This window comes from Vibrio sp. 10N.222.52.B7 (assembly GCF_041474275.1).
GTDB lineage: Bacteria > Pseudomonadota > Gammaproteobacteria > Enterobacterales > Vibrionaceae > Vibrio > Vibrio crassostreae_C.
Map to the genome: position 1 here is coordinate 57,672 of NZ_JBFRTU010000002.1, position 57,671 is coordinate 115,342.

A 57,671-nucleotide genomic window follows, 5' to 3' on the forward strand; every position below is an offset into this window, starting at 1 on the left:
TCTCTACATCAAAGAAGAACTGAGTGATGGCACGGTTGGCACCCGCATCCACTTTACGCTTTAGGTTAATAAGATCAGATTGAGCGCTTTTTGCTTCAGGGTGAACCTCAGGGAATGCCGCTACTGAGATATCAAAATCGTGGCGAGATTTAAGTAGCTCGACTAGGTCAGATGCGTACATCTCTGGCGCGCCGCCGCCTGCTGGAATATCACCACGTAGCGCAACAATACTCTCGATACCATTTGCCCAGTAATCGTCGGCAATTTGAATCAGCTCTTCACGGCTTGCATCAATACACGTTAGGTGCGGTGCAGCCACTAGGCCGGTTTGGTTTTTAATTTCTTTAATGATTGAGTGGGTACGGTCACGTTCACCCGAGTTTGCACCGTAAGTTACCGATACAAATTTTGGTTGAAGTGTTTTAAGGCGGTGAACAGAGTTCCACAGGGTCTCTTCCATCTTCTCACTGCTCGGTGGAAAAAACTCAAATGACACATTGATGTTGTCAGAAAGCTCAGCGATATTCTGATTTAAAGCGTCGATATGACTAGCGTGTGTGTATCCCATCTTACTCTCCCTGTGGCAAAAGCAACCACTAAAAACTCAAATCCTTAAACGACGTTTAGACGTCTATATGTCTGTAGAATGTATTGAATACGATTTAATGTCAACAGATCCATTATGAATTTTTCTCAAGTAGATCGTGAGTAAAACTCAAGTCGTTAGATGGGTCGCAAAGCAGAAATAATGTAGAAAAAAGGCTGAAAAACACATCGTGCTTTCAGCCTTATTTATCTTAGTGAATAGTATGCCATTTACGTACTAAAACAATTGATCTGAGTTTCAAACCAACCGATATGAGTATCAGAACAGACTAGACATTCTGTTTAGATCAGATTGAATTGCACCTGCCGTTACTTCACGACCGGCACCTGGACCACGAATAACCAATGGATTATCTTTGTACCATTTGCTCTCAATCGCAAAGATGTTGTCGCAAGGCAACAAGTTCGCCAGAGCATGTTCTTTAGACAGTGCTTCAACGCCTACGGTTGCCTTACCGTTCTTCTCCAAACGCGCTACGTAACGCAGAACTTTCTGTTGAGAGTGCGCTTTCTCTAAACGCTCAGCCAGCTCTTCGCTCAGTACAGAAGCTTTGTCGAAGAAGTCATCCACAGATAGATCTTGTAGCTCTGCAGGTACGAGCGATTCCACTTTTACGTTTTCAGGTTCGATATCCAAACCAGATTCACGCGCCAGAATCACCAGCTTACGCATCACGTCTGAGCCATCTAGGTCAGCACGAGGGTCAGGTTCCGTAAGGCCTTGTTGCCATGCTAAGTCAACCAACTCGCTGAACGGCACGGTGCCATCAAACTGTTGGAACAACCAAGACAACGTGCCCGAGAAAATGCCAGACAACGCAATGATGTCATCGCCACTTTCACGTAGGTCACGTACCGTGTGGTTAATCGGCAATCCAGCACCCACTGTCGCGTTGTACAACCAATGACGGCTGATCTTAGCGAAAGCATCTTGTACTTGATGGTAATACTCGCTCGATGCAGAACCTGCCACCTTGTTCGCCGAGATTAGGTGAATACCTTGTTGTGCGATTTGCAGATACTTTGCTGCAAGCACTGGGCTCGCAGTCACATCCAGAACCACTGCTTCGTCATAACCTTGAATAGAGCCCAAACGCTCTAACCAGTCGTTACCATTGTTAGCAATAGCTTCGTCGTCAAAGCGCTTACCTACCGAAGTCGCATCAATGCCTTGATCGTCGAACCAATAGGTTTGGCTATCAACCACGGCAACCAATTCAAAGTTCATTCCACGGCGCTTTTCAAGTTCCGCTTTTTGCTCAGCAAACAGGCTTAACCAGCTTGAACCAATGTTGCCCTTACCACACAAGGCAATCGCAACACGCTTCTGCGCTTGGAACAATTGAGAGTGAATGCCTTTCACTAGACTTGATGTTTCACTCTTACGAATCACAGCCACCAAGCTTAAGCCTGAGTTCGCTTCTGAGATGAACTCAACCGGCGAGCTCTTAAGCTGCTGGTAGAAACCGTAGCAATGGTTAGGGTTCTTAGTCACACCCGCACCCACAGCAGCAATCAGAGAGAAACCTTCTTTTAGCTTAATCTCAGCTTCAATCGCATGGTCTTGGAGATATTCTAATGCACCACCAGCGATCTCTTCTGTGTAGGCAAGACGCAAACAGTGTTGATCCGGTTCAAGCTCATAAGCAAGCGGCTCAAGTTGAGCACGCTTAAGCCCTTCAAGCACTTCACTCTCTAGACGGTCGAAATCATGGCCGTGACCAAAGGTCAGTTGCACGATAAGCACTTCATCCAAAGAGGTAATGATTTTTGCGCCACGACCCGATGCCAGTACACGCTCGATCTGTGTAGAGCCCGCCTCCGGCTGATAGCTGCAGCGTAAGCTGAGATCCATAGCACTTTGAGCCACAGGCTGTAGCGTTCGGCTGTGAAGCACTGGAGCGGCAAGACGAGCCAATTCGCTGGCTTCATCAAGGCGAAGTAGAGGCAATAGACACGCATCTGAAACCAGACGAGGGTCAGCGCTGTAAACGCCTGCCACATCACTCCAAATCGTCACGCGTTCAACTTCAGCCAAAGCACCAATCACGGTTGCTGAGTAATCCGAACCGTTACGGCCAAGCAATACCGTTTCACCCTGGCAGTTCTGAGCCATAAAGCCCGTAATCACCACGCGGCAATGTGCATGCTGCGCCAAGGCTTCTTTGATCAGAGGGTAAGAACGTGCGCGGTCGACTTCAGGCTGAGCGCCCACTTCTGCACGTAAAAAAGCACGCGCATCTTGAGCAACGGCTTGTAAATCATGCAGGCACAACAAAGCCGCGAGTATACGTGAAGACCAAACCTCACCGTGTCCAAGCACTTTTGCTTTTTGTGCTTCGCTCAAGGGAGCCGTTAGCTCACCCAAAGCGGTAAATTCTTGTTGAATGGTTGAAGTAAGTTGTGCGGCTGATTCACCCTCAAGCAGTGCTTCAATCAGATCGAGTTGGAACTGACGAAGTGCTTGTAGGCATTCATGGGCAATACGACCATCTTTGTCGAGCGCTTCAACAAATTCAATCAAACGGTTGGTTGTTTTGCCTGCTGCCGATACCACCACCAAATCAGATGCTGATGAGTATTCTCTAAGAATGTTGACCACGCGTTGGTAACATTCAGGATTCGCTAAACTGCTGCCACCAAATTTATGTAGCTGGCGAAAGGTTGCCATTATTAACCCTCCCCTTCAGCGATAAAGCGCTGTGTTCTTTCAAACGCTTGCTTGAGGTCATCGATTAGGTCTTCTGCATCTTCAAGGCCAACAGATAGACGCAGTAGTTGCTGAGAAACACCCGCTTCTGCTAAGGCTTCTTCACCCATCGCGCGGTGAGTCATCGACGCAGGGTGACAAATCAGGCTTTCAACACCGCCCAATGATTCTGCCAAAGAAAACAGCTCTAACTTATCAACAAAGTATTTAAGCGCCTCGAATGAGCCCGCAAACTCAAAACTGAGCATGGAACCAAAGCCCGATTGCTGTTTCTTCGCGATATCATGACCCGGATGTTCAGGAAGGCTTGGGTGGTAAATAGTGCCAACAAGATCTTGTTGCTGCAGAGACGCTAGAATTTCACGTGAGCTTTCTTCGTGAACTCGCATACGCGCACCTAGCGTACGAATACCACGTAAAGTCATGTAGCTATCAAATGGTGTGCCGGTCGCACCAATACAGTTGCCCCACCATGCTAACTCTTCAGCGTGTTCTTCTGTCTTAGTGACCACAACGCCACCAATAACATCTGAGTGTCCATTGATGTACTTAGTGGTTGAGTGGATAACAAAATCAGCACCCAGCTCTAAAGGCTTTTGGAACACAGGTGTCAAAAACGTGTTGTCGACAGCAACCAGAGCACCAACCTCTTTCGCTTTACGGCAAGTTTCTGCAATATCAACCACGCGAACCAGTGGATTCGATGGGGTTTCAATTAAGATCAACTTTGGCTTAAGTGCGAGCGCCGCATCCAGCGCTGCTTGATCCGATTGATCAACGAACAGAACTTTGAAGTCACCTTTTAGCGAGCGAGTGTTAAACAGACGGTAAGTACCGCCGTAGCAATCGTGCGGTGCAATAATAAGATCATCGCCGCCTAAGAAAGCCGAAACCCATAAGTTAAGCGCCGAAGTACCACAGTTAGTCACAACCGCGCCTTTGCCTGATTCAAGCTCAAACAGTGCCGTCTCTAATAAACCGCGGTTTGGGTTACCAGAACGGGTGTAATCGTACTTTGGCACTTCACCAAAAGCGGGAAACCCATAGTTAGTCGAAAGATAAATGGGTGGGACAACGGCATGGTGTTGCGTGTCTGACTCGATACCAGTACGTACTGCGATTGTTGCTGGCTTCCGGCTGCTCATAGGTGCTTCCTTACAAGTTTTGCGTCTGAGAATCACAGCGGCTTGTCGGCATTTTGCGGCTGTGTTAGATATATGTTATTCACTTTACTTTCATAAACGTGAGACGTCAACACTTCTAGACGTCTATATGTCTTTGCTTATGGCAGTAAATCCCGCTAAAATCACCACTATTAATTTATTCTAACAACTAAAGTGATGAAGGTACGCAATGGCCGACTGGAATGGTGAATACATAAGCCCATATGCTGAGCATGGAAAGAAAAGCGAACAAGTAAAGAAAATTACAGTTTCTATCCCTCTAAAAGTGTTAAAGGTTCTTACTGACGAGCGTACTCGCCGCCAGATTAATAACCTACGCCATGCAACAAACAGTGAGCTACTGTGCGAAGCCTTTCTACATGCGTACACAGGCCAACCACTACCAACGGATGAAGACCTTCGTAAAGACCGCCCAGACGATATTCCTGCTGAAGTGAAAAAGCTGATGACAGAGATGGGTATCGAGTTCGAAGCGTTTGACGAAGAATAAAAACAACTCAGTCACTGCCTTCATTATTGATTCGCTCTAGCTGAACCTTATTTATCACATCGCGCATAGCTTTTTATGATTGCGCTGTGAATGATAGACATAAAAAAACCGACTCCAGATGAGTCGGTTTTTTATTATTCTTTTTGGCTCAATAGAGCAACAGCTATTAAGCCATATAGTTAGCAGGCATCTCGATACGAGCTACGCCAGATTCAACAGCCGCTTCCGCAACTGCTCGTGCTACGCGAGGAAGTAGACGTGGGTCCATTGGCTTAGGAATGATGTAACCCTTACCGAACTCCAGTGCAGTCTCGCCCGCAGCTGCTAGTACTTCAGCTGGAACTTCTTCTTTCGCCAGTTCACGAATCGCTTTAACCGCCGCTAGCTTCATTTCGTCATTAATTTCGCTCGCACGCACGTCTAGTGCACCACGGAAAATGAATGGGAAACAAAGTACGTTGTTTACTTGGTTAGGGTAATCACTGCGGCCTGTACCCATGATTAGGTCAGAACGAACTTCGTGTGCAAGCTCAGGCTTGATCTCTGGATCTGGGTTTGAACATGCAAACACAACAGGCTTATCAGCCATCAGCGTTAGTGCTTCAGCAGGCAGTAGATTCGGCCCCGATACACCCAAGAACAGGTCAGCGCCTTCGATAACATCTTCAAGCGTACGCTTATCAGTGTTATTTGCGAACAGCTCTTTGTATTCGTTTAGGTCATCACGACGAGTATGGATCACACCTTTACGGTCAAGCATGTAGATTTTTTCACGCTGAGCGCCACACTTAATCAGTAGTTCCATACAAGCAACCGCCGCTGCGCCAGCACCTAAACAAACGATCTTACACTCTTCAAGTTTCTTACCTTGAAGCTCGATCGCATTCAGCATACCCGCTGCCGTTACAATCGCAGTACCGTGTTGGTCATCGTGGAATACCGGAACATCACAACGTTCAATCAGGCGACGTTCAATCTCAAAACAGTCTGGTGCTTTGATGTCTTCCAGGTTAATGCCGCCGAATGTATCTGCGATATTCGCAACTGTATCAACGAACTCATCGATTGTGCGGTGTTTTACTTCAATATCGATAGAATCTAAACCAGCAAAACGCTTAAACAGGAGCGCTTTGCCTTCCATAACAGGTTTAGAAGCAATAGGGCCAAGGTTACCTAGGCCAAGAATCGCTGTACCGTTAGAGATAACTGCAACCATGTTGCCTTTACCTGTGTACTTATAAACGTTATCAACGTTCTGTGCGATCTCGCGAACAGGCTCAGCCACGCCTGGGCTGTATGCAAGTGCTAGGTCTTCTGCAGAGTTTGCAGGCTTCGTCAGTTCTACGGCAATTTTGCCTGGAATTGGGAACTCATGGTAATCAAGAGCTTGCTGACGGAATTGTTCTTGAGGTGATAATTCTTGAGAGGATTGAGCTTGGCTGCTGTCTTCAGACATAGGTGTAGGTTCCTAGGATATTATTATTTGGGGGATCTTGTTCATGTTAATGGATGTACTTCAAAGTTCCTAGGTGGTTGAAGCCTCTGTCTCATTAAAAAACGAGATTTCACTACTAATAAGACCAGTGAGCAGTTGAAATTACTATCGCTTGTTGAAGTTTCGTGCTGAATTTTGGTGAAGAGAGATACGCAAGGAATTGCCCTGAAATAGAATAGAGAGGCAACTTATCGTTGGGTGAGAGTGATGCTTGAATAGAAGTCAGTGCTTTCTCAAATTACAGGCAACAAAAAAGGACACCGAAGTGTCCTTTTTCATGTCTAAATAGCGAGAATTACTTCTTGCTAGAAAGAGCACCGAAACGCTTGTTGAAGCGATCAACACGGCCGCCAGTATCTACGATACGTTGCTTACCAGTGTAGAACGGGTGACATTTGTCACATACGTCTAGGTGGATTGATTCTTTTGCTAGCGTTGAGTTGAACTCAAATGTGTTGCCGCAAGAACAAGTTGCAGTAACTGCTTTGTATTCTGGGTGGATTCCAGCTTTCATGGGATAACCTCAAGTAGGCCGTGTCGCTATACGATTCTAAGCCGCACACCACACGTAGTTTAAAAAAAGAAATAAAGACACCGCATCGACACAAAAGAGTGATGAAGCCATACCTTTAAGGCGCAGTATAGTAATGAATCTATAAAGCAGGATCAACTGATTTGATACATTTTTCACCAATTCTCTCTTTATTTCCTTTATCGCCCTGAGATTTCGAGCTGTCGTTGTCTGTATACGTTAACTCGCCGCCTTCATCCAAACTGCTTCTCGAATTTAACCGCCTTATCCTTTAGACTGTTCGCTCTCGTCAACTCAGATAAAGCCGTCCCTTTATGCGTCCAATGATTGCCCGCGTGGCACTGCCTGTTCCACTCGACAAGCAGTTCGATTACAAGATTCCTAGCCATCTATTTCCGATTATTGGTGGACGAGTCTCTGTGCCTTTTGGACGACAAACCTTAACCGGTATTGTAACGGCTCTGGTTAACGAATCTGAATTCGAGCTAGACAAGCTCAAACCGATTAAAGCCTTATTAGACAACCAACCCGTTTGGCCGGAATCTGTCTATTCACTGTTAATGTGGTGCAGTCAATTTTATCAGTACCCTCTTGGCGAGACCTTTGCTAACGCCCTTCCGAGCGCTCTAAGAAAAGGCAAAGCCGCCGACTTCGCAACGCTGGTTGAGTGGCAGTTAACTCCATCAGGCAAAGACCAACTGATGCAAGGTTTTGGTCGCGCAGTCAAACAAGCCAAAGTGATGCACATGCTTGAGCACGGCCCCGTTCCCCATCAAGAGTTCATTGATGAAGAAGTTGGCAGCGCCGTACTCAAGACACTAGAAGAGAAAGGCTGGATTGAATCGGTAGAGAAAAAGCCGAAGCGTCAGGCGTGGCCAGTTGATCTTGAAAACGACCAAGACAAACCTAAGCTCAATGCTGAACAAGCCATCGCGATTGCGACCGTAAATAGCCAAACCGACTTTGGTTGTTTCCTGTTAGAAGGCGTCACTGGCTCAGGTAAGACCGAGGTTTACCTGAATATGATTAAGCCGATTCTCGATCAAGGTAAACAAGCGTTAGTACTCGTGCCTGAGATTGGCCTCACCCCTCAAACAATTAACCGCTTTAAACGACGCTTTAATGTGCCTGTTGAGGTTATCCACTCAGGTTTAAACGATTCTGAGCGACTGAATGCTTGGTTATCGGCGCGCGATAAAATAGCGGGCATCGTGATTGGTACCCGTTCGGCTCTGTTCACGCCGTTTGCTGACCTAGGTATTATCATTGTCGATGAAGAACACGACGCGTCTTATAAACAGCAAGATAGCCTGCGCTACCACGCTCGTGATGTGGCGATCATGCGTGCGCACAAAGCGCAGATTCCAGTTGTGTTAGGCTCGGCGACTCCGGCCTTTGAGACGCTGCACAACGCTCAGATCGGCAAATACAGTTATCTCACCCTGACTTCACGTGCGGGTGTCGCACTGCCGACCACCAATAAGGTGTTGGACGTTAAAGGTGAATATCTAGAAAGTGGTTTGTCTGCGTCGTTAATTGCAGAGATGCAAAGACACCTCAAAGCTGGCAACCAAGTGATGCTATTCCTCAATCGCCGAGGTTTTTCTCCCGCATTGATGTGTCACGATTGTGGTTGGACAGCCGAGTGTAAACGTTGCGATGCTTACTACACCTATCACCAATACAGCAATGAGATGCGCTGCCACCACTGTGGTTCTCAGCAGCATATCGTGCACAATTGCCAAGGCTGTGGATCTGCAAACTTAGTGACAGTGGGTGTAGGGACCGAGCAGTTAGAAGCTCAACTTGGTCAACTATTCCCTGAATACAAAACCATTCGTATTGACCGCGACAGCACCCGCCGTAAAGGCAGCTTAGAAAGCGCACTCGAGTCGATTCGTAAGGGTGAATTCCAAATTCTTATCGGCACGCAGATGCTCGCTAAGGGTCACCATTTCCCTGACGTGACACTTGTGGCGTTATTAGATGTGGATGGCTCTTTATATAGCAGTGACTTCCGAGCGTCTGAACGTCTTGCCCAGCTATTCATCCAAGTAGCGGGACGCGCAGGACGAGCAAGCAAACCCGGTGAAGTGATCTTACAGACTCACCACCCAGAACATGGGTTGTTGCAAGCCTTGCTACACAAAGACTATAACCACTTTGCTCAGACGGCACTGGCAGAGCGTAAGCAAGCAATGTTACCGCCCTATACCTTTATGACGCTGTTTAGAGCAGAAGCCAATGACACTCGCTTGGTGGAAGAGTTCTTGCGTCAGGTTCGTCACACATTGGAATCGCACCCTTTGTTTGACCAATATTGCATGGTGTTAGGGCCAACCCCGGCTCCGTTAGCAAAACGAGCGGGCAAATCGCGCTGGCAGTTAATCTTACAAACTCAGACGCGCTCGTTAATGCAGAAGCTATTGATGAGTGCCAAGCCGGCCATCAATATGTTACCTGCTGCGAAAAAAGTTCGCTGGTCACTCGATATTGAGCCGCAAGATTTGAGTTAAACCCACTTGGGTTAAAACTAATGATAAGTTTGTTCACAAATATTTCATATTTCTCGTGAGCAACTTCACACTAGTCATGTGATTTTTGTTAATCTAGCCGTAACTTTACACGGATTAAACGAATAAAATATTGCAATAAAAAAAGTGTTAGCAACACTTTCATAATATCTATTCGATTACATTTATTATTCACGCCTTAGATGCTTAGGCGACAAAGGAACTTAAAAGAGGGTTTAATTTATGGCGACAATGAAGGATGTTGCCCAGCTAGCAGGCGTCTCAACAGCCACGGTATCACGTGCATTGATGAACCCTGAGAAAGTCTCAGTTTCGACTCGCAAACGAGTAGAAACAGCAGTACTTGAAGCTGGATACTCACCCAATACATTAGCTAGAAACTTACGTCGCAACGAATCAAAAACCATCATCACTATTGTTCCTGATATCTGTGACCCTTATTTCGCTGAGATCATTCGTGGTATCGAAGATGCCGCAGTAGAAAATGATTACCTTGTTCTACTGGGTGATAGCGGCCAGCAAAAGAAGCGCGAGTCTTCGTTTGTTAACTTAGTTTTCACCAAGCAAGCCGACGGCATGTTGCTGCTTGGCACTGACCATCCGTTTGATGTCAGCAAACCTGAACAAAAGAACTTACCGCCGATGGTAATGGCATGTGAGTTCGCACCAGAGCTTGAACTGCCTACGGTACACATCGATAACCTGACCTCTGCCTTTGAAGCGGTGAACTACCTAGCTCAGTTAGGTCATAAGCGTATTGCTCAAATTTCAGGACCAGTATCGGCAACACTGTGTAAGTTCCGCCAACAAGGCTACCAGCAAGCGCTGCGTCGCGCCGGAGTCTCAATGAATCCAGCCTATAGCACGGTCGGTGACTTCACCTTTGAAGCGGGCGCTCAAGCGGTTCGTCAATTACTGGCACTTCCTGAACAACCTACAGCTATCTTCTGTCACAACGATGCGATGGCGATTGGTGCGATTCAAGAAACGAAGAAGCTGGGCTTGCGCGTTCCTCAAGACCTATCGATTGTCGGCTTCGATGACATCCAATTCGCTCAATACTGCGATCCACCGCTAACCACCATTTCTCAGCCTCGTTATGAGATTGGACGCCAAGCGATGTTGATGATGCTTGATCTATTAAAAGGCAACGATGTGCAAGCAGGTTCGCGTCTGCTTGAAGCTAAATTAGTGGTTCGAGGCAGTACAGCGCCACCTCGAATATAACCCTTAGAAATATCCTTATAAATCTGCGGCACATTTTGATGTGCCGCTTCCATTTCTGCACTATTATCCTCGCGCAATCTGGATTACCATGAGGGCAGAATCAGCAACTATTGAATTGTCTTGTGGCTAATAGAGATTATGTAAAGCGCGGTCGTGGCACGAAAAAACCGACCAAAAAACAAGCCCCTCGCCGTAAACCTTGGCGCAGTGGTCTTTTGGCGATCCTCCTTGCCGGTGGTTTTGGTTACGGACTTTACCTATTGAGTAATGATCCTGAGCCGCCTACACCAACGCCTGTGGCAACCAAACCAAAACCTAAGCCAAAACCAGCGAAAGTGATTCCGCCGCCTCCTGAAGAGAAGTGGGACTACGTTGAAACGCTGCCAAGCCGCGAGATTGAAGTAAAAGCCAAAGAGCAACAGATCTCTAAGATCCCTTACATCATGCAGTGTGGCGCTTACAAAACCTCGTCGCAGGCAGAAGCACGTAAGTTGGATATTGCCTTCCAAGGTATCTCAAGTGAGATCCGCAAGAAAGATGGCAGTAGCTGGTACCGTGTGGTTTTAGGGCCATACAAGTTGAAGCGTGACGCAGAACGCGATCGCCATAAGCTGCAACGAGCGAAAATTGAACCTTGCGCTATTTGGAAAGACGGGTCTTAATCAACTCAATATATAATAGGGGGAAGAGGATTCCCCCTATTGCTGTTTGAAAGCGTTCAATAGTTCATCGCACAAGCAATACCAGTATGTTAATCAAAAGAGTGCGTTTTAACGAAACTGAGGTACTTGTTCGTAGTACTCAAGCCCAAAGTCAGTCAGGTAGACCTGCTCCTTATTTATCTCGATGTAACCAAAAAAATCCAAGTGCGCTAAAACGTTAGGAAATGGACGTTTAAGAAAAACGTTAACCGAGTTTTTTAGATGTTCTGTTGAACACTCGCCCGCCTCCTGATACATCAGATGATGCAGTATAGACAGCTCATCCAGATCCATATCTCTATTAAAAAAACTGATATTGTCACTATTCATCACACTACTCCTTATGCAGTGAATACCACTGATTAGTGAACATCATTCCTTATAAATCAAACAAAAAGTGTTAACCATTTCACGTTAGAAATTTGTTTTATCTTTTTTTATATTTATCACAAACTATTAACCCACCAACCCTTGCCACACATAGGCTCAACAGGTAATGGATGTTTGAAACAACTGGTAACATTTAGTTTTTTTGATATGACATACCATTAAAAGTGGCACTTGAATTCATGATAGTGGAGCCACATATAAGTAGTAACCATAAATAATAATCAAAAGAGGTCGACTCGTGACTACCATTGTATCTGTACGTCGTAATAATAAAGTCGTCATCGCGGGTGATGGACAAGTATCTCTGGGCAATACAGTAATGAAGGGCAACGCCCGTAAAGTACGTCGCCTATACAACAACAAAGTACTGGCCGGTTTTGCTGGCGGTACGGCTGATGCTTTCACGCTATTCGAAAAATTTGAAAGCAAGCTGCAAATGCACCAAGGCCATCTCACCAAAGCGGCAGTTGAGCTAGCGAAGGATTGGCGTAGCGACCGTGCTCTACGTAAGTTAGAAGCACTGTTAGCAGTAGCGGATGAGACCGCTTCACTGATCATCACAGGTAACGGTGACGTAGTTCAACCTGAGAACGACCTGATTGCGATCGGTTCGGGCGGAAACTTCGCTCAAGCAGCCGCTACTGCACTATTAGAAAATACTGATTTAGATGCGCGTGAAATCGCAGAAAAGTCGCTGAACATTGCAGGCGACATCTGTGTCTTCACCAACCATCACCACACTATTGAAGAACTAGAAAGCACCGTTGAGCTGCCAAAGCCAGAGTAACGACCGCTTCCATCAATAACGTTGTATTCAACAGTGATTAAAGAATTAAGGAAAAACCATGTCTGAGATGACTCCTCGCGAAATTGTTCACGAACTCAATCGCCACATTATCGGCCAAGACAACGCTAAGCGCTCAGTGGCTATCGCTCTTCGTAACCGCTGGCGCCGTATGCAGCTTGAAGAAAGCCTACGTGTTGAAGTATCGCCAAAAAACATCCTGATGATTGGCCCAACGGGTGTAGGTAAAACTGAAATCGCTCGCCGCCTAGCGAAATTAGCAAACGCGCCTTTCATCAAGGTAGAAGCGACTAAGTTCACCGAAGTGGGTTACGTTGGTAAAGAAGTTGAAACCATCATCCGTGATCTAACGGACGTTGCGATCAAGATGACGCACCAACAAGCGATGGAAAAAGTACAATACCGCGCTGAAGAACAAGCTGAAGAACGCATTCTTGATGCCCTTCTACCACCAGCGCGTGATGCTTGGGGTCAGAACGAGCAATCAACTGAAGACACAACCTCTTCAAACACTCGTCAGATTTTCCGCAAGAAACTGCGTGAAGGTAAGCTAGATGACAAAGAGATTGAAGTTGATGTAGCCGCACCGCAAATGGGCGTTGAAATCATGTCACCTCCAGGCATGGAAGAGATGACAAACCAGCTGCAAGGCATGTTCCAAAACCTAGCGGGCGACACCAAGAAAAAGCGTAAGATGAAAATCAAAGACGCATTCAAAGCACTGACGGAAGAAGAAGCTGCGAAGCTTGTGAACCAAGAAGAGCTGAAAGAGAACGCGATCTTCAACGCTGAAAACAACGGCATCGTATTCATCGATGAGATCGACAAAATCTGTAAGCGTGGCGACAGTTCAGGCCCAGATGTATCTCGCGAAGGTGTTCAGCGTGACCTACTGCCTCTTATCGAAGGCAGCACAGTATCAACCAAGCACGGTATGGTTAAAACTGACCACATCTTGTTTATCACATCAGGCGCATTCCAAGTGGCTAAGCCATCTGACCTGATCCCTGAGCTACAAGGTCGTCTACCAATCCGCGTAGAACTTGAAGCACTATCAGCACATGACTTCAAACGCATCCTAACTGAGCCAAAAGCATCTCTAACAGAGCAATATATTGCCCTAATGAAAACAGAAGATGTCAACATTGAGTTCACTGAAGATGGCATCAACCAGATTGCGGACGCAGCATGGCGCGTAAACGAAACCACTGAGAACATCGGTGCGCGTCGTCTACACACAGTGATGGAGCGTCTAATGGATGAGATTTCATTCGAAGCAACAGACAAAGCTGGCAGCAAGCTAGTGATTGATGAAGCTTACGTAACATCGAAACTTGGCGAATTCGTTGAAGACGAAGACCTAAGCCGCTTCATCCTGTAGCACACCAAACTCTAACTTATTGCTCTATCTCAAAGAAATAGCAGCTAATAAGCGAATTCAAGGCCCACTTTCGAGTGGGCTTTTTATTACCCGAAAAATGGGCGTATACTCAAATCACAGTATGAAACGAAGACTTACAAAGAATTAGACCTACGATGAAACAATCTCTACTGATCTGGCTTGATGCCGCACGACCAAAAACTCTGCCTCTCGCACTTGTCTCTATTCTTACAGGAAGTAGTTTAGCGTTCGCCGGTGGTCAGTTTTCTTTATCGATAGCCCTACTGGCATTTTTAACCGCCACCCTATTACAGATTTTATCGAACCTAGCCAATGACTATGGCGACGCCGTAAAAGGCACAGACAACGAAAATCGTCTGGGGCCAACACGTGCCATGCAATCTGGCGCGGTAACAGCGAAAACCATGAAGCAAGCGATCATCCTCAACATCGTGTTTACTATGGTCGCTGGGCTGATTCTTATTTTTCATGCCTTAACCTCGATTGAAAGTATCTTATCTTTCATTGCGTTAGGCATATTAGCCATTGTTGCTGCCATCGCTTATACCGTCGGTAATAAGCCTTATGGCTATATTGGCCTTGGCGACTTATCGGTATTTATCTTCTTCGGTTTATTAGGTGTTTCAGGGACTTACTTCTTGCACACTGGCCATGTTGAACCAAGCCTATTCCTTCCGGCATTGGGCTGTGGCTTGATGGCGGTTGCGGTACTCAATATCAACAACATGCGTGATATCGAAAACGACAGCGAATGTGGTAAGCGCACCATGGCGGTTCGCCTAGGACAACGCAAAGCCAAACACTATCATTTTGCTCTGCTTGGCCTCGCCCTTGCGTCTTTCGCTATCTACCTGCTTATTCAAGAAAAACCGGTCTGGATCAGCCTGCCGTTTTTGCTGAGCATTATTATTGTTTACAAGCATGGCAAAGCCGTTTGGGAAACCGAAAAGCCAGCGCAAATTGCACCAATGATGCCCGTGATTGTGAAATGCTCACTGGTCACTAACCTATTGTTTGCAGGGGTTGTCGTAGCTCAAACTCTATTGAGTTAAATGAGACTAATCATTGCAAAGGGATCAAGCGCCGATATACTCAAAGTAAGCTCATTGTTCAAAAGGTATACTAATGGAATACAACACTTCAGCACTGTGCGACATATATTTGGATCAAGTTGATGTCGTGGAGCCAATGTTCAGCAACTTCGGTGGACGTGCATCCTTCGCAGGACAGATCACGACATTAAAGTGTTTTGAAGACAACGCTTTGATTCGCTCTGTACTAGAGCAAGACGGTCTGGGGCGTGTGTTGTTAATCGATGGGGGCGGCTCACTGCGTAAAGCGCTGATCGATGCTGAGATAGCCCTACTTGCCGAAGACAATGAGTGGGAAGGGATTGTGGTTTACGGGTGCGTTCGTGAAGTCGATGAGCTTGAAGACATGAACCTAGGTATCCAAGCCTTGGCTTCTATCCCTGTTGGTGCGAGCCAAGAAGGTGTCGGTGAATTAGACGTTCCAGTGAACTTTGGCAGCGTGACCTTCTTACCTGAAGATTACCTCTACGCAGACAACACTGGCATCATTCTTTCTGCCGAACCTCTAGATGTAGAACTCGATTTGGATGTCGAGGAAGAAGACGTCGAGTAACTCTCACTCAGCTTCAAATAATAAAACAAATCATAAGAACACAAACAAAAACGCCCGCTACTGAGTAGCGGGCGTTTTTTTTAAATCTGAAGAGTCGATTACTCTACTTCATCCATTTTACCAAGAAGGTTACGGATGCGATCTTGCCATGCTGAATGCTCTTCCTGCATTTGCTGAGTTTTTTGCTCTAGCTCGTGACGGCTTGCTTTAAGCTCACCAGCTTCTGTTGCTAGTGCTTGTTTCTCTTCTTTAAGCTCTTCCACTTCCATTTGAAGAAGTGCAATTGTATCTACTGCTGTTTGAATTTTTGCTTCTAGCTGCTCTAGTACTTCAAAAGACATTCTGGCCTACCTTTAAGTTATCCGTTTGATGGTGAAGGTTCACTCCACTTATTTCCCCATTCTACTCAGCAGAGCAAGGATAAACACTCAATATATTCGATATTTTGCGCCATTCGATGAAAAAAACAGCGCTTTTTACCGAATATTGACGTGAACGATTACCGCCACAACGGCAAACCGATTATTTTGATGAATAATAACTGTTTTCCACTGCGAATTGATCGAGAGCAATCTCCAAAAAACAAAAAGGCAAACGTTTCCTTTTGGATATGGTAAAATTCGCCGCGAAATTTCTATTCCCCCTTTGAAAATTTTGGAGTCCGCATGAAACGCGATTTAGCAATGTCATTCTCTCGTGTCACAGAAGGTGCAGCACTAGCTGGTTACAAGTGGCTTGGCCGTGGCGATAAAAACGCTGCAGATGGCGCTGCTGTAGAAGTAATGCGTAGCCTATTAAACAAAACCGAAATTAGCGGTGAGATTGTTATCGGCGAAGGTGAAATCGATGATGCACCTATGCTATACATCGGCGAAAACGTAGGTGTGGGCGGCGACGCTGTCGACATCGCAGTTGACCCAATTGAAGGGACACGCATGACAGCAATGGGCCAATCAAATGCATTGGCTGTATTGGCTGCGGGCGAAAAAGGCAGCTTCCTTAAAGCGCCTGATATGTACATGGAAAAGTTGGTTGTTGGCCCTGGCGCTAAAGGCGTGATTGACCTAGAACTGCCACTAACAGAAAACCTAGAAAACATCGCTAAAGCACTAGGTAAAACACTTGATACTCTAGTCGTAACCACGCTTGCTAAGCCTCGTCATGATCAAGTCATCGCCGACATGCAAGCAATGGGCGTTCGTGTATTTGCTGTGCCAGACGGTGATGTTGCGGCTTCTATCTTAACCTGTATGCCAGACAGTGAAGTAGACGTCATGTACTGCATCGGCGGCGCACCTGAAGGTGTGGTCTCGGCGGCGGTAATTCGCGCACTCGACGGCGACATGCACGGTCGTCTTCTACCTCGCCACGAAGTGAAAGGCGACACAGAAGAGAACCGCAAGCACGGTGAACTTGAACTTGAGCGCTGCGCAGAAATGGGCGTAACGGCGGGTATCGTATTGAAGATGGAAGACATGGCACGCAGCGACAACGTTGTATTCTCAGCAACAGGCATCACTAAGGGTGACTTGCTAGAAGGTATTTCTCGTCAAGGTAATATCGCAACCACAGAAACCCTGCTTATCCGTGGCCGCTGCCGTACAATTCGCCGCATCAAATCTATCCACTACCTAGAGCGTAAAGATCCAGAAGTAGTAGGTCATATCCTGTAAGCCTAAATTCGGTGAAACAGAATATTCCAAGGCTGATACCTAGTATCAGCCTTTTGTTTTATTAGCGCACCAGAATCTGACCATGGCAGCCAATAGAGTAAAACGCTATCTATAGAGTAAATTATCATCAATATAGTAAATGGTTTGCTTTATAAACACCTTGCCTCATAATAGTAAGGTTCATTAGGTAGGGATAGTATGAAAACAAGCGACAGAATCTTACAGACCATTAAGCGTCAAGGCGCGGTAACCGCGAAACAACTGTCAGAAGAATTTGGCATGACGACAATGGGGGCAAGGCAACATCTGCAAAGCCTGGAAGATGACGGTATTCTTGCGTTTCATGATGTGAAAGTGAAAGTGGGTCGCCCGACTCGCCACTGGTCCCTGACTCAACAAGGTCATAACCAATTTTCAGACCGACATGGTGAACTCACCATTCAAGTGATTGATGCTGTCGAGAATCTATTTGGTAAAGAAGGGCTGGCTAAGGTTGCTGCCGAGCGTGAACAACACACTCTTAAGCAGTATCAAACTGCGCTGTCTGGCTGTGATTCACTCATCAGCAAGCTTAAAAAACTCACCCAGCTTCGTGAAGACGAAGGCTACATGGCTGAGCTTCAAGAGCATGATGATCACTACATCTTGATTGAGAACCACTGCCCTATCTGTAAGGCTGCAACTCGCTGCCCTAGCCTGTGCCAATCTGAGCTCAACGTGTTTACTGAGTTACTAAAAGATGAGTGTCACGTGAGCCGTACAGAGCACATCATTGCTGGCGAACGACGCTGCACTTACACCTTAACACCCGCCCTTTGATTGCAAAGGTAATCGGCTAATACCGTCTCAATATTGAGAAAATACAAATAGATTAAAATTTGTACAGATTTCTTTCTTAAGCTTAGAGCATATGAAACACGCTTAATGCTAAGGAAGGAATGATGGCGCATCCACAACCCGCTCAAAAACTGCCACCCTTTGATGAACTTGTCCAACTCGCGAAAAGCGACCCGAAAGCATTCAATCAATTCAAACACGAGATGTGCGAACAGATGATTTGTTCGGCTTCAGACGTGATGCAAGACCGACTTCGTGCGCAGCAAAGTCACATCGACTTAGTGGTTAGCCGTTGTAAAAACCCACACCACGCCAATGTCGTACTCATGCAAGAGCTGCGCTGTCAGGTCTGTAAGTTCCAAGATGCACTCGAAGGGCGCTGCGGCTTTGAAGAATCTTTGCCTGAAAATGTCGTGCCTTTTAAGCCGAATACCGAACCTAAAATGTACTGAAATTAGCAAAGCACTAAAAAGAAAAAGGGAGCGTAATGCCCCCTTCTTATTGGTTCGCTGTTCAATATTCACATGGGTCTTCGCCGTAGTCATTACGGCCTTCTGTACCTTTCAACAAACCACACTCAATCAGAATCCAGAAACCACACACTAATGCCGCGACGGTTGCCGCCATATGAATTGGCGATACCGGCTCTGTCGTCGTTGCAACCATTGGCGAAGCTAAACGACCCAATACTAATGGCACATTCAATAGTAGCCAGTAATTAGACTTATTGCGGTCGTGCCAGCGCTTAGCGGTTACCGCAAGGTCTGGGATCACAAGCATCAATAGGATGATTGGTAGCAGGATATAAGAGTAAGCAGGGAACAACACAGAGATACCTGAAGCAAAACCGGTAATCGCTATGTAGTAGAAAACATTCCAAATCCAGTAAGTCTTACGACCAATTCTCCCCTTGAAAGAGAGCAGTAATTCTTTCATCGACATCTTAAATACTCAAATTTATACGCCGCTAAAAGTCAGCAGCAATGGTTAGTTTATTACTTTTTGAAAGCAACTTTTATCCATATCACGAATATTCACCGTTAAGCTTCTTACATGACTCGCTTGTTCTTGCAGGATCTGCATTAACGATCGTGACAATTCTCGCTTTTGCTCTTCCGTTCGTCCCGAAAGTAACTCAAAGCTGATATGAATAAAGTCTACACTATCTTCCTCATCACCGACCAACCAATTATGGCAACGCAGTGAACGAGATTTCACTGATGGCACATCAAACAAGCCACATGTGAGAGCGACTTGGTGGAGATCTTCCAGTAAGCCTTGGATATTTACTCGCTCATCCACTGAATTGGAGTACTCTAGAACTAGATTCGGCATTGTTACTTCCTGTTGTTAACGCAATCGTTTGTCCCTTAATAACAACTAACGATGAAAAATCCGAGAAGTTAGCTATTATTCTGTCTGCCGGATCACTGATATATGCTCAAAATCTACTCTGACCATTGAGTAAGATCCAAGAAAGTCATGACCACAGTCATGATCTGTTGATATTAATCTGTTATATTATTTCGTAATAAAGTTTACTTTTTTACATTCGATTTATTTAAATACTTTGGAGATATTCCTATGCGTCATCCTGTAGTTATGGGTAACTGGAAACTAAACGGCAGCAAAGAAATGGTTGTTGATCTACTAAACGGTCTTAACGCTGAACTTGAAGGCGTAACAGGCGTAGACGTAGCAGTTGCTCCACCAGCACTTTTCGTTGATCTAGCAGAGCGTACGCTTACTGAAGCGGGCAGCGCGATCATCCTAGGTGCTCAAAACTCTGACCTAAACAACAGCGGTGCATTCACTGGCGACATGTCTCCAGCAATGCTTAAAGAGTTCGGCGCATCTCACATCATCATCGGTCACTCTGAGCGTCGTGAATACCACAACGAATCAGATGAGTTCGTAGCTAAGAAATTCGCATTCCTAAAAGAGAACGGCCTAACTCCAGTTCTTTGTATCGGTGAATCTGAAGCACAAAACGAAGCAGGCGAAACTGTTGCAGTATGTGCTCGTCAACTTGACGCTGTTATCAACACTCAAGGTGTTGAAGCTCTTGAAGGCGCTATCATCGCTTACGAACCAATCTGGGCTATCGGTACTGGTAAAGCAGCTACAGCTGAAGATGCACAACGCATCCACGCTCAAATCCGTGCACACATCGCAGAGAAATCTGAAGAAGTTGCTAAGAAAGTTGTTATCCAATACGGCGGTTCTGTTAAGCCAGAAAACGCAGCAGCTTACTTCGCACAACCAGACATCGACGGTGCTCTAGTTGGCGGCGCAGCTCTAGACGCGAAAAGCTTCGCAGCTATCGCTAAAGCAGCAGCTGAAGCAAAAGCTTAATGTAAACCTCACCGTTTAGATTAAATGAAAGGTCAACTTAGGTTGGCCTTTTTTGATCTCGCTCGAAAACCGCCACTCCCAACCTCTTTTTTGCACTGAGCTCTTTGTAACTTAATAACATTCCGGTTTATTAGACTGCGTTATGAAGATTTATACACAAGCTCATCTAAACACATTTCGAAAACAGCTCCGAAACAACATGCCTCAACCAGAACGCAAGCTATGGTTTTATATACGGAACAAGCAGCTTGGTATTAAGTTTCGCAGACAACATAGCATCGGAAAGTACGTCGTGGATTTCTTCAGCTGTGAACTAAAACTGGCCATTGAGATAGATGGTAATAGCCACTTTTCAGAACAAGCACAGGCTTACGATCATCAGCGTACACGAGACTTAAACAAGATTGGAATCAAGGTGCTTCGCTTTACCAATAATGAAGTTAATCAGAATCTTGAAGAAGTTTTGGTGAAAATCATGAATTCAACCCCCAAATAAACTTCTGTGTACGCATCCCCCTCTAACTCCCCCTTATTTCAACATTTTCGATTACCCTGCCGATCTAAGGTAAAGGGGGAGAATTTTCTTTGTTCACTTAGGTTCCTAGGCTTACTGAAACCATAAAATGTTCAATAAATCGCTAATAGGAAAGCTTACGTTAATCGCTAAAATTTGTTGTAGTCGGTATATGCTCCAACAACTACGGAACGGTTCCTCCCCTTTCCAATGAAAGCTAAAGGGATCTAGAAACCTGACATAAGGGGAGGCTAGGAGGGGATTTTACAATGAATCTAAAGAACGGCGGGCACAAAAAAACCGCTGAATAATCAGCGGTTTTTAAATTCTTTAAGCGAACGCTAAGCGTGGCTTAGAACAACTCTTCTGCAACGCGGAACAGCTCAGAACGGTCTGGGTTCTGCATGTTCTCGATACAATCGATGATGTCGTGGTGAACAAGTTCTTCTTTCTCGATACCCACACAACGACCACCGTGACCTTCTTGAAGAAGGTGAACAGCGTAGTTACCCATACGAGAAGCCAATACACGGTCAAATGCAGTAGGACGACCACCACGTTGGATGTGACCAAGAACCGTTGCACGAGTTTCACGACCTGTTGAAGATTCAATCTCTTTAGCCAGTTCGTTAGCATCCATCATTAGCTCAGTTAGAGCGATGATTGCGTGCTTCTTACCTTTCGCAATACCATCTTGGATGTTGCTGATAAGCTGTTCTTTATCTAGGCCAGTCTCTGGAGTAATGATGTACTCACAACCACCCGCGATTGCTGACATAAGCGTAAGGTCACCACAGTGACGGCCCATGATTTCAACAATAGAAATACGTTGGTGAGAAGAAGACGTGTCACGTAGACGGTCAATTGAATCAATAACAGTGTTAAGCGCTGTTAGGTAACCGATTGTGTAGTCAGTACCCGCGATATCGTTATCGATTGTGCCTGGAAGACCGATACATGGGTAACCCATTTCAGTCAGCTTCTTAGCACCCATGTAAGAACCGTCACCACCGATAACAACAAGTGCTTCGATACCGTGCTTCTTAAGGTTCTCAATGCCTTTCTCACGAACAGCAACGTCTTTAAATTCAGGGAAACGTGCAGAACCTAAGAAAGTACCACCACGGTTGATCACGTCAGATACGCTTGAACGGTCAAGCTTTTCGATACGGTCTTCAACAAGGCCTTGGTAGCCATCGTAAATACCGTAAACTTCAATGCCAACTGATAACGCAGTACGAACAACGCCGCGAACTGCTGCGTTCATACCTGGAGCGTCACCACCACTGGTCAAAACACCGATCTTCTTAATCATGCTCACCCTCGATTTTTGGGAATCTATTATTCAATTCTTGTTCTTGCTGATTGTATATCAACAAGATTTTAAATCTATATTTGTGCGTTATGTTACATTTCCTCAACAGGAATAGCACTCAAATCGCGTAAAATTATGTAACATTTCTACTTCTGTAAGAGTATTACAGTTTTACTCAATAACTTTGTTGATTCACATCAGAATCAACATTAATTGTTACTAAGGTGGTTTTTGAATCACCTAACAGTTAATAATTTTTACTCACTTTAGTTCAAAAGCCACTCACTTACCATTTGCCCGCTGATTTTTAGCACGCATTACCACGAGTGGAATTTCTGCTGCTTCTCTGGTCCAAATACGACCGAATACGGGTCTTGGTGAATTAATACATCAGCATCAGGGAACACGGAGATAAGCTTAGCCTCTACTTCGTCAGAAATGCGATGCGCTTCAATAAGTGGGATATTATCTTCCAATTCTAGATGCAGTTGGATGAAGCGTATTGGCCCCGAGCGACGCGTTCGTAATTGATGCACACCCAACACGCCTTCCACGCTCAATGATGTCTCTTTAATCTGTTTCAGCTCATCATCTGGCAGCTTATGATCAAGCAGAGACTGAACCGCTTCCATCGCCATTTGATAAGCGCTGTACAGAATGTAGATACCGATACCGACCGCGAATACTGAGTCCGCCTGACCAATCCCAAACCAGCTCAATGCCAGTGCCAGCATGATCGCAGCGTTCATATAAAGGTCTGATTGATAGTGCAGAGAGTCGGCCGCAATAGCTTGGCTGCCTGTTTTGTTGACCACATGCTTTTGGAATCGAACCAAACCGAAGGTCATCACCATCGCAAATAAGCTGACATAGATACCAATCTCTGGAGAATTCAGTTCATGAGGTCGGAAGAAGCGCTCAATACCATTGAGAATAAGGAAACATGCAGAGCCTGAAATAAACATTGCCTGCGCTAATGCAGCGAGAGATTCAGCCTTACCATGACCAAAGGTGTGCTCTTTGTCGGCAGGCTGCAGAGAGTAACGAACCACGATAAGGTTAACGACAGAGGCCGCGATATCCAGCATTGAATCCACGACGGAAGCCAGCAGACTCACAGAACCTGTTACCCACCACGCTGCGACTTTCACTATCAATAAAATAGTGGCGATGGTGGTGGCTGCCCAAGCGGCGAGCGTAACTAAACGTGCGTATTCTTGTTTCATAACTTGGCTATAAAGTGACTGATAGCACAAAGTATAACCTGCAAACCACCAATTGAATATGACAGCCATGATGTAAAACATTCATTTTTAAGGATCAAAAAAAGCGACACTCGGCCGCTTCTTTCTAAACACTTTCATTCAACGCTGATTTCTCAAGCAATGAATTACTTGTCTTTGTTCATGCGTTTTTCCATTTTGTCAGCACACTTAGTCATGCGCTCTTGTTGGATTTCTTTCAGTTGAGTCTTTTGCTCAGCCGTTAGTACGCTCATCATTTGGTGTTGCTTCTTAAGCATTGCTACGCGACGCTCAGTTTGCTTCTCAACCATTTGGCTTGCTAGGTCGTTTGCTGCTGCTTCGTCAAAGTTGTCAGCAAGTACCAATGCTTGAACCTTTTCGTGATGCGCTTTCATTTGCGCCATTTTTGCCGTTTTGTTTGCACCGCGCTTTGCTTTCATCTCAGCACGGTCTGCTTCACGCATCTCTTTTAACTGTTCTTTTTGAGCGTCGGTTAGGTCTAGTTGGCGCATTACTTTTTTATCGAAACCGCCACACTTGTCGTGCATACCTTTGTGGTCACCTTTATCACCACCACCGTAAGCATACGCGCTTGCTGTACCAAAAATAAGTGGAAGTGCCGCAGCTGCTAGTACAAGTTTCTTAGTCATTTTCATAATTGTTGCCTCAATTCGGTATAATAAGTCATGTGTTGCGTCTGTTTCTCAGCGCTTGAATATAGATTAGTCTTTCCCTCGTAAAGTGACGTTTAGAAAGCGTAAAGAATCGTAAAGAGTGAAAGTTGACGAATAATTAGCAGTATTATTAACCTAACTAAATGATTAAGGCTTCCCAATGGCGAACATTCTTCTTATTGATGACGACACAGAGTTAACCAGCTTACTTAAAGACATTTTGAGCTTTGAGGGCTTCACTGTCTCCGAAGCCAATGATGGCTATGCCGGGCTTGAAGCGATCAATGATGAGATTGATCTGGTCCTTTTGGATGTGATGATGCCGCGTCTTAATGGCATGGAAACACTAAAGAAACTGAGAGAAAATTGGGAAACACCAGTGCTGATGCTGACCGCAAAAGGCGAAGAGATCGACCGTGTGATTGGTCTTGAACTTGGCGCGGATGATTACCTGCCTAAACCTTTCAGTGACCGAGAGTTGTTAGCGCGTATTCGAGCTATCTTGCGTCGTACTCAAACCAACACCGCACCTAAGGCGGCCAGTGATAGAGTTCAATATCAAGACATCGAAGTCTTCCCTGGCAAACAAGAAGCCTACTGCAATGGGGAGCTCATCGACCTCACCACAACCGAGTTCGCCCTACTGAGTCACCTTATCCAAAACCCAGGGCAAGTGATCACCAAAGAAGCATTGAGTTTGGATGTGCTGGGTAAAAGGCTCGCAGCGTTTGACCGCGCGATAGACATGCACATCTCTAATCTACGTAAGAAGATTCCTGAGCGCACTGACGGCAAATCACGTATCAAAACCTTACGAGGCCGTGGCTACTTATTGGTAGAGGAAGATTAATGCGTATACCTAAAATCACCAGCTTATATGGACGTATCTTTGCTATCTTTTGGTTCACCATGTTACTGGTGCTTTTGTCGGTGCTGTCACTTCCCCATTTAGACCCTCGAGTCGCGCGAGATGTGCCCGCAGATCACCTCGATAAACTCGAGCGTATCGCTAAAATCACAGAGAAACGCTACGCCAAAGAACCTAATCTGGGCAAGATTGTCTTCCAACTGGAGGCGCCACGCAGCCGCAAGGATTCTAGAGCTCGCATCTACCTGACCGATCTTGAGGGCGCAGTCCTTACCTCGAAAAGGCATTCAGACTATAAGCTAAAGGCGATTCGTAACTTTGTTACCTCGATTGATAACCCTGAGATACCGAAGCAAAAACTCTACGGACACTACATGGTCGCAGGGCCAGTGCCAATTACTCTCGCTGGTGAAGAGTTGCTGATGTATGCCGGAGTGAAGTGGAACCAACCACCGCCATTCTTACTGCGCCTGTTTGATAGACCTCTGCAGCTATTGCTTGCCGTGATGTTGGCGAGTACCCCGCTATTACTTTGGTTAGCTTGGGCACTGAGTCAACCCGCTCGCAGGCTAGAACGCGCGGCACAACGCGTGGCGAAAGGTCAATTCGAGGTCGATCCAACACTCGAAAAAGGTACTTCAGAGTTCAGACAAGCTGGTGAAAGCTTTAACCAGATGGTAGAAGCGGTAAACCAGATGATTTCGGGGCAACAACGCCTGCTCTCTGATATCTCACACGAGCTCCGCTCGCCACTGACACGTCTTCGCATGGCCAATGCACTGGCGATTCGTAAACAAGGCGAGAGCCAAGAGTTAGAACGCATTGATACCGAAGCACAGCGTTTGGAACAGATGATCAGTGAGCTGCTGACGCTATCTCGTATGCAGGTCGACAGCCATATTACTCGTGAGGTTCAGCCTATCTCGAGCCTATGGGAAGAGATCTTAAAAGACGCAGAGTTTGAAGCCGAACAGATGGGCAAACAACTGACGTTCTCGGAGATCCCAGAACGCTCTATTTCGGGGAACCCTAAACTGCTGATGAGTGCGCTAGACAACATTACACGCAATGCCATCTACTACGGTAAAGACCAAGTGGATGTACAGTTCCATGTGGTTCAAGATCAGCTAACAATTTGCGTCAATGATAATGGTGATGGTGTTCCAGAGGATGAACTCGATTCTATCTTCAGACCTTTTTACCGTGTCTCAACAGCGCGTGACAGAAACTCTGGCGGCACAGGGCTTGGATTAACCATTACTGAAAGTGCGATTCGCCAACACAGCGGAACCATCACCGCAACCCGCAGCCAGCTCGGTGGATTACAACTCGAAATCACCCTGCCTATCTTACCGGTGTAATACCCCCACAAAGATCGCAGTTGATAATGATTGTCATTACCATTATGGTAAATCCTCTAATTAAGGAGGATTTACCATGTCGCACACTTTCCCTGCTTTACCCTACGCTTACGATGCCCTAGAGCCTTACATTGACGCTAAGACAATGGAAGTGCATTACAGCAAGCACCATAGAACCTACTACGATAAGTTTGTTGCGGCGGTGTCTGGCAGCGAGCTAGAACAGCAATCTCTGACCGAGATCTTCGCCAACATCTCTCAGCACAGCCCGGCTGTTCGTAACAATGGCGGTGGCTACTACAATCACATCTTGTACTGGAACTGCATGTCGCGAGACGGCGGTGGTGAACCTACGGGCGAGCTTGGTGAGGCTATCAAGAGTACCTTCGGAGATTTCGAGACCTTCCAAGATCAGTTCGCTCAAGCGGCGCTCAATACCTTTGGCTCGGGCTTTGCTTGGCTAGTGGTAGAGCAAGGACAACTGAAGATCATCTCGACCTCAAATCAAGACAACCCATGGATGGATACCATCGCTAGCAACGGTGAGCCGATTCTTGCATTGGATGTTTGGGAACACGCCTACTACATCAGCTACCAAAACCGTCGCCCTGATTACATCAACGCATGGTGGAATGTGGTGAATTGGAAGGCGGTTTCTGAAAACTACGCGCAAGCACTAACGAACCAAGCGTAAGCGAATGGTGACGGTGGCGAACTGTACTCACTCAGCTTGCCACCGTATACTCGGGCTATCTTTGATTACTCTTGTGAACCAACATGTTTGATATCGCTCTATACGAACCAGAAATTGCACCCAATACGGGTAACATCATCCGCCTATGTGCTAACTGCGGCGCAAACCTGCACCTGATTGAACCGCTTGGCTTTGATTTTGAAGAGAAGAAGGTTCGTCGTGCTGGATTGGATTACCACGACCTTGCGCGAGTTAAGCGTCACAAGAACCTAGAAGCTTTCCTTGAGTATCTAGAGAATGAACGTGAGGGTGATTTCCGCATCTTTGCTTGCACCACAAAAACGACAGGCCACCACGTTGATGCGAAATTCCAACAAGGCGATGTGCTGATGTTTGGCCCTGAGACTCGCGGCCTGCCTGCTGAGTTCATTGAAAGCATGCCAATGGAGCAACGTATTCGTATTCCAATGATGCCAGACGCACGCAGCCTCAACCTGTCTAACGCAGTGGCAATCATTGCTTTTGAAGCATGGCGACAAATGGGCTTTGAAGGCGCGGTATAACCGAACACTCAAGCTTATCTTTTATCTGTTATCTGTTATCGATAGTAAACAGTAAGTAACAGCTAGCGACAGACAATAAAAAAGGCTCTTACCATTATCACTTTCTTGCGAAGGATAAAGGTAAGAGCCTTTTCTGTTTTCCCTCTATCTAAAGAGAAAAAAGATTAATTAGTTTAAGCGATTACGATCGTTGTCGTCGTCTTTCTTCTCAAACTCACCCTCAAAGGTGTTGCCGTCTTTTGATTGATCAGATGGATCGCGATTGAATGGGTCTTGTCCAAATGGGCTCTGGCCAAAACCAGCTTGTCCACCGGCATGGAAACCGCCAGACATATTAGTCACCACCATTTTTTCCATCATTTTCTTGGCAATCATCGCTCTTGGTGCTGGCAATAATACCAACATACCGAGTGCGTCCGTCATAAAACCCGGAGTCAGCAGCAATACACCGGCAACTGCAAGCATCACACCTTCAAGAATCTGTTGTGCTGGCATTTCGCCTTGTTGCAAACGACCTTGCACAGACATAAGTGTCTGAATGCCTTGGCTACGAACCAGCGATGCACCCACAAATGCAGTGATCAAAACCAACGCAATAGTTGGCCACAATCCTAAGAAGCCACCAACTTGAATAAATAGCCCAATCTCAATGATGGGTACGAAGATAAATAGTAATAATAAGATAGGAAACACACGCCCTCCTTTGTTACTTGCAGTTTACGCTGAAAGCCCTAACAATCTCAAATTTATCCTGTAAATAAGCGTGTTTATTGACCAAGAATAACTTTGCAAAATATTGACGAAACAAAACCGAAAAAGGTGATCCACTTAATATTTTTATGCGCTAAGTACAGTATCATGTGCCACATAAGTCAGGACGGATTTATCAGCCCAATATTCTAGCGAACGGAGTATTTGCACACAGAATAGGCTAATAACTAACTATATAATCAGAATAATTCTCTAAGGATCCTGTTATGGCTACTCAATCAGAAGCTCAAGTTGAAGCTCCTCAAGCTACTCGTCTCGAAGAAGATCTATTAGGTCAACGTCATGTTCCGGCTGATGCTTACTACGGCATCCACACTCTACGCGCAGTTGAAAACTTCAACATCTCAAATGTAACGATCTCAGATGTACCTGAATTCGTTCGCGGTATGGTGATGACTAAGAAAGCAGCGGCTTTAGCAAACAAAGAGTTAGGTGTAATTCCAAGCGAAGTGGCTAAATACATCATCCAAGCTTGTGACCTAATTCTAGACACGGGTAAGTGCATGGATCAGTTCCCATCGGACGTTTTCCAAGGTGGTGCTGGTACTTCTGTAAACATGAACGCAAACGAAGTTGTTGCGAACGTGGCTCTTGAACTTATGGGCAAAGAAAAAGGCCAATACGAGTTCATCAACCCGAACGACCATGTAAACCGCAGCCAATCTACAAACTGTGCTTACCCAACTGGCTTCCGTATCTCTGTTTACAACAGCGTTCGTAAACTGATTGATGCGATCGAATACCTAAAAGGTGCATTCGAGCTTAAGAGCCAAGAATTCAACACGATTTTGAAGATGGGTCGTACTCAGCTTCAAGACGCAGTTCCAATGACGGTTGGCCAAGAGTTCCACGCTTGGGCTGTAACCATCAATGAAGAAATCAAAAACCTAGAATACACTTCAAAACTACTGCTTGAAGTAAACCTAGGCGCAACGGCTATCGGTACAGGTCTGAACGCAGCACCGGGTTACCAAGGCCTAGCAGTGAAACACCTAGCAGAAGTAACAGGCCTAGAGTGTGTAGCGGCTGAAGATTTAATCGAAGCAACGTCTGACTGTGGCGCATACGTAATGACGCACGGCGCACTTAAGCGTCTAGCAGTTAAGCTATCTAAGATCTGTAACGACTTGCGTCTACTTTCTTCAGGTCCACGTACTGGTTTGAACGAGCTAAACCTACCTGAACTGCAAGCAGGTTCTTCAATCATGCCTGCTAAAGTAAACCCAGTTGTACCTGAAGTAGTAAACCAAGTTTGCTTCAAAGTTCTAGGTAACGACAACACGGTTTCTTTCGCTGCGGAAGGTGGTCAACTTCAACTGAACGTAATGGAACCTGTTATTGCACAAAGCATGTTTGAGTCTCTAGACATCCTAACAAACGCTTGTGTGAACCTACGCGACAAGTGTGTAGACGGCATTACGGTGAACAAAGAAGTATGTGAAGCGCACGTATTTAACTCTATCGGTATCGTCACTTACCTAAACCCATACATTGGCCACCACGAGGGTGACATTGTTGGTAAGATCTGTGCTGAGACAGGTAAGAGCGTTCGTGATGTGGTTCTAGAGCGCGGTTTATTAACCGAAGAAGAACTTGATGACATTTTCTCTGTTGAAAATTTGATGCATCCTCAGTATAAAGCGAAGCGCTACGAATAAAGTTAGCGAGAAAGGGTTCCAAACGGAGCCCTTTTTTAGGCTCCAATACGGTTAACCATGATTATTTTGTGGATTTCCGTTGGTTGCGCTTTTGCCAAATTGAATCTAAACCATAGAACTATTATGTGAACATTCCAGCGGCGAATGTTCACATAATAAAATCTAAATGAGGTGTTACTTATGATTGCAGTAGAACTGTTTGTCGTCCTGCTCTTTATCTTTTTGGGGGCCAGAATTGGCGGTATCGGTATTGGTTTTGCCGGTGGTGCTGGTGTTATTGCCCTTTCACTTATTCTTGGCGTTCCAACAAGCCAATCTTTCATCCCGATCGACGTAATCTTGATCATCATGTCAGTTATCACCGCAATTGCTGCAATGCAAGTTGCTGGCGGTATGGACTGGTTGGTACAAATTGCCGAAAACTTTTTGCGTAAACACCCTGAACGCATCACCTTTTACGCGCCGATTGTGACCTTTGTAATGACATTAATGGCGGGTACTGGTCACACAGCATTCTCTACGCTTCCTGTTATTGCAGAAGTAGCGAAAGGCCAAGGTGTTCGTCCTTCTCGTCCACTGTCTATCGCAGTTGTCGCTTCTCAAATTGCTATCACAGCTTCGCCAATCTCGGCTGCAGTTGTGGCTTTCGCAGCAATGTTGGCACCATTTGGTGTTGATTACCTAACGCTATTGATGGTTTGTATCCCAACAACCTTCATCGCTTGTATGGTTGGTGCGGTTGTTGCTAACTACATGGGTAGCGAATTGAAAGACGATCCTGTTTATCAAGAACGTCTAGAGAAAGGTCTAATCAAGCTAGCAACAGAAGAGAAACGCGAAATTCTACCTACAGCGAAGAAAGCAACGTACATCTTCCTAGCTGCAATTGGTTTCGTGGTTTGTTACGCAGCGGCTATCTCTAGCTCTGTTGGCCTAATTGAAAACCCGGCGCTAGGTCGTAACGAAGCGATCATGTCTGTAATGCTGGCAGCAGCAGCGGCTATCGTGATGTTCACTAAGATTGATGCAGCGAAGATTTCTTCAGCACCAACGTTCCGTTCTGGTATGACGGCATGTGTATGTGTACTTGGTGTGGCTTGGTTAGGTTCAACGTTTGTAAACGCACACGTTGCTGAAATCAAAGACGTAGCAGGCGCTCTACTGGCTGATTACCCATGGATGCTGGCTCTTGTTCTGTTCTTCGCTTCTATGCTGCTTTACTCTCAAGGCGCAACAACAGTTGCACTGATGCCTGCAGCACTAGCGATTGGCGTAGCACCACTAACAGCCGTTGCTTCTTTTGCTGCGGTAAGTGCGCTGTTCGTACTTCCAACTTACCCTACGCTACTAGCAGCGGTTGAGATGGATGACACAGGCTCAACGCGTATCGGTAACTACGTATTCAACCACCCATTCTTCATTCCAGGTGTGGTAACAATCAGTACTGCGGTAGCACTCGGCTTCGCATTCGGCGGTCTGTTTATCTAACATTCGCTGGTGATTGAACATTTAAAAGGAAGCTTCGGCTTCCTTTTTTGTTTTCTGCTCAATGTGTTATTTGATACGCATCAAATAACCATTATAAACTTTAAAAGCCGCCTAAAAATAAAGTTTGAATAAAATTCCAAGATTATTCTGCCTAATCATAAACAACACCTACCAAATCAATCTCCTTCCACTTCCAGTTAATCCAAAACGAATATTAATCCAAGCTAACTAACCAAAAAACCTTGACAATTTTCTGCCATTTTTTAGCCCTTTTATTAGCCATTATTTTTGTGAACAGCACCAAACTTAAATACCGGAGTAAGGAATAAAATAACCGCAGCTAAATTAAATCTAACTTCATTTGGATTAGTAAATATAAAAACAACCTTAATTTAAAGTCAGCAACTTTATATCGTTGAGTGCTTTATAAGTGTCCGTGTATTTACAATCTATAAATCATTAGTCGCTAATTCACATCACTTCTATTTAAGATGATGTAAGGAGATAGCCATGACAACTCAAACGATACCAAGCGAGAAAAAAAAGGGCGGCTTCTTTGCCAACTTTAAATTCCCTTCTGCCTACACCATTCTATTTATTCTGATTGCGTTCGTTGCACTGCTTACCTGGATTGTTCCAGCAGGCCAATACGACCGTGCAATGAATGAAGAGCTAGGCCGAGAAGTACCCGTAACCGGAACCTATCAAGCGGTAGAAGGTAACCCTCAAGGCGTGATTGATGTACTGCTCGCGCCTATTGACGGCTTCTATGACCACAATAGCTATGAAGCGGCGGCTATCGACGTTTCGCTGTTCATCTTAATCATTGGTGGCTTCTTAGGGCTAGTAACCAAAACGGGTGCCATTGATGCCGGTATCGAGCGCGTCACCGCCCGCTTAGAAGGGCGAGAAGAGTTGATGATACCAATACTGATGGCGCTATTTGCCGCAGGTGGTACCGTCTACGGCATGGCGGAAGAATCACTGCCCTTCTATACATTGCTAGTGCCGGTAATGATGGCAGCTCGCTTTGACCCTCTTGTTGCCGCTGCGACCGTACTGCTTGGTGCAGGTATTGGGGTGCTGGGTTCAACGATTAACCCATTCGCAACCGTGATCGCTGCCAACGCCTCTGGTATTCCATTTACAGACGGTATCGTGTTGCGCATTGCGATGTTGATTATTGGTTGGGGTATTTGTGTTGCCTACGTAATGCGTTACGCAAGAATGGTTCAAGCCGATCCAACAACATCAATTGTCTACGACAAATACGAAGAGAACAAAGCGCACTTCTTAGGTAATGCGAGCGGCGAAAAACTTGAATTCACCGCGACTCGCAAACTGATTCTGACCATTTTTGGTGGCTCGTTCGCTGTAATGATTTATGGTGTATCCGTTGCTGGATGGTGGATGGCTGAGATCTCAGCGATGTTCTTAGCAGCAACCATCATCGTTGGTATTGTGGCTCGCATGAGCGAAGAAGAGTTTACCACCAGCTTCATTGATGGTGCCCGCGACCTACTTGGCGTTGCGCTCATCATAGGTATTGCACGTGGTATCGTAGTGGTGATGGACCGCGGTATGATCACCGATACCATTCTCTTCTCAGCAGAACAGATGGTAACGGGGCTTTCTTCGGTTATCTTCATTAACGTGATGTTCTTCTTAGAGATTCTACTGTCGTTCTTAGTGCCATCGACCTCTGGCTTAGCGGTACTGACCATGCCAATCATGGCACCACTGGCCGACTTTGCTGGCGTAGGTCGTGACTTGGTTATCACTGCGTACCAATCTGCATCTGGCTTGGTGAACCTAATCACCCCAACCTCCGCGGTGGTGATGGGTGGTTTGGCGATTGCTCGTGTCCCTTACGTGCGCTGGGTTAAATGGGTGATGCCACTAGTCGGTATATTGATGGTGTTCTGCATTGTTGTACTGAGTATTGGTGCGCTGATCTAACTAACAGCACTTCACTCCTTTCTCATCCAAAGCCGCTTCTCACAGCGGCTTTTTTATTGTTCCCTCTCAATGTAACCCTCTGCCACTGAAACAGCTCCTCAAAGCCATACACGCGATATTCAAGGTTCTTCTGTTCGTAGCCAAGCTCAACCAAACTCAAAGCACTCGCAATAGAAGAATCAATCCTACTTTTAAACATCTAATTTTCTTGATGAAATAACACTCTATTTTCAACCATGATGTTTAAACAAATAGTTAGTCACTTATTAGCGTTAATTATATTTAAAGTAATTAATAGCCTAATAAACAGACGAGGATTAATGCCCTTTTCTATCAAAAAACACACTTAAACAGCCGATTTTAAAATGTGATCGCAACAGCTTTATTCGCATTTACTTTGTTAATAAACAATTAATTCCACATCCAAAATTAAATATCTAAATAAAAACACTGCATACTTCCAAGCTAAGTACACTCTTATCAATAAAACTATTCTGCATATAATCCCTCGTAAATTAGATTCTAGTAAGTTTCGTCAAAAAAGCGTGCATAAAGTTCCCTAACTGCTAACTATTTAGAATGTATTATTCATAACTGAAAGTGCATAAAGTTTGTTAAAACCCTTAATTTTAAAGGGCTGCGGGATAAAAAACGATTTGTGATAGATCTCTAAGAATACCTGACTAGCAGGCGTAATATTAATTCCAGACAAGAGATATGAATAAATAATTCATTCTTCTCAACTGAAAATAAATAATTACTCTTAGCGATAAAAGTAATTCAAATATATAAGAGAGAGACGATCATGAGTAAGTTCTATGTAGGTTCTGAAATAGGTCAATTACGCCGCGTTCTAGTTCACCGTCCAAGACGCGCACTGACTCACCTAACACCCTCTAACTGTCACGATTTACTATTTGATGACGTACTGGCTGTTGAACGTGCTGGTAAAGAGCATGACGCATTTACTCAAACGCTGCGTGATCAAGGTGTTGAAGTTCTTCTTCTTACTGACCTACTAGCAGACACGCTAGCAGTGCCAGAAGCGAAAGATTGGCTTTTGAATCATCAAGTTTCTGATTACCGCTTAGGCAAAACCTTTGCTAACGATGTGCGCTGCTACTTGGGCGACTTACCAAACCTAGAACTAGCAAAAATCCTAACGGGTGGTCTGTCTTACGCTGAGATGCCAATGAAATCATCTTCAATGATGCAAGGCATGCACGCACCAACCGACTTCATTATCGAACCGCTACCAAACCACCTATTTACTCGTGACACATCTTGCTGGGTATACGGTGGCGTATCCATCAACCCGATGGCGAAACCTGCTCGTCAACGTGAAACCAACCACGTTCGCGCTATTTACCGCTGGCACCCAACATTTGCTGGCCAAGACTTCATTAAGTACTTCGGCGATGAAGAAAACATCAGCTACGACAACTCAACCATTGAAGGCGGTGACGTTCTTGTAATCGGTCGCGGTACGGTTCTTATCGGTATGTCTGAGCGTACAACAGCACAAGGTGTTGAGCACTTAGCATCTAGCCTATTCAAACACGGTCAAGCGAAACAAGTTATCGCAATGCAGCTACCAAAACACCGCTCTTGCATGCACTTAGACACCGTTATGACGCACATGAACGAAGATACGTTCTCTGTTTACCCTGAAGTGGTGAGTAAAGACGTACAGTGCTGGAACCTAACTGGTGATGAGTCTGGCGCAGTGAAAGTGAAAGAAGAAGGCTACTTCGTAACAGCTATCGAAAAAGCACTTGGCGTAGACAAGCTAAACCTAATCACGACCGGTGGTGACAACTTCCATGCAGAACGTGAGCAGTGGAACGATGCAAACAACGTTCTAACGGTTAAACCTGGCGTTGTGATTGGCTACGAAGGCAACACCTACACCAATGAAAAATACGATAAAGCAGGCATCACAGTTCTTCCTATCCCTGGAGATGAACTTGGCCGCGGTCGCGGTGGCGCACGCTGCATGAGCAGCCCAATTGAGCGTGATGGTATCTAATCACTAAGACGAAAACGGCCAAGTTGAATGATCTTAAATAATCTCAGCTTGGCCAAAATGAGAGAACACAATTATGACTAAGCAAACTGTTGTTGTTGCACTCGGCGGTAATGCCCTACTTCGTCGCGGTGAGCCGTTAGAAGCCGATGTTCAACGCCGTAATATTGAAACAGCGGTTAAAACCATCTCTGAAATCGCGAAAGTGTACAACGTGGTTCTAGTACATGGTAATGGCCCACAAGTTGGTTTACTGGCTCTGCAAGGTTTGGAATACAAAAAAGTAAACCCGTATCCGCTAGATGTATTGGGCAGTGAGACTCAAGGCATGATCGGCTACATGCTGATGCAAGAGTTCAAGAACTATCTACCTAACCGCAACATCTCGTGCATGTTGACGCAAATGACCGTTGATCCAAACGATCCTGCATTCGCCGATCCAACGAAGCCGATTGGCCCGATCTACGAAGAAGCGGAAGCGCGTGAATTGGCGGAGAAATTCCACTGGATCGTCAAACCAGACGGCCAACACTTTCGTCGCGTTGTGCCAAGCCCACGCCCTACTGGCATTGTTGAGCACGAAGCGATCACCCAACTTATCGATGCAGGCCACCTAGTGATTTGTACTGGCGGCGGTGGCATCCCAGTGAAAAAAGAGAACGGCAAATTAGTGGGTGTTGAAGCGGTTATCGACAAAGACATGTCAGCGGCTTTCTTAGCGAAACAACTGGATGCGGATGCACTGCTTATTTTGACCGACGCGGACGCTGTTTACCTTGATTGGGGCAAACCGACTCAACACGCACTGCGCAGCACCACACCAAGTGAACTGGCGAAATTCGAATTTGATGCAGGCTCTATGGGACCAAAAATTGAAGCATCGTGCGAATTCATTCAGCAAGGCGGCAAAGTCGTCGGTATTGGTGCACTCGAAGATGGTTTGCAAATCCTGCAAGGCTTGGCGGGCACCAACATCACCAAAGATTAATCTACTCGCGAGCTTTTCAAACCTTGCGAGAAAACTGAATCACCGTTTGAACTGAAATTAATACACAAAAATTGAATCGCGCTTTCTTGAATTTTCTTTCCCTGTAACAAGAAAGCGCCTAAATCTAAGAAGGAATACATCATGGCTTTTAACCTACGCAATCGTAACTTCCTAAAACTACTAGATTTCACTCCACGCGAAATTCAACACTTATTAGATCTTTCTATGGAGCTAAAAAAAGCGAAGTACAACGGTTACGAACAGCCAACACTAACTGGCAAAAACATTGCGCTTATCTTTGAGAAAACCTCAACTCGTACTCGCTGTGCATTCGAAGTAGCGGCATTCGACCAAGGCGCTCGCGTGTCTTACTTAGGCCCATCTGGCTCTCAAATTGGCCACAAAGAATCAATGAAAGATACCGCTCGCGTTCTTGGCCGTATGTACGATGGCATTGAATACCGCGGCTTCGGTCAAGAGATTGTTGAAGAGCTAGGCGCTTACGCTGGAGTTCCAGTATGGAATGGTCTGACTGACGAATTCCACCCTACACAAATTCTTGCTGACTTCCTAACCATGACGGAATACGGCCGTGGTAAACAACTGCATGAAATCAGCTTTGCTTACCTAGGTGATGCTCGCAACAACATGGGTAACTCTCTGATGGTTGGCGCAGCGAAAATGGGCATGGACATTCGCCTTGTTGCTCCAAAACAGTTCTGGCCACAAGAAGAACTATTGGCTCAGTGTCGTGAAATCGCAGAGCACACAGGTGGCAAAATTACACTGACTGAAGATGTTCAAGAAGGCGTGCAAGGTTGTGACTTCCTGTACACCGACGTTTGGGTATCTATGGGCGAAGCGAAAGAAGCATGGGCTGAGCGTATCAACCTAATGATGCCTTACCAAGTGAACATGGAAATGCTGAAAGCAACGGGTAACCCACATGTGAAATTCATGCACTGTCTGCCAGCTTTCCATGGCGAAGATACCACGGTAGGCAAACAACTTGCGGCTGAATATCCACAGCTAAAAGACGGTGTGGAAGTGACTGATGAGGTAGTTGAGTCTGAATACTCTATCGTGTTCGATGAAGCTGAAAACCGCATGCACACCATCAAAGCAATAATGGTTGCAACACTAGGCAGTTAATTACCTAAACAGCTAAGAATCGAAACAACTAAGAAGTTAAGCACTCACTTGTTCGCGAGACATTGACAAGTTAAGTGTAATGACAGGGAAATGCGGGCGGCGAACTTGGGATTTAGCCCTTGGATAAAGCCCGCATTTTTTTTCATGTACTTGAGGGCATTATCGCCCCAAAAACCCTGAGATTTTCTGTTTCAACAAGGGCTTAAATCAAAGCAAAATGTAGAGGTTATTTCGCATAAAAATCCATTAAATGAATACTTTACAGAAAGTATTGCATGCCGTTTTTATCTGAGTATAATCCTCCGCAATTTGTCTTAAGAGAGCAAAAAATGAACTGCAATTCTGTCGCACATGATTGTCAAACTACACGCCAAAGAGTGGCGGTGGTGTCATTTTTATTTTGCTCTATTGATCGTTTCGAAGCCTCCTATTTTTAGGGGGCTTTTTTTTGTCCGCAATTTGACTGTATGCATAGAAAAAGGAAGACCCGTTATGGCGCATTCGTTATTTAACAAGCACATCATCTCCATTCCAGAGCTCTCTCGTGATGAACTGGAGCTTATCGTCGATACTGCAGCAAGACTCAAAGCAGAGCCAAACCCAGAGCTGCTGAAAAATAAGGTGGTTGCGAGCTGCTTCTTTGAGCCTTCAACTAGAACTCGCCTTTCATTTGAAACCGCAGTTCAACGCCTAGGTGGCACTGTCATCGGTTTTGATAATGGCGGTAACACGTCATTGGCGAAAAAAGGCGAAACACTTGCCGATTCGGTGCAAGTTATCTCTTCTTACGTTGATGCCTTTGTGATGCGTCATCCACAAGAAGGGGCAGCACGTTTAGCCTCTGAGTTCTCTAACGGTGTGCCAATTGTGAATGGTGGCGATGGTGCCAATCAGCACCCAACGCAGACCTTGTTGGATCTATTCTCGATTTACGAAACGCAAGGCACGCTCGACAACCTCAATGTGGCATTCGTTGGTGACCTAAAATATGGCCGCACCGTACACTCATTGACCCAAGCACTATCAAAATTCAATAACGTACGTTTCTTCTTTATTGCGCCAGAAGTGTTAGCGATGCCTGATTACATCTGTGAAGAACTGGAAGAGATGGGTATCCAATACAGCACCCACAGCAGCATTGAAGAAGTGGTGCCTGAGCTGGATGTTCTGTACATGACTCGCGTACAGAAAGAGCGCTTTGATGCGTCAGAATACGCGCACATGAAATCGGCTTACATTCTGACGGCCGATACGCTGAAAGACGCTCGCCAAAACATGAAGGTGCTTCACCCACTGCCACGTGTCGACGAAATCACAACTGACGTCGATAAAACGCCACACGCTTACTACTTCGAACAAGCTGAAAACGGTGTGTATGCACGTGAAGCTTTATTAGCCCTAGTTCTAAACGACACTTTATAAGCAGGAGATACAGTCATGGTTAAACAAACTCAGCTACAAGTAGAAGCGATCCGTAATGGCAGCGTCATTGACCACATCCCTGCTCATCTTGGGATTAAAATTCTCAAACTGTTCAAGCTGCATAAAACAGAACAGCGCATCACTATGGGGTTAAACCTGCCATCATCAGCACTCGGCAACAAAGACCTAATCAAGATTGAGAACATCTTTCTGACCAAGGAACAAGCCAACCAATTGGCTCTGTACGCCCCGCAAGCGACGGTCAATCAGATTGAAGAGTACAAGGTGGTGAACAAGCTAACATTAGTGCTGCCAGACCAAATCAACAGTGTCTACTCTTGCCCGAATAGCAACTGTATTTCGCACGGTGAGCCAGTCGAAAGCAGCTTTAAAGTGCAGCTAAAACAGGAAAACGTGCAGCTAAAATGTCACTACTGTGAAAAAGTATTCTCTCGCGAGATCATGAGTGAAATTCGCTAACCCTTAGCGCCATTATCACGGTCTCCAAAGCACCCTAATACCGATGGATATTTATGCCAAACTTGGAATAAATATCCATTTAACAAAAAGAATAAAACTCCAAAATAAAAGCAATTAACTAGAATTTTATTTGGTGATCCCCTTCAAAAAGATAACTATCCTTTAGTGGTAGACTCAATGGATAGACGATCATACATCACGCATACCTTCCCTCTTTATTTCGGGATTCATCGGTAAGCCCTATTTAACAATCGTACTCTACGGCTTTGGGAGTACGCTCGGCGCTATGGACAAGCGATAACCACATGTTGACCTTAAGGAGTTGTTCATGAACCCGATCACTGAGCACGGTTGCTTGTATTCAGCTGAAGATAAAACACTGACTGCAGCGTGCAAACGCTTACTACAACAACAAAGCTTCTCAACCCAAAACCAACTGCGCGAAAAGCTAGTCGAGATCGGCTATACCGGCATTAGCCAGTCGACGGTATCTCGTATTTTGTCACAGCTTGGTGTTGTCAAAATTCAGAATGCTTGCGGTAAAAAGGTTTACTGCATCACGGTTGAAAGTGCACCGGTTCGTGTCGGTGCATCCATCTCATCGCAAATCGAATTCATCACTCATAACCAAGCGATGGTCATCGTAAAAACTCATCCAGGTTGTGCTCAATTAGTCGCAAGATTAGTCGATATCGACCCACATACTGAGATTATCGGCACCGTTGGCGGTAATGATACCGTGCTTATTATTCCAAAAGATACGATGAATATTGATGCTTGCGAACAAGTAGTAAAAGCACGCTTGGGTGTAGCTTAAATGTCTCTTTTACAAAGGCAAGTCACTCAAGTTGAATTGCAGCTCCCCACTCGATTACCCAATAAAATCGCTATCCCGCCTTAGGGGATATTTGTTTGCCGATGAAACTAATAGCAAACTATTACGGTCTGATTGAGTTAAGATACCTTCAACCCCATTTTGATGACTAAATAGTATGCGACGACTTGCCACATTACTTTTTGTTTGTGTTTCCCTATTCACCCAGCCTGCGTGGGCGCTATTTGGGAACGACAACGCCGAGCCAAGCTTCGGAGGCAATAACAATGGTTTTGTCCCTGTAGACCAAGCTTTCCCTTTCAATTACTACCAGCAAGACGACAAAGTCCTTCTCGACTGGCAAGTAAAAGAGGGCTACTACCTCTATCAACATAGCCTCTCGTTCACCGGGCAAAATCTCGCTATCGGTAATGTTGAATTAGAAGATGGTAAGCCGCACCAAGATGAATTCTTCGGTGAGGTGAGCATTTATACTCAGCCGTTATTCGTGCAAGTTCCTCTGCAGAGTTACCAAGATGGCTCACAGCTGATCGTTAAGTATCAAGGCTGTGCGGACGCAGGGTTCTGCTACCCACCAGAGACTCGTATCATCGACATTGAACCTTTCACAGCAACAGGTTCTGCTAATTCGCAAGGTAGTGACTCACAAGCTTCATCTTCTGCTGGCAACGAAACCGATGTTTCTACGCAACCAACATCTCCGAAAGCAGACGTTGTAAGTAACACGACTCAACAGCCAAATGCCCCTGTTTCAAAAGAAGCAGGCTTAGCCGATAAGCTCGGTGACAGTTGGTGGACCCCTCTATTATTCTTAGCACTCGGTGTTGGTTTAGCCTTTACGCCGTGTGTGCTGCCTATGTATCCGATTCTAACGGGTATCGTTTTAGGTGGTGGCAAACTCAGCCAAGGTCGCGCGCTGATGCTGTCCTTTATTTACGTGCAAGGCATGGCGTTAACCTACACCTTATTAGGTTTAGTGGTTGCTTCAGCAGGCATGCAGTTCCAAGCCGCTATGCAGCACCCTTACGTGCTGATCGCGCTGAGTGTTCTGTTCGTGGCGTTGGCAATGTCGATGTTTGGCGTTTATAACCTGCAACTGCCAAGCAGCATTCAAACTTGGCTCAACAATCAAAGCAATAAGCAGCAAGGTGGCAATACCTTGGGCGTATTCGCAATGGGCGCTATCTCTGGCTTGGTGTGTTCACCTTGTACCACGGCGCCATTGTCAGGCGCGCTGCTGTATGTGGCTCAGAGTGGCGACCTATTTACCGGTGCGATTGCTCTGTATGCATTAGCCATGGGTATGGGTATTCCGCTGATTTTAGTTGCGGTATTTGGTAATAAGCTATTGCCTAAAGCGGGCAGCTGGATGGACAAGGTGAAGATCGTATTCGGCTTTATCTTGCTGGCAGCACCTATCTTCCTGCTAGAGCGCATCATTCCTGAATTGTGGGCAACCGTGCTTTGGTCTGGCCTTGGCTTCATCGCCTTTGGTTGGCTGTACCATAGCAAGAATGCACTGCCATTCGGCGGCTGGAAGCAGAGTGCGGTAGGCATCATCGCGATGCTTGGCTTGTTTGCTTCGGCACAGCCTGCATTGAACTATTGGTTTGCGGAGAAGAGCGTAACGGTAGAACAACAGCACATCCAATTTGCACGCATCAACACGGTTGAAGAGCTAGAAATCCAGCTCATCGAAGCGAAGAAACTCGGTAAGCCTGTGATGCTCGACTTCTACGCCGATTGGTGTGTGGCGTGTAAAGAGTTCGAGAAGTACACCTTCCATCAAGCTGATGTGGAAAACAAGCTTTCTGACTTTGTACTGCTACAAGCCGATGTAACGAGAAACATGCCTCAAGACATTGAACTGCTTAAACAATTACAGGTACTTGGCTTACCGACGATTGAGTTCTGGGATGGCGAGGGTAACCATGTTCCAAATGCTCGTGTAACCGGTTTTATGCCTGCTGATGTATTCTTAAAACACATGCAAAACCACCAGCTATAACGGCAATATTCACTAAAATATAAGCCGAATCGAAAGCCGCACCGCCCCTCCGTAACGAGATGGCAGTGCGGCTTTTTTGCTATTCAGAGTAACGCTTTCTTATTCCGGGGATAAAAGTCGATATGGTTCAGACTTTTAATGCATAGATATTGTCCACATACTCAATCAGGATGATAATAAATATTAACTAAATTGTTAAAAGTATGAACGTCATGGACTCGACCTATACCATCATCATTGCTGATGACCACCCTCTCTTTCGCAACGCCCTGTTTCAGTCAGTTCATATGGCGATCAGTGGTGCGAACCTGCTTGAGGCCGATTCTCTCGATGCCTTACTGACTCTGCTAAAGAAAGAAGGCGAGCCGGATCTATTACTGCTCGATCTGAAAATGCCGGGCGCCAATGGCATGTCAGGCTTAATTCAACTGCGCGCTGAATACCCAGATCTACCGATTGTGGTGGTTTCTGCCAGTGAAGATGCCAGCGTGGTCACTCAGGTGAAGAGCCACGGTGCGTTTGGCTTTATTCCTAAGTCGAGTGATATGCGTGAGTTGGTGAGTGCACTGAATCAAGTGCTGAATGGCGACCCGTTCTTCCCTGAAGGGCTTATCACCAATAATGCAGCGTGTAGCGACCTTGCAGAAAAGATTTCCACACTGACGCCTCAGCAATACAAGGTATTAGGGATGCTTTCTGACGGCTTGCTTAACAAGCAAATCGCGTATGAATTGAATGTTTCGGAAGCGACCATCAAAGCACATATGACGGCCATCTTCCGTAAACTGGATGTGAAAAATCGTACTCAAGCGGTTATCTTGCTACAAGAAGTCCACAATTAAGCTTCACTGATATCCTCTTCTAAAGTCGTCTTAGGTAAACATAAACCCAACCTGACGACTTTATGATCATCTATCTCTGCAACCACCCAAGTGATGTCATGCCACTCAAAGCTATCACCCAATACAGAGTGTGCGCCAAGCTCTTGAGCAACCAATTGTTTTAGCGTCATTTCTCGCTCTTCTTCCGAGCCAAGTTCAATACCATAACAATCACTCACTGCCGCAACTGATAGCTCAACATCCAAGAAGAAGTCACCAAAGAATCGTGCCGCCTCTTCTGCTAGAGGCGCCTCACTGAACAACGAACTTAAGCTGTCCAAATCTTTGTCTTGACCAAGCACACATAAGATATCGTTCGCCTCTAACACGGTGCTGCCTGATGGGTGAAGCATGGCATCTTGTCGAAACACTGCCGCAATGCGCGTCCCTTCTGGCATAGATAAGCGTTTAAGCGGCTCGCCGACACACCACTTCTCGTCTTTCAATTTGTAAACAAACATCTCCCACTCACTGGTCGGATAAATCTCCATACCGGTACGAGAAATCGGTGTTGGCGTCGGTGGTAAAGTCACTTGAGCGAGTCTTGCAACTTTCATCAAGCTACCGCCTTGAACAATCAGCGAAACCATAACCACGAAGAAGGCGATATTGAAATACAGCTGAGCATTGGGCAGGCCTGCCATCATCGGGAATACCGCTAAGATGATTGGTACTGCACCACGCAAACCTACCCAAGAAACAAACCAGCGTTCTTTGGTGGAAAAGCTTCTGAACGGCAGTAAACCCAACCAAACCGACAGCGGACGAGCAAACAAAATCATACCGAAGGCCAGTGCCAGCGCAGGCAGAGCAATGTCCATCAACGTTGATGGCGTCACCAATAAACCCAATACCAAGAACATCACGATCTGGCTTAGCCACGTCATGCCATCAAGAACATTAAGAATAGAGTGTCGAGAGCGCGTCGGACGATTACCAATGAACAAGCCCACTAGGTAAATCGATAAGATGCCGCTGCCGCCAAGCATGTTAGAGAACGCAAACAGAGCCACACCCCCACTGAGTACCAGAATGGAATAAAGGCCATCAGCCAATTGTACTCGATTGATTAAGCTCCATAGCACCCAGCCCCCACCAAGACCGATAAGAGTGCCGATACCAAACTGCATCGCGAAGCTTTTCAGTAGGAAGTTCATCCCCATTTCAGCATCAGGAGTGCCCAGCAGCGCAATTAAGGTCACCGTCAGGAACACCGCCATTGGGTCATTGGTACCGGATTCGATCTCTAGGGTTGAGCCAACACGTTCATTGAGGCTCTGCCCTTTCAACAAAGAGAATACCGCTGCCGCATCGGTCGAACCAACAATCGCGCCCACCAAAATGCCCTGCATCAGTGACAGGTCGAACAGCCAAGCCGCCATTAAACCGGTTAGAGTCGCAGTACAGGCTACGCCTATTGTTGCTAATGAGAGCGACGGCCAGAAAGCGACCTTGAAGCTTGCGACCTTGGTTCGCATACCGCCATCCAGCAAGATCACGGCAAGCGCGAGGTTACTCACCAAATAAGTCAGTGAGTAATCATCGAAATTAATACCGCCCGGGCCATCTTCACCGGCTAACATGCCAACGAAAAGGAAGATCAAAAGAATAGGAACGCCCAATCGAGAGGACACTTGTGAGAAAAGTACACTGATGGCGATGAGTACGGCACCAGTCAAAAATAAGTGATTAATGGTTATTGCGTCCAATTCGTTCCCCCAAAGAATAAAACTCGAGCTTTAAGCCTGTTGATCTTTTGCCACTAGCTTGTTGATCTTCTGCCGTTAAGCAAGTCACAGCCGGTGAAAGTACCGTAGTTACTATAACAAACTTATGTTTCGCTTCGTGTCATAGGCAGGACTAAATACCGTTTCTCGGTCATTTAGTTGTTAAATTTTATGACTCGCAGTCTAATTCATCCCTTTTTGTTAGACCTTTGGCTAATTTAACAACATTTTAACATCACATTTTTCTATGATTATGTCTCCTAGCTCCCATATTTCAGTACATTAGCGCTAATACCATCCCGACTAAAGTTGCACAGATCCCTTGACTTATCCTTGCTACATTCTAAATCGTAACATTACGTTAACACGCTATTTTACAAAACGGTTTCACAAAAACAGTTTCTACGAAAACGGAATAAAGGAGAAGGCAATGGCGTTCGAATCTACGGAACATGCTCAAGCCTACTGGAAGGAAAACTTGGGAATTATGGGAACACTGCTCGCGGTCTGGTTTGCGGTGTCTTACGGCGCTGGCATCTTATTTGTGGATGCCCTCAATACCGTTCAGTTTGGCGGGTTCAAGCTAGGATTTTGGTTCGCTCAGCAAGGTTCGATATACACCTTCGTGGCGCTGATATTTATTTACGTTGTCCGCATGAATGCGCTCGACAAAAAATACAACGTACAGGAAGACTAGAGGCTAGAACATGGATATTCAAACTTGGACGTTTATTCTCGTCGGTATTACTTTCGCGGTATATATCGGCATCGCAATCTGGGCTCGTGCAGGGTCTACTAGTGAGTTCTACGTTGCTGGCGGTGGTGTACACCCAGTAGCAAACGGCATGGCGACCGCCGCTGACTGGATGTCGGCAGCATCATTCATCTCAATGGCAGGTATCATCTCATTCGTTGGTTACGACGGTGCGGTTTACCTAATGGGTTGGACAGGTGGTTATGTACTACTTGCGCTATGTTTAGCACCTTACCTACGTAAGTTCGGTCAGTTTACGGTTCCTGATTTCATCGGTGAGCGTTACTACTCGAAAACGGCACGTATGGTAGCGGTATTCTGTGCAATCTTCGTATCGTTTACGTACGTTGCAGGCCAGATGCGTGGTGTGGGCGTTGTATTCTCTCGTTTCCTAGAAGTTGATATTAACCTAGGCATCATCATTGGTATGGGTATTGTGTTCTTCTACGCAGTACTAGGTGGCATGAAAGGCATCACTTATACGCAGGTAGCTCAATTCTGTGTCCTCATTTTCGCCTTCCTTGTTCCAGCAATCTTTACCTCAATCATGATGACAGGTAACCCACTTCCACAAGTTGGTATGGGCTCTACGCTATCAGGCACAGATGTTTACCTTCTTGATAAACTGGATGGACTGACCGAAGAACTCGGATTTACCGCCTATACCGAAGGTAACAAGAGCATGGTAGATGTATTCTTCATCTGTGCGGCTCTAATGGTCGGTACTGCGGGTCTTCCACACGTAATCATTCGTTTCTTCACGGTACCAAAAGTACGTGATGCTCGTATCTCAGCGGGTTGGGCACTACTGTTCATCTCATTGCTATACACAACAGCACCAGGCGTTGCAGCATTCGCTCGTGTAAACATGATCGAAACAATCAACGGCCCTGACATGCAAGGTGTCGCTGCAGCGGACGCACCAAGCTGGTACAGAAACTGGGAAAGCACTGGCCTAGTAGGTTGGGAAGATAAGAACGGCGATGGCAAAATGTTCTACTCGGGCGATGAGCGCAACGAGATGAAGATTAACCGTGACATCATCGTACTGGCTTCTCCAGAGCTAGCGAAACTACCAAACTGGGTTGTAGCACTGCTTGCAGCCGGTGGCCTAGCAGCCGCACTATCAACAGCCGCGGGTCTACTATTGGTCATCTCAACGTCGATTTCACATGACTTGTTGAAGAAAGGCTTCAGACCAAACATGACCGACAAGCAGGAGCTGTTAGCCGCTCGTCTGGCAGCCATGGTCGCGATTGTCGGTGCCGGTTACTTAGGTATTAACCCACCAGGCTTTGTAGCACAGGTAGTAGCGTTTGCCTTCGGCTTAGCCGCAGCATCCTTCTTCCCAGCGATTATCCTAGGTATCTTCTACAAGAAGATGAACAAGGAAGGCGCAATTGCAGGTATGTTGTCAGGTATTGCCTTCACAGCAAGCTACATCATCTACTTCAAGTTCATTAACCCAGCAGCAAGCACACCTGAAAACTGGTGGTTTGGTATCAGCCCAGAAGGCATCGGTACGCTAGGTATGTGTCTAAACTTCGTAGTATCGATTGCTGTAAACAAAGTAACTGCTGAAGTACCACAAGATGTACAAGATATGGTTGAGAACATCCGTTACCCGAAAGGTGCAGGTGAAGCTCACGACCACTAAGCACGACCATTAAACAAAGATGTTTAGCAAAAAATGAATCAGTACTTACATTGTAGGGATTAGGTACTGACTCCAGAAAGCCGATACTTCGTGTATCGGCTTTTTCTTTTTCTGCTCACTTTATAAAAAGATAAACAAAGGGTTGTTTTTAAAATTTTATTTGATAATAATTATCATTAACATCCAATAAAGAGATGCAGATGATGATGAAAGAGCAGCAGGTTCTCTATTCGAGATTTTACAAAGCACAGGATCGCTTTGCTTCATTAGAACAAGTTCAAGGCCATGAGCCGTTTGTAATTCGAGAGTATATCGAGTGTGCACAGACGCTTTCGGCTTACTATGAAAAGCATGCCGCTCAAGAAAACATCTTGTTGTGCGAGCTGTATCTACGCCAAGTTTTCTTTCATTTGATTGAAGCGATTGAGTCTCCTCAGCGCAGTTTCGCCTTTCGTCATATCTGCCTAGACTCTATTCACTCACCACTATTTTATTTGAAGCGCCACTACTGCCAGCAACCTCAAGGCCAAGCGCGTTTTTTGAATCTCAGCCAAACACTACAACAAGTCCAAGCCCCACTTGGCTAACAAGGATAGAACATGACCCTACAATTTCGGATTGAAAAAGACAGCATGGGCGAAGTGAAAGTCCCTGCCGATGCGCTATACCAAGCACAAACTCAGCGTGCAGCGGATAACTTCGCGTTTAGCTCTCACAAGATGCCGACCAGTTTTATTCAAGCACTGGCGTTAATTAAACAGGCAGCGGCAGATACCAATGCTCAGTTAGGTCTACTGGAAGGTGATATTGCCAACGCGATAGCCGAAGCCAGCCAAGAGATCATTGAGGGTAAACACCTCGATCAATTCCCTATCGATGTCTACCAAACCGGTTCAGGTACCAGTTCCAACATGAATGCCAATGAAGTGATTGCTACGCTTGCCTCAAGAAGCTTGCAAGGCGACGTGAACCCCAATGATCACGTCAACATGGGCCAAAGCAGTAACGATGTGGTGCCAACCGCAATTCAAGTGAGCGTTGCTTTGATGGCTGAAAATAAGCTATTACCTGCATTAACTCACCTTTCTGAAGCACTCACCATCAAACAACAGGAACTTGCGGAGGTCGTGAAGACCGGCCGCACTCATCTAATGGATGCGATGCCAATGACCTTTGCTCAAGAGCTAGGTGGTTGGAAATTTCAGATAGAACACGCTAAGCAAGCAATAGAGAACACCCTGCCCGCTATCAAGGCTTTAGCACAAGGTGGTACTGCGGTTGGAACAGGGATCAATGCTGACCCACGCTTTGCCGATAAGTTTGCGAGTAACCTGTCTCAATCGACAAAGATCAGTTTTAGCTCGAGTGAAAACTTCTTTTTTAGCCTCAGCAGTCAAGACGCGATCGTTGCGCTGTCAGGTCAGCTCAAAACGGCAGCAGTTGCGATCATGAAGATCTCAAACGATCTTCGCTGGATGAACTCTGGGCCGTTGGCTGGCTTAGGGGAAATTGAATTACAGGCTCTACAACCAGGCTCATCGATCATGCCTGGCAAGGTAAATCCTGTGATTCCAGAAGCTGCAGCTATGGCGGCGGCGCAAGTCATTGGCAACGACACCACCATTACCGTAGCCGGACAATCAGGTAACTTCCAACTTAATGTGATGCTGCCAGTGATTGCTCATAACGTGTTGGAAAGTATTGAGTTATTGGCAAACAGCTCAGTCGCTTTAGCGGACAAAGCCATCGCGACCTTCACGGTACGCCAAGACAATCTCGATTTGGCACTGTCAAAGAACCCAATCCTAGTGACCGCACTTAACCCTGTGATTGGCTACTTGAAGGCGGCTGATATTGCCAAGAAAGCTTACAAAGAAGGCTTACCAATTCTGGATGTCGCAGAAAGAGAAACCGATCTTAGCCGAGAAGAGCTCAGTAAACTGCTTGATCCAACCACACTGACACAAGGTGGCATTGCTGGTTAGTTATTGAATTAAAAAACGAATAGTCATCCACAGAAACAAAAAAGGCCTCATCTGAGGCCTTTTTAATATCTAAGAGTTAATTAAACTAGCTCACGCGATTCAATACTGCTCTGAGTTTTAACGGTTTCACTGGCTTGGCAATAAAGCGAAAGCTGTTGGCCTTTATCGCTGCCAACATGTCATCGGTTCTATCGGCACTAATGATGACCCCTTCAAAAGAGTCTCCGAGGCGCAAGCGACACTGCTGCAGGACTTCGAGACCCGTTCTGCCATTATCTAAACGGTAATCAGAGAAAATCACATCAGGTAGCCAACCCTCATCTAGGCACTGCAAGCTTTCGACCAAATCAACCGCCGTCTTAACCTCACAGCCCCAACGTCCGATCAGGTTTTCCATACCGACTAAGATTTCTCGTTCATTATCGACACACAATATCTTGAGATGTTCGATGTCGCTGGTCGCCATTGGCGTCGAAGCTTGCACAACTGGAGCCACTTTTTCCGCTCTAGCTAAGGTGATGGAAAAGACACTGCCTTGCCCCGGCCATGAGCGCATCGAAATTTGATGGCCAAGCACATGAGCAATACCTTTCGAGATAGCCAGCCCTAACCCCAATCCTTGATCGGCTCGTACTTGGCTGCCACGAGTAAACTCTTCAAAGATTTCTTGTTGCTTGTCTTCATCGATACCGGTTCCATTATCCCACACATCAATTCGAACCTGTCCATTCACTCTTCTCGCACCCAGTACCACTTTCCCTTCCGGGTTATAGCGGAACGCATTGGTCAAAAAGTTCTGAATCACACGCCTCAACAGCTTAGGGTCTGAATGAATGAACAATGACGACGGAATCATCTTAAACTCAATTTTCTGTTGTCTCGCTAGAGCGCTAAATTCCGCGTTCAAATTGGTTAATACGTCATGCACGGCAATCGCGTGAATGTTGGTTTCTAACTTTCCGGACTCCAATCGAGAGATATCCAGCAAGTCACCAATCAAATCTTCTGCGGCGCCAAGTGCACTCTCGATGTGAGATGACAATTGCTTCACCTCTTGCTCTTTTGCCACCTCAGACAGTGACGAAGCAAATAGACGTGCGGCATTGAGCGGCTGCATCAAATCGTGGCTTACCGCGGCTAGAAAACGACTCTTAGATTGTGATTCTTGATCCGAAATCTGCGTGGCTTTTACCAAGCGATGGTTCAGTTTTTCGAGTTCTTGAGTTCGCTCATGCACTCTCGATTCCAAACTTTCGTTGGCATCTTTTAGCGCTTGCTCTGCTTGTCGGAATACCGTGATGTCGGTAAAGCTCATCACAAAGCCACCATTTGGCATCGGGTTACCTTGCACTTCAATCACTCGACCATCAGGACGAATGCGAGAAGAGGTATGTCGAGTGCCTTGCTCCAAATGATAAACACGGCGACGCACATGATCTTCAGGGTCACCCGGACCACACAAACCTTGCTGAGCATTATGGCGAATCACATCGGAGATCGGCCTGCCCACTTGTATCAAACCAGCAGGGAACTCAAACAATTCTAGATAGCGCTGATTCCACGCCACCAGCCTCATTTGTTTGTCGATTACTGCGATGCCTTGGCCAATATGTTCAATCGCGCCTTGCAGTAAACCACGGCTGAAGTCGTACAGTTCCGAAGCTTCATCCACGATGGTCGCGACTTCTTCAAGCTGCATGTTTCTTCCCTGTAAAGCGGAAGTAAGTACTAACTTAGCAGACGAAGCACCGAATACTCCGGCGAGCACGCGCTCTGCGTGTCGAATCAGACTTGCAGGCGCTTGTTGATTAGGAAGCAGCGGCTGACCGTGTTGTTGCCAATAGCTGTGTAAGGCACTTTTGGCACGCTTACGGCCTACAAAACGCGACGCCAGCATCTCTAATTCAGCGACCGTCACTCGGTTCTGGTAAAGGCTGATATTCTCGTTTTCAGGCAGCGGCGTGCCAACAAATGCTGCTGATTGTAAGCGCTCACTTAGGCTTGGGCGAGTCGTCATCGAAACCACGGCATAGCACAAGGTATTAAGTATAATACTCAGCACAATGCCCCAGTTTGAACTGCTGATATTCCAGCTACTGAGCAGTTCTGGCGGCGTGATAATCCACAGTAAAAGGTTACTGTCACTGTCGCCAGCCAACATGCTGGTTTGGCTCATCAAGGTAATCAGCCAAATCAACGAGCCCACCATTAAGCCGACATACACGCCCTTGCGGTTACCCGGGCGCCAGTACAAACCACCAATAAGTGCTGGCGCGAATTGAGCAATCGCAGCAAAGGAAAGAAAGCCAATCGCTGACAGTGAATGGATGGTATCGAGCGCCTGATAAAACAGCCAAGCACCCAGTAACAGCAGTAAAATTAGCCCGCGGCGAATCACCAGTAGCAGGCCAGAAAAGTGTCGATGGGTTCTTTGAGTTAGGCGCATACGGCGCAGTAACAATGGCATCACTAAATCATTCGACACCATGATCGCCAAGGCGATGGTCGACACTATCACCATGCCACTTGCCGCAGACGTACCACCAAGGAAAGCCAGCAAGGCAATGTGATTAGCGCCTTCTGACATTGGCACACTGATCACATAGGTATCCGCTGGCATACCAGTAAGTAGTCCTTGTCCTGCCCAAGCAATTGGCAGCACGAACAGTCCCATCAAAATCAGGTAAAGCGGAAACAACCAACGAGCGGTATGCAGGTCTTGAGGACGTTCGTTCTCTACCACCATGGTATGGAACTGGCGTGGCAGACAGACAATCGCCAACATGGTTAAAACGGTATGAATAATTAAGGTCGGAATATTGGGTGATTCGTAGGTGGAAGCCGCCACATCAAGCAAGTCGATCTTGTCGCTGCTCATCGCCAGATACATGATGAATAGGCCAACGATCAGGAATGCCGCGAGCTTAACGATGGATTCAAACGCCACCGCCATCATCATGCCACGGTGATGCTCTGTGTTATCAATGTGTCTTGTACCAAACAGCATGGTGAAAATAGCCAAAGCACCGACCACAAACCAAGACACATGATAGTCCTGATAACCGAAGTCAGCCGCTAGGTTGGGTGCAACAATATCCAACCCCATGGTAATACCACGCAGTTGCAGAGCAATATAAGGAAGGATACCAACCACGGCGATAACCGTCACCGCCACCGCTAAGCCCTGAGATTTTCCATAACGAGCCGCGATAAAGTCGGCAATGGAGGTGATATGTTCCCGCTTCGCAATCAGGATCAGCCGCGCCAAGATCCGCCAGCCTAGTGTAAAGACTAGAATCGGGGCGAGGTAAATGGGTAAAAAAGACCAAGGGTTGTTACTCGCCTGCCCGACCGTTCCATAGAAGGTCCAAGAGGTACAATACACGGCAATCGAAAGGCTATAGATCCACGGGCGCCAACGCGATAGCCAACGAACCTGCCTGTCTCCATACCAAGCGATCAGAAATAACACGCCCAAGTAGGCTAAAGAGACTGGAATTACTATCCATCCTTGCATTGAAAACCCTTTTTTCATCCATAAAAAAACCTCTCCATAAGGGAGAGGTTTCATTTAACTAAGGATGGGTGATTAACTCAATCGCATCGCTTAAATTCTGTGCTTTAGACTCTAATTATCAGCATTTGCTGTGAGATTCTGACTGTTCCGAATCTGATTGATTAATCTCAACCACTGAACTTCTTTCATCCAACTTAATAAACAGAGCAAGTGCACCCATTGCAGCCATGCCCCAGAAGATATTTGCGCCCCAAAGCTCATAACCCCAACCACTTAAGGTGGTCATCAGTGCAATAAAGGCACCTAATGGAATCGCGTTATACAGGGCTTGTAGCGCAACCATCTTGTTTTGTTCTTCAGATTGGATGTATTGAATCGCGGCGATGTGTGCCATGGCAAATGTCACACCGTGCAGCAACTGCACCATCACCAGTGCAAAAATCGCCGTGGTTGATGCGGTTATACCCCAACGCGCCATCACCCCAATAGCCGCGACGACAAACAAAGTACGCAGTGACCAGCCTGAGAATAATCGCTTACTCAGAGCAAATACGGCCACTTCAGCAACAACACCTAAACTCCACAAATAACCGATGATAGCTTCTGAGTGACCCGCTTCTTTCCAATAAATCGCACTAAAACTGTAGTAAGCCGCATGACTACCTTGCAGCAGCGCCATCAAGGCTAAAAACTTTACCACTGACGACTCACGCAGCAGTTCACCTAGTTTTGGTCGCGCCGCTTGTTGCTCAGATTGTGTTACTGGCATCACATTGGGGTTTCTCATCGCAAGAATCAATGACAGCAACACACCGGCAAGCGCAGTATACAAAATCATGTCAGTGCCGAATTGTGCCACCAAATAGCCAACAACCGTTGAACCTGCGATAAAGGCAATTGATCCCCAAAGACGAGTTCGGCCGTAGTCGAGCATTTTCAAACGACTGTAATGGTTAGCCATCGCATCAGAAAGAGGAATGATCGGCCCACAACAGAGGTTAAACAGTACCGTTGCCAACAACATCAGTATAAAGCTGCCACCGGTGAAGAAGTGGAAACCGACAAACAGCAGCGCAGCGAAACTCAAACAGCGTAGCGCTGGCATCAAGTGTTCCACTTTATGGATACGCGGCGTAATCACTAAGTTGGCCACACAACGAGTCGCAAAGCCGATACCAATCAATACGCCAATATCACCAGCAGACACGCCTTGGTCTTCAAACCACAACGCCCAAAATGGCAAATACACGCCATACGCAAAAAAGAAACCAAGAAAATACTGAGAGATCCAGCCATAGGGTGAAGGGCTAAACATAAATGACCTATAAAGTGTACGGAAAAAGGCAGCACCAATTATGCCTATCTCGCATACGATGAAAAAGGGAATTATTACTGGGATAGTATTCCCATATTCAGTGGGTCTGAATATCGCATTTCAACAAGAGATTTCACGCTCATTAATCCCCACACTCGCATTTAGACTAAAGTCGTCTGGAGCTTCGCTGGTATTTTGTCAGACTGATTAAAGACTCCCATTTCTTCTTGTGATGCTTATGCCTGACAAATTTAATATGCAGCACCCGCCCTTCGATAGCCTGTCCGACGCCGAACAGTTGAAGCTTCGCTCTTCATTAGACGTGGTGTATTACCGCTCTCAAGAAGTGATACTGGAAGCTGAAAGGCCGAGCCGACACCTGCATATTTTGATCAAAGGAGCTGTTGAAGAGCGCGCGAGCAGTGATGGTGAGATTTACGCACACTATGCCAATGACGATATTTTTGATGTCCGCAGCCAGTTTGAACCCCACACCAAACACCAATATATCGCACTCGAAGATACATTAAGTTATCTGCTGCCCACCGATATTTTTCTTGAGCTTTACCACGCCAATGGCCAATTCGCTGCCTACTTTGATAGCAACCTATCAACACGAAAAGCTTTGATAGAAGCCGCCCAGCAGCAACAGAATCTTGCCGAGTTTATATTAACCAAAGTGGATGACTCTATCTATCACCCACCACTGATACTTGAACCAAACCAACCGATCAACCAAGTCACTCAAACCCTTAAAGAACAAGGGTTAGACTCGGCCCTAGTCCATTTGGAACATAATGATCCAAAAGCTTTTGGATCATCATGTTCCTTGCCGTATGGAATCGTCACTCGAACCAATTTATTGCATGCTGTGATGCTCGATAATTTCACACTGGATGCGCCTGTCGGTGAGATCGCAACGTTTCCGGTGATGCACGTGAACCAAGGCGATTTCTTATTTAACGCCATGATTACCATGACCAGAAATCGAGTAAAAAGGTTGATGGTTTGTGATGGTAAAAATGCGGTCGGCATGGTGGATATGACACAGATTCTCAGTGCATTCTCCACACACTCCCACGTTCTTACTTTGCGTATTGCGCGCGCCACCAGCGTTGAAGAATTGGCAATGGCATCCAACAAACAACGTCAACTGGTCGAGAGCTTGCTCAGTAATGGGATTCGCACACGCTTTATCATGGAGCTGATTTCTGCGGTCAACGAACAGATCATAGAGAAGGCTTTTGAGTTGGTGATCCCACCTGCACTGCATAATCATTGCTGCCTAATCGTGTTGGGTTCCGAAGGCCGTGGGGAACAAATTCTCAAAACCGATCAAGACAACGCGCTCATAATTCAAGATGGCTTGGAGTGGCATCAATGCCAAAGTGCCATGAACGACCTCACTCATACCCTTCAACAATTGGGTTACCCACTGTGCCCGGGCAACGTGATGGTCAACAATCCGAAATGGGTGCATTCAGAGCAAGAGTGGAAACAAACCCTTACCCATTGGGTAAAAAAAGCCACGCCAGACACCGTGATGGATATCGCGATCATGGCAGATGCACACGCAGTAGCGGGGAATAGAGAGTTATTAAAACCTGTAAAGCAGCACCTCAGTGATTTAATGCTCGGACAAGAATTGATTCTGACGGAGTTCTGCCGCCCGGCGCTGAACTTCTCAGTTCCCCTGACCCTGTTTGGTAATGTGAAGCAATCCAAGTCCGGACTCGATATCAAACAAGGCGGTATTTTCCCTATCGTGCATGGTGTGAGAGCGCTTTGCCTAGAACATGGTGTCACGGTCAACAACACCTTCGAACGCATTGAGCAGCTGGTCAGCAAGAAAGTATTAGAGCAAAGTACTGCCGATAATCTCAGTGAAGCACTCAAGCAATTCTTTAAGTGGCGCTTAGCCCAAAGGCTTTCTCAGCAGCACAGCAGCAACAAGATTAACGTCAAACTGATGGAACGCGCAGACAGGGATCTGCTTCGTCATAGCCTGCACGTGGTGAAGAAATTCAAGCAATGGCTCGGCTACCACTATCAGATACGGGATTAGGCATTGAACGATGAATAGGTTGGTTCGCTATTACTGGCATCACAAGCTCAAAGGCTCCCTCTATCAGCCTCTGTTTACTGCGCCTATTGATCATGAATATGTATCGCTCGATTGTGAAACCACCAGCCTAGATCCCAATCAAGCGGAATTAGTCACTATTGCCGCGACAAAGATCATCGGTAACCGAATCATTACCAGCCAACCTTTTGAAGTTCGACTCAGAGCACCTCAGTCACTCGATTGTAATTCCATCAAAATCCACCGCATTCGCCATCAAGATCTAAAGCACGGTATAGAAGAGAAACAAGCCCTAATTGAGCTACTGAACTTCATCGGAAATCGTCCTTTAGTCGGCTATCACATCCGCTATGATAAAAAGATTCTCGACCGTGCCTGTTTAAAACAGCTTGGATTTCCACTGCCTAACCGATTAGTCGAAGTGAGCCAGCTCTACCAAGATAAACTCGAAAGACAGCTGCCCAATGCCTATTTTGATCTCAGTATGGACGCCATCTGTCGCCAACTCGATTTACCTATCCCGGTCAATAAACATGATGCATTACAAGACGCTATCTCCGCTGCGCTGATCTTTGTGCGCCTGAAACATGGTGACCTTCCCCGTTTCAACTCTTCTTATTCTTAATTCAACCACTGGCGCTTCACATAGAGAGCAACATCTCAAAATTGAACTTAACTCGCTATTTTGTAAGTGAAAAGCAGCGTCTCATCCTAAAGTCTAATTGTGGAAATCGCCGTCCTAGCCGAGAGTGATAACACAAAGACGGTTCTGTAATAGACCTAGAAACTGAACACAAAGGAAGTTGCCAGTTCATTAGGAATGTAGGCACAAGGAGAGATGCAATGAGTGAAGCCCACGTTTATCCGGTAAAAGAAAATATTAAATCAACCACACACGCGGATAATGACACTTACCTAGCCATGTACCAGCAATCTGTTTCTGACCCTGAAGGCTTTTGGGGTGAACACGGAAAAATCGTTGATTGGATCAAACCTTTCACACAAGTAAAAAACACCTCTTTCGACCCTGGCCACATTGATATTCGCTGGTTTGAAGATGGCACGCTTAACGTTTCGGCTAACTGTATCGACCGCCACCTTGCTGAGCGCGGTGATGAAGTCGCTATCATCTGGGAAGGCGATGACC

Annotated in this window: 51 protein-coding genes (2 of these 51 cut by a window edge); 35 read left to right on the top strand and 16 right to left on the bottom strand. The window is 46.0% G+C overall.

The features are described from left to right. The 3 genes from metF to AB4512_RS01145 all read right to left on the bottom strand — a co-directional run. On the bottom strand, positions 1–568 hold the 5' portion of the coding sequence (gene metF / locus AB4512_RS01135) for a methylenetetrahydrofolate reductase (protein WP_004729683.1). The gene continues 332 nt to the left of window position 1, outside the view; the window shows 568 of its 900 coding nt (coding positions 1–568); the start codon lies at positions 566–568; the stop codon falls past the left edge of the window. Positions 569–865: 297 nt separating this feature from the next. Beyond that, complete coding sequence (locus tag AB4512_RS01140) at positions 866–3,277, bottom strand: bifunctional aspartate kinase/homoserine dehydrogenase II (protein ID WP_372174182.1); 2,412 nt, start codon at positions 3,275–3,277, stop codon at positions 866–868. Between the two features lie 2 nt (positions 3,278–3,279). Then, entirely contained in the window at positions 3,280–4,461 is a 1,182-nt protein-coding gene (locus AB4512_RS01145) for an O-succinylhomoserine (thiol)-lyase (protein ID WP_017063681.1), read from the bottom strand. Between the two features lie 208 nt (positions 4,462–4,669). Between AB4512_RS01145 and metJ the strand changes: the two genes are divergently transcribed. Further along, positions 4,670–4,990, top strand: coding sequence for a met regulon transcriptional regulator MetJ (gene metJ / locus AB4512_RS01150; protein WP_004415993.1), 321 nt, complete (start codon positions 4,670–4,672; stop codon positions 4,988–4,990). 166 nt (positions 4,991–5,156) lie between these two features. On the opposite strand, the gene AB4512_RS01155 is transcribed toward metJ, so the two are convergent. After that, a complete protein-coding gene (locus AB4512_RS01155) occupies positions 5,157–6,446 on the bottom strand; it encodes a malic enzyme-like NAD(P)-binding protein (RefSeq protein WP_017061144.1) in 1,290 nt (429 codons plus the stop codon). 334 nt (positions 6,447–6,780) lie between these two features. Continuing rightward, positions 6,781–6,999, bottom strand: a complete 219-nt coding sequence (gene rpmE / locus AB4512_RS01160; protein ID WP_004737142.1) for a 50S ribosomal protein L31 — start codon at positions 6,997–6,999, stop codon at positions 6,781–6,783. A 332-nt stretch (positions 7,000–7,331) separates the two neighbouring features. Here rpmE and priA point away from each other — a divergent pair, with 332 nt between their 5' ends. The 3 genes from priA to AB4512_RS01175 all read left to right on the top strand — a co-directional run bounded on the left by priA (position 7,332) and on the right by AB4512_RS01175 (position 11,440). Further along, entirely contained in the window at positions 7,332–9,533 is a 2,202-nt protein-coding gene (gene priA, locus AB4512_RS01165; protein WP_372174184.1) for a primosomal protein N', read from the top strand. Positions 9,534–9,773: 240 nt separating this feature from the next. After that, positions 9,774–10,778, top strand: a complete 1,005-nt coding sequence (cytR, locus tag AB4512_RS01170; protein WP_017061147.1) for a DNA-binding transcriptional regulator CytR — start codon at positions 9,774–9,776, stop codon at positions 10,776–10,778. A 122-nt stretch (positions 10,779–10,900) separates the two neighbouring features. Beyond that, positions 10,901–11,440: an SPOR domain-containing protein gene (locus tag AB4512_RS01175; RefSeq protein WP_017065989.1), complete on the top strand. Its 540-nt coding sequence runs from the start codon at positions 10,901–10,903 to the stop codon at positions 11,438–11,440. 108 nt (positions 11,441–11,548) lie between these two features. Here AB4512_RS01175 and AB4512_RS01180 read toward each other — a convergent pair whose 3' ends face one another. Continuing rightward, positions 11,549–11,809, bottom strand: coding sequence for a hypothetical protein (locus AB4512_RS01180; protein WP_017061149.1), 261 nt, complete (start codon positions 11,807–11,809; stop codon positions 11,549–11,551). A gap of 298 nt (positions 11,810–12,107) precedes the next feature. Here AB4512_RS01180 and hslV point away from each other — a divergent pair, with 298 nt between their 5' ends. The 4 genes from hslV (at position 12,108) to rraA (ending at position 15,720) form a co-directional block, all read left to right on the top strand. Beyond that, positions 12,108–12,656 (top strand): ATP-dependent protease subunit HslV, encoded by a 549-nt coding sequence (gene hslV / locus AB4512_RS01185; protein WP_004729692.1) that lies wholly within the window; start codon positions 12,108–12,110, stop codon positions 12,654–12,656. A 58-nt stretch (positions 12,657–12,714) separates the two neighbouring features. Then, the gene (gene hslU / locus AB4512_RS01190; RefSeq protein ID WP_017061150.1) at positions 12,715–14,055 is read left to right on the top strand and encodes an HslU--HslV peptidase ATPase subunit; all 1,341 of its coding nucleotides are present in this window, start codon (positions 12,715–12,717) and stop codon (positions 14,053–14,055) included. A 155-nt stretch (positions 14,056–14,210) separates the two neighbouring features. Further along, the gene (locus AB4512_RS01195) at positions 14,211–15,128 is read left to right on the top strand and encodes a 1,4-dihydroxy-2-naphthoate polyprenyltransferase (protein WP_017061151.1); all 918 of its coding nucleotides are present in this window, start codon (positions 14,211–14,213) and stop codon (positions 15,126–15,128) included. A gap of 73 nt (positions 15,129–15,201) precedes the next feature. Beyond that, positions 15,202–15,720 carry a ribonuclease E activity regulator RraA gene (gene rraA, locus AB4512_RS01200; RefSeq protein WP_017061152.1) on the top strand — a complete coding sequence of 173 codons (519 nt, stop codon included), beginning with the start codon at positions 15,202–15,204 and terminating at the stop codon, positions 15,718–15,720. Positions 15,721–15,818: 98 nt separating this feature from the next. Here rraA and zapB read toward each other — a convergent pair whose 3' ends face one another. Then, on the bottom strand, positions 15,819–16,061 hold the full coding sequence (gene zapB / locus AB4512_RS01205) for a cell division protein ZapB (RefSeq protein ID WP_008219652.1): 243 nt from the start codon (positions 16,059–16,061) through the stop codon (positions 15,819–15,821). A 324-nt stretch (positions 16,062–16,385) separates the two neighbouring features. On the opposite strand from zapB, the gene glpX reads away from it, so the two are divergent. From glpX to AB4512_RS01220, 3 genes are all read left to right on the top strand, one after another. Continuing rightward, positions 16,386–17,393, top strand: a complete 1,008-nt coding sequence (gene glpX, locus AB4512_RS01210; RefSeq protein WP_017061153.1) for a class II fructose-bisphosphatase — start codon at positions 16,386–16,388, stop codon at positions 17,391–17,393. A gap of 198 nt (positions 17,394–17,591) precedes the next feature. Then, positions 17,592–18,212: a metalloregulator ArsR/SmtB family transcription factor gene (locus AB4512_RS01215; RefSeq protein WP_017063674.1), complete on the top strand. Its 621-nt coding sequence runs from the start codon at positions 17,592–17,594 to the stop codon at positions 18,210–18,212. Positions 18,213–18,334: 122 nt separating this feature from the next. After that, positions 18,335–18,682 carry a DUF3135 domain-containing protein gene (locus AB4512_RS01220; protein WP_017061155.1) on the top strand — a complete coding sequence of 116 codons (348 nt, stop codon included), beginning with the start codon at positions 18,335–18,337 and terminating at the stop codon, positions 18,680–18,682. A gap of 61 nt (positions 18,683–18,743) precedes the next feature. On the opposite strand, the gene AB4512_RS01225 is transcribed toward AB4512_RS01220, so the two are convergent. Next, the gene (locus AB4512_RS01225) at positions 18,744–19,172 is read right to left on the bottom strand and encodes a DUF805 domain-containing protein (protein WP_017061156.1); all 429 of its coding nucleotides are present in this window, start codon (positions 19,170–19,172) and stop codon (positions 18,744–18,746) included. Between the two features lie 45 nt (positions 19,173–19,217). Next, positions 19,218–19,565, bottom strand: coding sequence for a 5-carboxymethyl-2-hydroxymuconate Delta-isomerase (locus AB4512_RS01230; RefSeq protein WP_017061157.1), 348 nt, complete (start codon positions 19,563–19,565; stop codon positions 19,218–19,220). Positions 19,566–19,814: 249 nt separating this feature from the next. Here AB4512_RS01230 and tpiA point away from each other — a divergent pair, with 249 nt between their 5' ends. Next, positions 19,815–20,585: a triose-phosphate isomerase gene (gene tpiA, locus AB4512_RS01235; protein ID WP_017061158.1), complete on the top strand. Its 771-nt coding sequence runs from the start codon at positions 19,815–19,817 to the stop codon at positions 20,583–20,585. A gap of 142 nt (positions 20,586–20,727) precedes the next feature. After that, the gene (locus AB4512_RS01240) at positions 20,728–21,081 is read left to right on the top strand and encodes an endonuclease domain-containing protein (protein ID WP_372174185.1); all 354 of its coding nucleotides are present in this window, start codon (positions 20,728–20,730) and stop codon (positions 21,079–21,081) included. 370 nt (positions 21,082–21,451) lie between these two features. Here the strand turns inward: AB4512_RS01240 and pfkA are convergent, their stop codons facing one another. The 3 genes from pfkA to AB4512_RS01255 form a co-directional block, all read right to left on the bottom strand. Next, on the bottom strand, positions 21,452–22,414 hold the full coding sequence (gene pfkA / locus AB4512_RS01245; RefSeq protein ID WP_017061160.1) for a 6-phosphofructokinase: 963 nt from the start codon (positions 22,412–22,414) through the stop codon (positions 21,452–21,454). A gap of 317 nt (positions 22,415–22,731) precedes the next feature. Then, positions 22,732–23,640: a CDF family cation-efflux transporter FieF gene (fieF, locus tag AB4512_RS01250; RefSeq protein ID WP_029235400.1), complete on the bottom strand. Its 909-nt coding sequence runs from the start codon at positions 23,638–23,640 to the stop codon at positions 22,732–22,734. 164 nt (positions 23,641–23,804) lie between these two features. Then, positions 23,805–24,314 carry a CpxP family protein gene (locus tag AB4512_RS01255; protein WP_017071179.1) on the bottom strand — a complete coding sequence of 170 codons (510 nt, stop codon included), beginning with the start codon at positions 24,312–24,314 and terminating at the stop codon, positions 23,805–23,807. Positions 24,315–24,492: 178 nt separating this feature from the next. Between AB4512_RS01255 and AB4512_RS01260 the strand changes: the two genes are divergently transcribed. The 4 genes from AB4512_RS01260 (at position 24,493) to trmL (ending at position 27,818) form a co-directional block, all read left to right on the top strand. Then, positions 24,493–25,182 (top strand): response regulator, encoded by a 690-nt coding sequence (locus tag AB4512_RS01260; protein WP_017066566.1) that lies wholly within the window; start codon positions 24,493–24,495, stop codon positions 25,180–25,182. Then, positions 25,182–26,561: an envelope stress sensor histidine kinase CpxA gene (gene cpxA / locus AB4512_RS01265; RefSeq protein ID WP_017068848.1), complete on the top strand. Its 1,380-nt coding sequence runs from the start codon at positions 25,182–25,184 to the stop codon at positions 26,559–26,561. The genes AB4512_RS01260 and cpxA overlap by 1 nt, the downstream gene beginning before the upstream one ends. A gap of 76 nt (positions 26,562–26,637) precedes the next feature. After that, positions 26,638–27,255: a superoxide dismutase gene (locus tag AB4512_RS01270; RefSeq protein ID WP_017071177.1), complete on the top strand. Its 618-nt coding sequence runs from the start codon at positions 26,638–26,640 to the stop codon at positions 27,253–27,255. Between the two features lie 83 nt (positions 27,256–27,338). Further along, the gene (gene trmL, locus AB4512_RS01275; RefSeq protein WP_009844716.1) at positions 27,339–27,818 is read left to right on the top strand and encodes a tRNA (uridine(34)/cytosine(34)/5-carboxymethylaminomethyluridine(34)-2'-O)-methyltransferase TrmL; all 480 of its coding nucleotides are present in this window, start codon (positions 27,339–27,341) and stop codon (positions 27,816–27,818) included. A 168-nt stretch (positions 27,819–27,986) separates the two neighbouring features. Here the strand turns inward: trmL and AB4512_RS01280 are convergent, their stop codons facing one another. Beyond that, entirely contained in the window at positions 27,987–28,511 is a 525-nt protein-coding gene (locus AB4512_RS01280) for an FxsA family protein (protein WP_012604974.1), read from the bottom strand. 284 nt (positions 28,512–28,795) lie between these two features. Between AB4512_RS01280 and aspA the strand changes: the two genes are divergently transcribed. The 11 genes from aspA (at position 28,796) to AB4512_RS01335 (ending at position 43,447) form a co-directional block, all read left to right on the top strand. Next, entirely contained in the window at positions 28,796–30,247 is a 1,452-nt protein-coding gene (aspA, locus tag AB4512_RS01285; RefSeq protein WP_017063668.1) for an aspartate ammonia-lyase, read from the top strand. Between the two features lie 180 nt (positions 30,248–30,427). Then, positions 30,428–31,735, top strand: coding sequence for an anaerobic C4-dicarboxylate transporter (locus tag AB4512_RS01290; protein ID WP_017061168.1), 1,308 nt, complete (start codon positions 30,428–30,430; stop codon positions 31,733–31,735). 510 nt (positions 31,736–32,245) lie between these two features. Then, positions 32,246–33,694 carry a YfcC family protein gene (locus AB4512_RS01295; protein WP_017062726.1) on the top strand — a complete coding sequence of 483 codons (1,449 nt, stop codon included), beginning with the start codon at positions 32,246–32,248 and terminating at the stop codon, positions 33,692–33,694. 805 nt (positions 33,695–34,499) lie between these two features. Then, positions 34,500–35,723 carry an arginine deiminase gene (arcA, locus tag AB4512_RS01300; RefSeq protein ID WP_372174187.1) on the top strand — a complete coding sequence of 408 codons (1,224 nt, stop codon included), beginning with the start codon at positions 34,500–34,502 and terminating at the stop codon, positions 35,721–35,723. Positions 35,724–35,796: 73 nt separating this feature from the next. After that, positions 35,797–36,708: a carbamate kinase gene (gene arcC / locus AB4512_RS01305; protein ID WP_017062723.1), complete on the top strand. Its 912-nt coding sequence runs from the start codon at positions 35,797–35,799 to the stop codon at positions 36,706–36,708. 141 nt (positions 36,709–36,849) lie between these two features. Beyond that, on the top strand, positions 36,850–37,860 hold the full coding sequence (locus AB4512_RS01310) for an ornithine carbamoyltransferase (RefSeq protein WP_372174189.1): 1,011 nt from the start codon (positions 36,850–36,852) through the stop codon (positions 37,858–37,860). 492 nt (positions 37,861–38,352) lie between these two features. Next, positions 38,353–39,282 carry an aspartate carbamoyltransferase gene (gene pyrB / locus AB4512_RS01315; protein ID WP_004729720.1) on the top strand — a complete coding sequence of 310 codons (930 nt, stop codon included), beginning with the start codon at positions 38,353–38,355 and terminating at the stop codon, positions 39,280–39,282. A 15-nt stretch (positions 39,283–39,297) separates the two neighbouring features. Further along, on the top strand, positions 39,298–39,762 hold the full coding sequence (gene pyrI / locus AB4512_RS01320; protein ID WP_059021942.1) for an aspartate carbamoyltransferase regulatory subunit: 465 nt from the start codon (positions 39,298–39,300) through the stop codon (positions 39,760–39,762). A gap of 328 nt (positions 39,763–40,090) precedes the next feature. Next, the gene (locus tag AB4512_RS01325) at positions 40,091–40,579 is read left to right on the top strand and encodes an arginine repressor (protein WP_372174191.1); all 489 of its coding nucleotides are present in this window, start codon (positions 40,091–40,093) and stop codon (positions 40,577–40,579) included. A gap of 175 nt (positions 40,580–40,754) precedes the next feature. Then, the gene (locus AB4512_RS01330; RefSeq protein ID WP_017066562.1) at positions 40,755–42,605 is read left to right on the top strand and encodes a protein-disulfide reductase DsbD; all 1,851 of its coding nucleotides are present in this window, start codon (positions 40,755–40,757) and stop codon (positions 42,603–42,605) included. A gap of 212 nt (positions 42,606–42,817) precedes the next feature. After that, positions 42,818–43,447, top strand: coding sequence for a response regulator transcription factor (locus tag AB4512_RS01335; protein ID WP_017062717.1), 630 nt, complete (start codon positions 42,818–42,820; stop codon positions 43,445–43,447). Here the strand turns inward: AB4512_RS01335 and AB4512_RS01340 are convergent. After that, complete coding sequence (locus tag AB4512_RS01340; protein ID WP_372174193.1) at positions 43,444–45,195, bottom strand: potassium/proton antiporter; 1,752 nt, start codon at positions 45,193–45,195, stop codon at positions 43,444–43,446. The two genes, AB4512_RS01335 and AB4512_RS01340, sit on opposite strands and share 4 nt — an antisense overlap. Before the next feature lie 448 nt (positions 45,196–45,643). Here AB4512_RS01340 and AB4512_RS01345 point away from each other — a divergent pair, with 448 nt between their 5' ends. The 4 genes from AB4512_RS01345 (at position 45,644) to AB4512_RS01360 (ending at position 49,609) form a co-directional block, all read left to right on the top strand. Further along, positions 45,644–45,910 (top strand): DUF4212 domain-containing protein, encoded by a 267-nt coding sequence (locus AB4512_RS01345; protein WP_010435433.1) that lies wholly within the window; start codon positions 45,644–45,646, stop codon positions 45,908–45,910. Between the two features lie 10 nt (positions 45,911–45,920). Continuing rightward, entirely contained in the window at positions 45,921–47,624 is a 1,704-nt protein-coding gene (locus AB4512_RS01350; RefSeq protein WP_102394136.1) for a sodium:solute symporter family protein, read from the top strand. Between the two features lie 200 nt (positions 47,625–47,824). Beyond that, on the top strand, positions 47,825–48,211 hold the full coding sequence (locus AB4512_RS01355) for a hypothetical protein (protein WP_137001886.1): 387 nt from the start codon (positions 47,825–47,827) through the stop codon (positions 48,209–48,211). A 12-nt stretch (positions 48,212–48,223) separates the two neighbouring features. Then, positions 48,224–49,609 carry a lyase family protein gene (locus AB4512_RS01360; protein ID WP_017062713.1) on the top strand — a complete coding sequence of 462 codons (1,386 nt, stop codon included), beginning with the start codon at positions 48,224–48,226 and terminating at the stop codon, positions 49,607–49,609. An 85-nt stretch (positions 49,610–49,694) separates the two neighbouring features. Here AB4512_RS01360 and AB4512_RS01365 read toward each other — a convergent pair whose 3' ends face one another. Together AB4512_RS01365 and AB4512_RS01370 are read right to left on the bottom strand one after the other, a co-directional pair. Then, positions 49,695–53,126 carry a PAS-domain containing protein gene (locus AB4512_RS01365; RefSeq protein WP_372174195.1) on the bottom strand — a complete coding sequence of 1,144 codons (3,432 nt, stop codon included), beginning with the start codon at positions 53,124–53,126 and terminating at the stop codon, positions 49,695–49,697. 118 nt (positions 53,127–53,244) lie between these two features. Then, positions 53,245–54,441, bottom strand: coding sequence for a 3-phenylpropionate MFS transporter (locus tag AB4512_RS01370; RefSeq protein ID WP_017062710.1), 1,197 nt, complete (start codon positions 54,439–54,441; stop codon positions 53,245–53,247). 232 nt (positions 54,442–54,673) lie between these two features. On the opposite strand from AB4512_RS01370, the gene AB4512_RS01375 reads away from it, so the two are divergent. From AB4512_RS01375 to acs, 3 genes are all read left to right on the top strand, one after another. Further along, positions 54,674–56,506: a DUF294 nucleotidyltransferase-like domain-containing protein gene (locus tag AB4512_RS01375; RefSeq protein WP_017071170.1), complete on the top strand. Its 1,833-nt coding sequence runs from the start codon at positions 54,674–54,676 to the stop codon at positions 56,504–56,506. A gap of 10 nt (positions 56,507–56,516) precedes the next feature. Further along, positions 56,517–57,149 carry a 3'-5' exonuclease gene (locus AB4512_RS01380; protein ID WP_017062708.1) on the top strand — a complete coding sequence of 211 codons (633 nt, stop codon included), beginning with the start codon at positions 56,517–56,519 and terminating at the stop codon, positions 57,147–57,149. 218 nt (positions 57,150–57,367) lie between these two features. Next, positions 57,368–57,671: the start of an acetate--CoA ligase gene (gene acs, locus AB4512_RS01385; RefSeq protein ID WP_009844693.1), read on the top strand. It continues 1,646 nt past the right edge of the window; only the first 304 of its 1,950 coding nucleotides appear in the window; it begins with the start codon at positions 57,368–57,370; its stop codon lies beyond the right edge, outside the window.

Excerpts from the sequence above, each read along its gene's own strand:
- metJ (WP_004415993.1), top strand. The coding sequence starts at position 4,670 with ATGGCCGACTGGAATGGTGAATACATAAGCCCATATGCTGAGCATGGA.
- AB4512_RS01180 (WP_017061149.1), bottom strand. The coding sequence starts at position 11,809 with ATGAATAGTGACAATATCAGTTTTTTTAATAGAGATATGGATCTGGAT.
- AB4512_RS01360 (WP_017062713.1), top strand. The coding sequence starts at position 48,224 with ATGACCCTACAATTTCGGATTGAAAAAGACAGCATGGGCGAAGTGAAA.
- AB4512_RS01260 (WP_017066566.1), top strand. The coding sequence starts at position 24,493 with ATGGCGAACATTCTTCTTATTGATGACGACACAGAGTTAACCAGCTTA.
- AB4512_RS01145 (WP_017063681.1), bottom strand. The coding sequence starts at position 4,461 with ATGAGCAGCCGGAAGCCAGCAACAATCGCAGTACGTACTGGTATCGAG.
- AB4512_RS01345 (WP_010435433.1), top strand. The coding sequence starts at position 45,644 with ATGGCGTTCGAATCTACGGAACATGCTCAAGCCTACTGGAAGGAAAAC.
- pyrB (WP_004729720.1), top strand. The coding sequence starts at position 38,353 with ATGGCGCATTCGTTATTTAACAAGCACATCATCTCCATTCCAGAGCTC.
- aspA (WP_017063668.1), top strand. The coding sequence starts at position 28,796 with ATGGCTACTCAATCAGAAGCTCAAGTTGAAGCTCCTCAAGCTACTCGT.
- arcA (WP_372174187.1), top strand. The coding sequence starts at position 34,500 with ATGAGTAAGTTCTATGTAGGTTCTGAAATAGGTCAATTACGCCGCGTT.
- trmL (WP_009844716.1), top strand. The coding sequence starts at position 27,339 with ATGTTTGATATCGCTCTATACGAACCAGAAATTGCACCCAATACGGGT.
- AB4512_RS01380 (WP_017062708.1), top strand. The coding sequence starts at position 56,517 with ATGAATAGGTTGGTTCGCTATTACTGGCATCACAAGCTCAAAGGCTCC.
- AB4512_RS01325 (WP_372174191.1), top strand. The coding sequence starts at position 40,091 with ATGAACCCGATCACTGAGCACGGTTGCTTGTATTCAGCTGAAGATAAA.
- AB4512_RS01290 (WP_017061168.1), top strand. The coding sequence starts at position 30,428 with ATGATTGCAGTAGAACTGTTTGTCGTCCTGCTCTTTATCTTTTTGGGG.
- cytR (WP_017061147.1), top strand. The coding sequence starts at position 9,774 with ATGGCGACAATGAAGGATGTTGCCCAGCTAGCAGGCGTCTCAACAGCC.
- AB4512_RS01230 (WP_017061157.1), bottom strand. The coding sequence starts at position 19,565 with ATGCCGAATCTAGTTCTAGAGTACTCCAATTCAGTGGATGAGCGAGTA.
- AB4512_RS01155 (WP_017061144.1), bottom strand. The coding sequence starts at position 6,446 with ATGTCTGAAGACAGCAGCCAAGCTCAATCCTCTCAAGAATTATCACCT.
- tpiA (WP_017061158.1), top strand. The coding sequence starts at position 19,815 with ATGCGTCATCCTGTAGTTATGGGTAACTGGAAACTAAACGGCAGCAAA.
- rpmE (WP_004737142.1), bottom strand. The coding sequence starts at position 6,999 with ATGAAAGCTGGAATCCACCCAGAATACAAAGCAGTTACTGCAACTTGT.
- glpX (WP_017061153.1), top strand. The coding sequence starts at position 16,386 with ATGAAACGCGATTTAGCAATGTCATTCTCTCGTGTCACAGAAGGTGCA.
- AB4512_RS01370 (WP_017062710.1), bottom strand. The coding sequence starts at position 54,441 with ATGTTTAGCCCTTCACCCTATGGCTGGATCTCTCAGTATTTTCTTGGT.
- AB4512_RS01140 (WP_372174182.1), bottom strand. The coding sequence starts at position 3,277 with ATGGCAACCTTTCGCCAGCTACATAAATTTGGTGGCAGCAGTTTAGCG.
- fieF (WP_029235400.1), bottom strand. The coding sequence starts at position 23,640 with ATGAAACAAGAATACGCACGTTTAGTTACGCTCGCCGCTTGGGCAGCC.
- AB4512_RS01335 (WP_017062717.1), top strand. The coding sequence starts at position 42,818 with ATGGACTCGACCTATACCATCATCATTGCTGATGACCACCCTCTCTTT.
- AB4512_RS01295 (WP_017062726.1), top strand. The coding sequence starts at position 32,246 with ATGACAACTCAAACGATACCAAGCGAGAAAAAAAAGGGCGGCTTCTTT.
- AB4512_RS01350 (WP_102394136.1), top strand. The coding sequence starts at position 45,921 with ATGGATATTCAAACTTGGACGTTTATTCTCGTCGGTATTACTTTCGCG.
- AB4512_RS01355 (WP_137001886.1), top strand. The coding sequence starts at position 47,825 with ATGATGATGAAAGAGCAGCAGGTTCTCTATTCGAGATTTTACAAAGCA.
- AB4512_RS01375 (WP_017071170.1), top strand. The coding sequence starts at position 54,674 with ATGCTTATGCCTGACAAATTTAATATGCAGCACCCGCCCTTCGATAGC.
- AB4512_RS01195 (WP_017061151.1), top strand. The coding sequence starts at position 14,211 with ATGAAACAATCTCTACTGATCTGGCTTGATGCCGCACGACCAAAAACT.
- pyrI (WP_059021942.1), top strand. The coding sequence starts at position 39,298 with ATGGTTAAACAAACTCAGCTACAAGTAGAAGCGATCCGTAATGGCAGC.
- AB4512_RS01225 (WP_017061156.1), bottom strand. The coding sequence starts at position 19,172 with ATGTCGATGAAAGAATTACTGCTCTCTTTCAAGGGGAGAATTGGTCGT.
- arcC (WP_017062723.1), top strand. The coding sequence starts at position 35,797 with ATGACTAAGCAAACTGTTGTTGTTGCACTCGGCGGTAATGCCCTACTT.
- AB4512_RS01215 (WP_017063674.1), top strand. The coding sequence starts at position 17,592 with ATGAAAACAAGCGACAGAATCTTACAGACCATTAAGCGTCAAGGCGCG.
- pfkA (WP_017061160.1), bottom strand. The coding sequence starts at position 22,414 with ATGATTAAGAAGATCGGTGTTTTGACCAGTGGTGGTGACGCTCCAGGT.
- AB4512_RS01365 (WP_372174195.1), bottom strand. The coding sequence starts at position 53,126 with ATGCAAGGATGGATAGTAATTCCAGTCTCTTTAGCCTACTTGGGCGTG.
- AB4512_RS01270 (WP_017071177.1), top strand. The coding sequence starts at position 26,638 with ATGTCGCACACTTTCCCTGCTTTACCCTACGCTTACGATGCCCTAGAG.
- zapB (WP_008219652.1), bottom strand. The coding sequence starts at position 16,061 with ATGTCTTTTGAAGTACTAGAGCAGCTAGAAGCAAAAATTCAAACAGCA.
- AB4512_RS01310 (WP_372174189.1), top strand. The coding sequence starts at position 36,850 with ATGGCTTTTAACCTACGCAATCGTAACTTCCTAAAACTACTAGATTTC.
- hslU (WP_017061150.1), top strand. The coding sequence starts at position 12,715 with ATGTCTGAGATGACTCCTCGCGAAATTGTTCACGAACTCAATCGCCAC.
- priA (WP_372174184.1), top strand. The coding sequence starts at position 7,332 with ATGCGTCCAATGATTGCCCGCGTGGCACTGCCTGTTCCACTCGACAAG.
- cpxA (WP_017068848.1), top strand. The coding sequence starts at position 25,182 with ATGCGTATACCTAAAATCACCAGCTTATATGGACGTATCTTTGCTATC.
- AB4512_RS01220 (WP_017061155.1), top strand. The coding sequence starts at position 18,335 with ATGGCGCATCCACAACCCGCTCAAAAACTGCCACCCTTTGATGAACTT.
- rraA (WP_017061152.1), top strand. The coding sequence starts at position 15,202 with ATGGAATACAACACTTCAGCACTGTGCGACATATATTTGGATCAAGTT.
- AB4512_RS01255 (WP_017071179.1), bottom strand. The coding sequence starts at position 24,314 with ATGAAAATGACTAAGAAACTTGTACTAGCAGCTGCGGCACTTCCACTT.
- AB4512_RS01240 (WP_372174185.1), top strand. The coding sequence starts at position 20,728 with ATGAAGATTTATACACAAGCTCATCTAAACACATTTCGAAAACAGCTC.
- AB4512_RS01330 (WP_017066562.1), top strand. The coding sequence starts at position 40,755 with ATGCGACGACTTGCCACATTACTTTTTGTTTGTGTTTCCCTATTCACC.